We start from the raw sequence: 57,671 nt of genomic DNA on the forward strand, positions 1-57,671 counted from the left end.
TACCCCAAACTTCCGCTCTAAGACTACTGAACTCTCTTCTTGGGCTAATTTCGCTAGCTTTAACTTAAATACTTTGTGATGTTTGGACATAAAAAGACCCCCAGTAATTGGATTGTCCAACTATTGGGGGTCACTTCAGAAGGCGCTTTTTTTGTGTAACAACGTTAATTAGCTTTTACGGCGACGTGCAGCAAAACCAAGACCAATCAAGCTAAGACCAAATAGAGCGATAAAAGAAGGCTCAGGGATAGTAGCAGCTGTAACGTTACCAGAACCACGTCTGCTGTAGGCTGATATGTTAGATATATCTGAAGCACCTGTAGGCACGAACGCTGAGGTTAGGCCAAACGCTGATGTTTCATAACTACCGAAGAAGAAGTTTTCAAGGAAGTTTGCTTGAGCAATACCGCCAATAGCGTCTCCAAAGAACTGACTTGACCCAACAGCTAAAGGTTCAGCAATCACTTGGAAGTCTGTATCAGCTGTATATTCGAAGTCACCTAACATAGAGCTCAACCATAAAGTTCCGTCTACAGCGTCAGCAGCTTCAGCACCAGCTGTTGCGCTGTTAACAATAAGAGCTTCATCGAATTCACCTGGGTTAGTCGTATCTAAGTAGATGTTTAACCAAGCTGCTGTGGTATTTAATGTTGGAATATCAATAAATACCTCAACGAATCCACCATTGCCGTCTGGAGCGAATACGCCAGTTGGGGTCGGTGTAAACGCATCTAGGAAAATCCCACCAAATGTGAACGTAAGCTCGCAAGACGCACACTGAGGAGCACCCAAACCACTGGCATTCATATTGAATTTACCTGCACCTACTAATTCAGGGTCGTTGGCTAAATTCGCAGTCAAATTCGCTGTAGTTGGTAAAATTGCAGAATTGTCGACAGCCACATTAGTATCACTAACTAGCGTCGTGTTGTTTATTGTCCACCACTGAGTGTAATCTACTGAAGCTTCGAAATTCTCTGCTTGAGGCAGAGCATCCCAAAATACACCACCAGCTGCATTAACAATTCCTGCGCTTGCGTATGATGATGCTAATAGTAAAGCCGTTGTTGCTAATAATTTTTTCATGGTCAGTTTCCTATTTAACAAAAGATTTATTCTTGTATCTAAAGTAAAGCATGTATCGTGCCATATTTTAACCTCATGAATTTATTGAAGAAAAAAATCGGTCAAAATTTGAGTGTTAAAAAAGTTGACACTTAGATTGCTTTTAAGCGTTCAACTTCTTGCAAAATTTCCTTATCGTTTGAGTTGATAACATCTAGCAGGCCCCATGCTCTCTGCTTTTGACCGTTAACAATCAATGCTTCTGCATAGTGTAAATATATGCTCAAACTTTTACTTTTTGATTTATAGGCTTGTTCGATAAATGGCAGTGCTTCTTGATATTTACCAAGTTTAAGTAAAATCATTCCATAAGTGTCTAATACCTCTGGATCTTGAGGTAAGAGATCAAGTGCTTTTGCACCATATTCCTCTGCTTTAGTGTATTCATTTTGCACATACATAAGCCAAGCTAGGTTATTCCATGCGTAAGCATTTTTATTATTCTGCTCAACTATCGAAAGATATTCCTCTATGGCTCTACTAGGATTTATCCAAACTAAAATATCAGCTAACAACATTCTCGCTAGAATATCGTTTTCGAATGATTCAAGATGTTTTTCGATGAATTCGACAGGTTCATCTCCATAGCCCAAAGCTCCATAACTATCAATGACATGCGTTAATTTAATAAATGATGGTTTATAATTATAAAAGTTTATTAGCAATGGGAGTGCCTTTTCTGGACGACCCTGTTTTAACCATATTTGGCCTTGCAGTCCTTGAGCTGTTACTTTGCCTCTGATTTCCTCTGGCAGCGTGCTTAGTACACTTTGAGCTTTCGCATATTCATTGTTTAAAACTCTAAAATGTACAACCAACATTTTAAATATTGCTTGATCTCGAAATCTATTGGCCGCAGATAAGGACAAGTTTAATGCTTTTGTAATGGCTCCTAACTGTTCGTATGAGTTTATCGTTTTTACGTAAGCATATTGTTCGTTGGGTTGTAACTTTTTCCAATCTTCATACAAACTAACCGCAGCCTCGCCTTGACCTGAAATCATGTAAGAGTCACCCAAAGTTATAAAATACATCGATGGTGTCGTTTTACTTGGAGGCACTGCCGATAATATATTAATAACCTTTTCAGGAGCTCCTGTTTTTGCTAATGCTTGAGCGTATAAGATTCTGTAAATAAGCGCAGATTGGTCTTTATTAAATGCCGTTTCAATTCGCTTAACGGCTTTCTCGGTATTCTCGTTAATTATGGAAACTTCAAAGTATTTAATGAGTGCGTCCATTTGCTTGGGTTGTGCGTCCAGTAAACGCTCCAATAAACTTTCAGCTTCAGGAATGTTTTTATTAAGCACAGCTTCACCGGCTAAAAATAATAAAGAATTTGCATTGCTCTCTTCAATTTCTAGCACTTTCAAAAAGTTTTCTCGAGCCTTTGTTTTATCTTTCAGTTTCAAGTACGCAATTGCGCTAATCTCGTAACCATCAACTTGGTCAGCACGCTCGTTCTTTAGTTTTTCACCTAAATCAATCGCTTTTTGAAGGTCACCATTTCGTTGATAATAGTTTGCAAGTGCATAACTAGCTTGAGGGTATTCAGTGTTTTCGGCTACTAATTCTTCAAGATCTTTTAGCGCATTTAAATCGCTGAGTTTTAAACCTAAAATACCTTGCCTGAAGCGCTCTTTTTCATCGCTGTTCTTTAAGCCACTTGCTATATCTAACATTGACTTAGCGTCCTCAGGTAAGCCTGCGCTGAGCAATTGTTCTCCTGCAAATGAAAACAATTTGGCATCATCAGAGGATAAATCCGATAATGATAGGAAAGATGCTTTAGCTTCTTCATTAGAACCCAATTTTAATTGAGTAATTGCATAGGCCTTGCTCACAGATTTGTCGCGCAACGCGGCATCGCCGGCAACAGAAAAGTGACGATTGGCTTGCTCATAATTTTCAAGATGAAAGTTACTTAAACCTGCCAATACTCTGCCTGCTGGATTATCGCCCCCAGATTGAATAGCCTTTTCACTATGAATTTTTGCTAGTTCATAATTGTTTGATTTAAACTCTAAAATACCTTTTAGCTGTTGTGCATAGGCTATTCCAGGGAAGTTAGTTACAAGGTAATCGATGTGTTTTCTTGCATTGTCAATATCGCCTAACTGCATATAAGTGTTAGCAATCAAAATGTCGACAAAATTGCCTTTCACCTTGTTTTTATATAACTTAATTAGCGGGACTAATGCTTCTTCATGTTTATTCTCGACTAGGAGTACTTGTGCTTTGATTGTGAGTGCTTCAATCATTTCTGGGTCGATATTAAGAGCATCTTCAATAGCTGACATTGCAAGGTTGATATCATCTTGGTCCCAATGGAGGTAAGCTCTGGCAACGCTTTTGTATTTGGATTTCTCTGAATTTTCAACGACTAACATTAATTGTTCAATCGCTTCATCTTTGTTCTCAAGCCTGAAGTTCGCTAACCCCTCATATACATCCAATGCAACGCTAGCCTCAGGCGACAATGAGAGCTCTTCATTCGCTAAAGCGAGTATATCGTCATTAAATTCCTGTAGCCTCAGAACAACAAGCAGGTCGGGTACTATTTCAGACGCATCATAACCTAACTCTAATGCCCTATAAAATTCCTTAGTTGCACCTGGAATATCACCTGTTTTTAGATAGTAGCTAGCAAGAAGATACCTAATCTGAGCATGCTCGGGGTATTCAACCGCAGCATTTTTCAGCTCGATAACACTAACAGAGTAATTTTCTTGCTTGGCAGCTAAGTTTCCTCGCTTTATATAGTCCTCAGGTAAGTCCTTAGAACAGCCCGACAACAGGATTCCAGACATCACCAATAAGAAAATAGATAGATATCTCATACAAATTCCTTTTATGTTAATTTTAACAACGCGCTAAGACGCAGATTTTGAATCTTTTGATCATACTCTTGAATGCAGTATAGGTTTTATTTATTAAAAATTAAACAATCTAATGTACCTATTAGCTTAGAAATCATTGTTACTCATAATCTCTAACATTTTATCTCCTAAACCTTTTTTGTAATGAGCAGGCTCCCAAAAATACTTTAATTCGTTTTCTTCATTGAACATATTTGAATGTAACATGCCCAAATCAGTGAAGTCATAAAAAGCGCTGTCAGTATTATTTGCTACCTTTTTAATTGCGGAACGCCATATTTCAAAATCGTTGGCGAGCCCACTTTTCGCTAGCGCATCGTAATAAAGGTCTTGGTATGGATTGATAAAGATGACAACCCTCTTACCATTTTTTACCCAGTCATTCACATTCTTCTCCAAAACATTGATAGGGCTTTGTACATTCGTCATCAATTCTTGTTTGTGGAATCGAGTTCCTTCAATTTTTGTAAAAAGCGCTCTTAGTTTCTGTGAAGTTAGGACTGCTTGCCCCTCACTTTGTAAAGTAGCGATGTAATCCTTAGCAGGGTTGAAACCTTTGTAAGTGCGAGTTGAGGCATATTGGCTTTGATTAAATATCGTCATGAGAGAGGCTTTAAGTGCATCCAATGAAAAAGTAGCAGATAGATAATCATCGTATTTATTCGACTCAAACTTGAAATCTTCCAAGTTAGGTAGCTCTCGCGAAATGAAATCAACAAAATCAACACCAACATACAGCGTCTCAATGTTGTTACTATTAACTAGGTTTTTTGCATAAGCAATCTGAGCCGGCATAGAGAGTCCAGGGACACCAGCATTGTATACATGTTTATCTTTAAAATAAGGGCTATCCGGGTTAAGACCCATTTCCACTCTTGAATTACCAACTATTAACACATCGTAGTTTTGACCTTCAGCTTGATACTTTTTAAAGGTTTGAACGCGAGTAGCGGCTTCAGGTTTATATGTAAAAATATCGTTTACTTTAGTTTGTTGAAACATCAAAAATGGATTCACCACATAGTTGATCATCCCAACGAACAGGATGAATAAAACGGAACATAAACCAAAGAAAAAGATAAATCGTTTAGGTGTTTGCATTGTTTTATTACTCAAAATTGGAAATATAGAAACTCTGACACTTGTGACAGTGTGAGGATACCTAAACTAAAGCATACCGCAGCCATCAATGCCCAACGGCGTTTGGGTTGCCAATTAATATTATTTATCAGCGAAACAAACGAGACTGCGTTGTTTGTTCTATAGGAAAATTTGTCAGTTGAAAAGCGCACTGCGTTAAACAAGTCTTGTAGGTTTGGTAGCAATAGAACAATAACAAACCCAAACATTATCCAAACCCAATTGAACATAAAGTTGCTTCCACCACCTAAGAAACTAGTAATATTGAAGGTCTCGAAGATAGGATGTAATGCGTCTAATCGGACATAGATAGCATTCGGTAAACTTATTTCCTGCATACCGCTCATAGCAGACATTAAAGTGACAGCGCCATCAAGCGAAGTGGCTCTAAATAATACCCACGCATACACAACTGCAATGAAGGTGACACTCCACGCTAATATTGTCTTAATTGTGCTGGGTATTATACTTACGGTAGGACAATACTGTGACCAAACTTGTTGAATCGATAAGTAACTTCCGTGCAAAGCCCCCCAAATCAAAAAGTTCCAACCGGCACCGTGCCATAGTCCACCAAGTAGCATAGTAATCATTAGATTTCGGTAACGGTTAAACTCTCCGAGTCGATTGCCGCCGAGTGGAATGTAGATGTAGTCGCGTAAAAAGCTAGAGAGTGTGATGTGCCACTTTCGCCAAAACTCACTGATGTTCAGTGCTTTATAGGGGGAATAGAAGTTTAAGGCTAGTACGATCCCAAACAGGCGAGCAATGCCGATTGCCATATCTGAATAACCTGAGAAATCAAAATACAACTGGAAGGTATACGCTAGTGCACCCCCCCAAGCTACAAACATTGAGATGCTTTCGCCAGCTTCTGCTTGAGCAAATACGTCATTTGCATAAGGCGCTATCCCATCTGCGAGCACGGTCTTTTTGAATAAACCAATGGCGAAAATACTCAAGCCAATAGCAATATTCATATAGTCAAATTTTACGTTTTGAACGGCTTTAAATTGCGGAAGCATTTGCTTGTGATGAACAATGGGGCCTGCAATTAATTGCGGGAAAAAAGTAACGAACAATGCGTAATGCAGAAAACTGTATTCGCTTGTTAATCCGCGCTTAGCATCGACCAGATAGGCAATTTGCTGAAACGTAAAGAAGCTAATAGCCAGTGGCAGAATGATTGTTTCAATGCTGAAATTGGTAGACGTAACAGTATTGATTTGGTCTACAAGAAAGTTTGTATATTTGAAGTAGCCTAAAAATCCAAGATTAACCGATACTCCAATGCCTAATAGCAGTTTCGCGCGTTTCTTTGCAGCGAGTAGTTTCCCAAAGTTAAAATTAAATACCATCGAAAACACGATAAGTATTAAGTAAGCAGGATTCCACCATCCATAAAAGAACAGTGAGGCAAGTACCAACCACGCTACCAACAAGTTACTTTTTTGTTGTTTTAGTAGAAACAGAAAACCAATTAAAGTAATCGGTAAAAAATAGAACAAAAATTCTGCGGAATTAAAAAGCATTTATAAAAGCTTATTATTTTTTTTCTATTAAAGCATAAAAAAAGGCACTTTATAAAATAAAGTGCCTATCTATTAAGAACTAAGCTTTAATCAGCTATTTTTATAAGAGCTAACCCTTATAAAAAGCCCTCTCAATCCTATCCTTCAAATAAGCCTTATGGATCTTAGTTGCCTGATCACCTCGAGACTTCTTCACCATATCCATCACACGACCAAGTTCATACATCGCCGACGCTTTGGCAAAGTTGTCATACTTGCTTGAACCTTCAAGCCCTGACATATTAATTAAGCGTTCAACATACTCTACTTGCAGGTTACGGCGGTAAGAATTTACATCTTTCTTAATATCGGCTTTAAATACGGCGTCGGTTAAACGGCCCATCATTTTTTCAGCAGTAAAAGTATTACCGTAAAGTGTTGTGTCAGTTAGACGAATGAGCACGTTTGGATGCATTACATGATCCAATACGTTTTTCTGAGCGCCTAATAACATGTCATGTAGGCGAGGAGACTCATCTCTTCCCCAACCACTGAAGCCACGACGTTGACGTTGAATGTAGGCAAATAACGGCGCCATTTCTTCAATTGCATCAGGTGCAAAAACGAAAGCGGTTAGCGTATTCATCGCATTTTGCTGTTCATCTTCAGGCACTGGCGTTAGTGGCTGCGTATAGCCTTCTTGGCCAACGAAGGCGCGATTTAGGTAAACACCACCAATGTAGCGAGAAACAACTGAAGCTTGACGAGCAAACTCACCAAACAACACATTCACGCCTACAGCAAGATCATTGTGTGAACGACCTTCTACGAGTGTTTTGCCTTTTAATTTGCCAGCCATATGTTTGATTAGCTCAAAGCGATCTTTTGCATAATCGACCGCTTCGCCCGACATATCAAAAATATTGATGCGAGGATCAACGTGGCGACCAACTGAGCGCATATCGTCTGCATCATTACCGAATGCTAATTCAGGCTCAGCGGAACGGTTTAGGATGGCTGTTAGGCGCTTTTCTTCTTCAACTGCATCAGCTAATGCTTCAGAGTAACCATATTGAATTGCCCAGTCATCATACGGACCTGGTTTTTCAGTATAGAAGTCACCTTGTTCCATGCCTACCGGCGCATAGTTTACTGATGGGTAGTCCATGACAGAGCCAGCAAGGATACCTTGCGTAATGGTGTCGTCATGCGCTTCTTTGTGCCCGTGTAATTGTGAAGCCATCATGTTGTGGTTCAAACCAAGGGTATGACCTACTTCATGAAGAATTAAATATGCCATAGATTGACGAAGTAATTTGTCTTCTTCAATTTTGCCCATACCGTCAACTAAACCGGCATATTGACCAAACATCATGCCTAAGTTTAACTCATGCCCTAGCGAGCAAAGCATTCGGTCATCGCCCTCTAAGCTGTTGCTTAGTGAGGCGTAACCATCAGTGAACATTTCACCTGCAATCCAGCGACCTTTCATGAAGCTGTATTCCAACATAATGTCAGAACCAATGATTTGGCCTGTTTCTGGGTGAGCAATACTTGGGCCGTAGCCGCCAAATGGTGGGCGAGGAGATGAGGTCCAACGCAATACGTTGTAACGCACGTCATCTGAACTCCAATCAGCGTCATCAGGCTGTATTTTTACTTCAATTGCGTTACTAATACCGGCTTTTTCGAATGATGAATTCCAAGCAAGAGTTGCGTTTTTAATCGTTTCACGCCATTCAACTGGCGTCGTGTTCTCAATCCACCAAGTAATTGGCTTCACTGGATCAGATACTTCCGCGCCCGGGTTTTTCTTTTCTAAATGCCAGCGATTGATTACATCGCGATAGTTAGCTGTTTGATCAGACGTTAGATCATCAAATTGCTGCGAGAAGAAACCCATTCTTGCATCGTCACGACGAGGCTTAAAGTTGTTCTCTGGGGCTTTGATGAAAGCATGTTGAATTTGTAGTGTTGTGTAACGAGAATCAGAAATGTCCGGACCACCGCTTACCGTTGGCGTGCTATTTTCATAGACGTAACGAACTACAACATGGGTGTTTTCAGGGAAGTTTTTGATTTCACTAATGCTTGTTTTATCTTTCGATAACTTACCCGGCTTGAAGCGACGTTTGTCTGCTTTCGGGTCATCGCTTGGGCCCTGAGTTATTTGATGAAGATCTTCATTAGCAAACAAATCATTTAATGAAAAAGCAATTTTGCCATCTTCTTCATGTTCAATTTTGGTTGATAATAAAATCGCTTCGCTGATATTAGCATCTGCTGCGCGACTTACTGCATTTTCTGGGTCAAAGTAAAAGCGTGGTGTTTTTGATACTATTTCAATGCGGTCATAGTTGCGACGTATCTCGATTAAACGAGAGCCTCTAAATTGACCTCTAAAAGTACCTGCTGTTACCGCGCCATCAACTGTTGATACGAAATATAAGAAAGGCGTGTTTAGTTGCGATTCATTGATAACAACCAATCCGCTGCCGTCTTCTTTATCTCTGTATATGCCAACAAAACCCTCAAAGGCGTCTTTTTTCTCTAAAATTTCAGTTAGAGTTTCTTTCTTTTTTTCTTCGTCTTTTGCGTCATCTTTTTTATCTTCAGCAACGGCTGTAAAAACCATTGAAGATAAAAAGAGGGCGAGTAGCGATTTTCGTGTAAAGTTTACAAACATAATGCTATCCAAAGCTAGTTAGACTTAGCCTTTCTGTCGAAGGCGCGTTTGCTTCAGAGAGGCGATCCAAAGAAGCGATATTAATATAATACTACTTTCGTATACGGTTTTTAGATTGCTTTTACCGCAAATTGTTGATTAATTGTTACAAGGTTTGTCATACACATGCAGAGGTGCAGGTTCGTTTTTTCGTTAGCGATCAAATTTATTAAAATAATTTGTGGACGATATTCAATTTAAATTGTCTATTTACCATACCTACCAACCTGTAAAATACGATTTGGGTCAGTATGAGAATACATGCCCTGCATCAATCGATGGCTTGAGAGAGTCTCATCGAAAAACACTTTCTGTTGCTCTATGTTCAAGCGATAAGGCACGTACCCTTTGGATAAACCTTTTTCTACCAATTCAGACAAGCATCTTTTTGCTAAATCAACTTTGATAGGATCGTCCTTATCAAAAAGTAATGGTACGGTACTATCGATTAAATCATGTTTTAGATTGGTGAACGTGATCATTGGATCAATCCCATATCGGCTACAAGTGCTTCTAACATGTGCAACGTATTCAATGAGTTTTTCCTTTTTCATGGGGATTAAAGGAGCGTACCAAAGTAGGCCACAGCCGTCTTTCGCTGGGTCAAGTCTCGAAGATTCCTGGGGACGTACTTTTTTATTTCGCCAATAAGCTAACTTCAACGCAACTGTATTAGGCTTACCCTGCATGATTTCGATACCTTTCTCTAAAGAGTTCAGTTGCTTATGCACATTCTGGAAAACGTATGAAGGCAATTTGTCAAAAACAAACTTACCCATTCTTACAAGCAAGTCATTGGAAAAAATAATTTTGCTAGATTTTAATTTGGCTAGCATTTTAATCCTATTTTTTGCCGCTAGCACAATCTCTTTGTCTCCATATATTGTTCCTATTACTGTCCATGCTGGAATATTTTTCTTTTTTGAAATCTGGGTAATTTGCTGTTCATTCAATAGGGAGGAAGTTTGCAGGTTGGGATTTTCAGATAACATTGAAATAAGTCTGCGTTTGTCCATTAAATTTATCGAACCAACAATACCGTCATATCTCTCAAGAGTTTCTCTAACAAAGTCGTACGCGTCGGTAATATTATTTTCTTCTTCGTAATTGATATAAAAGGAGTCAAAAGATTCAGTCTGGCGTTTTACACGAATAGTAACTTCATAAACTATCCCTAAGCCGGATTGGGTAAATAAGCCATCTAAATAAGGACCGACGTTCCATTTGTACGAAGTATTTACACCGAATTCGTCTGCATTTGCTTTCGTCAACATTTCGCCTAACGGTGACATATAGTGTTCACCGTTAGGAAGGTAGGCTTTCAAATCATTAACCGCACCAAAATGGTCTTGATGAGGTGTAATTCCGTATCCTCGTTCGAGAGCGTTACCTAGAATAGAAGCATTAGGACCAGCACCTGTAACAGGTACCATAAATGGAAGGTCATTTTCTGCAAAATAACGAGCGAGTGATTCCTGTGTAACGCCAGGTTCAACCGCAATATGACCAAGTTCTGCATTAACAACAGTAATTTTTGCTAAGTCTGACAAGTCAATGATAACAGCTCTAGCGCTTTCGTTCGGAAGTGACGTTCCGTAGCCCCAGTTGTTACCTGTTGAAATTGGGTATAGCTTAATCCTTTTAGAATGCTCAAGCTCGCTTACAGCAGAGAATATCAGTGCTATATCTTCATGGCGATTAACTTTGATGGCACCCAGTATTGATCTTTCGATTCCTTCTGTGCCTTTTAAGTACAGCTTGCTCGCTTCTTCATTATCCAAAATTGATGAGGAAAATCGTGCGTTTGATTTTAATGTTGACAATATTTCCGATATCTCAGACAAGGGCAAGAACCTCTTTTAGATTTAATTTGTGACCATTCAAGTTCATCTAATTATAGATGTAAGCTGTAACTTGTAAACTAACTTAACTGCAACTCCACAAACTCCTTATAAACCGGACTCTGCTCCATCAATTGCGCATGTTTCCCCTGAGCTAAGACATTACCTTTCTCGATTACAATTATGTTGTCAGCATTGATCACCGTAGATAAACGATGCGCAATAATCAAGGTGGTGGTTTTCGTCATTAAAGAGTCGAGCGCTTGTTTCACGTATTTTTCACTGCTGGCATCCAATGCACTGGTTGCTTCGTCCAATAAGAGGATAGGGCGTTTTGCTAAGATGGCTCTAGCAATTGCAATACGCTGCTTCTGACCGCCTGACAGTTTCACGCCACGCTCACCTAATTGAGTCTCATAACCGTCTACAAAGTCTAAAATGAATTCGTGGGCAAAGGCGAGTTTGGCCGCTTCAATAACGTCCTCTTTGCTGGCTTGAGGGTTTGATAAGCGAATATTATCCATTACTGTTGTAGCAAATATCACGGCATCTTGCGGTACTAAGGCAAACTGGCGACGAATGTCGGCGGTGCTGATACTTTTTTGTGTTGCGTCACCAATACGTATTTCACCATAATCGATATCGTAAAAACGCATTAATAAATCGAATAAGGTCGATTTACCTGCGCCGCTATGACCGACAATCGCTACTTTTTGACCGGGCATCACATTAAATGACACATCGTGAATCACGAGTTTGTCGGGGACACTTGGGTAACTAAAGCCGATTTTATCCAGTGCGAGAATGGGTTTATTCGAATCCACTAGGGCTTGTTCGTTAATTCTAAAGCCTTTTGTTGTGGTTGGAATTGCTTGCTGGTTTACTTCTTCGTTATCAGTTTTGCTATTAGTTTCGATGTCTCCATCACTATCATATTCAGGATGAGCTGTTGACGTCAGTTCAGACTTTGTGGAACCTGCTTTAGATGCTTTAGATGCTTTAGATGCTTTAGATATGTCAGATGTGTGGGATTCACGAGATGAACTAGAAGCGGCAGTTGAAGCAGAAACCGTTGCCTTACCAACATACTCATGCTGTAAAAGTTTGTCTTGATCAGACGTCGAGCCCGTCGCTTCAACAGGAATATCAGGCAAAGTATTCATCAACTCCACAATGCGCTCGCTCGCACCTGCCGCTTTTTGTAGATCACCAATCACTTCACTAATAGTCGCAATAGCACCGCCAGCCAGCACAGCATAGAATACAAATGCGGTTAATTCACCTGGAGTGATTGCTCCTGAAATAACATCAATTGCGCCCACCCAAACAACGATGAAAATGGCGCTTAAGCTAATAAACATGATCATAGCAATTAACAAAGCTCGATAATGAATCCGCTTTGCAGCGCTATGCATGATCTGTTCGGCACTGGCATCGAATTCATTAACACTTTGTTGTTCGTGATTGTAGGACTGCAATGTGTGAATTTCATGCAGGCTTTCATCAATCAAAGTCCCCATATTAGCCACATCATCTTGGCTGACTTTGGCGAAGTGTCTTACTTTTTTGCCCAGTAATTTAATAGGAAGCAAAATAATGGGCACAGCGATGAATACGTATATAGTTAGCGTCGTGCTAGTAATAGCCATCAGTATAAGAGCACCAATGAACATAACCAATGAGCGCAATGCCATAGAAACGCCCGTGCCAACAACAGACTGCAACAAGGTCGTATCGCTAGTAAATCGCGATATCACTTCACCTGTGCGTGATTCGGCGAAGAAGCTAGGCGATAAGGTAACTAAATGTGAAAACAAGGCTTTGCGAATATCAGCACAAACCCGTTCACCCAGCCAAACCATTAAGTAGAATCGACAGTAGGTTGAAACACTGCCAATTAAAGCAATCACGAGCACTAAAAGTAATGAATTCAGCAACATCGATTCATCACCAACAACGAAACCTTGATCAACCACCATTTTTACACCTTGGCCTAAGATCAACCAAGACATTGCGCCGATCACTAGGGCGATTAATGCAAGGATGACTTTAGTCGTGTACGGGCGTAAATGTGAAAATAGCCACGAAAGTATTGATGCGCTGCTGTTCAATTAATTGCCTTATTTTTGATGAATATGGGAGTGATGACAAAGGATATACTATCCAACGCAAAAGGGCTCACTTATTCAGTGAGCCCTTTATTTGGCATCTCGGAATTTTACTTTATTTACGAATTATGATTTACGCTGTTTCGCTCTGTTTAGACTAACTCGTCTAAACAAAGTCAATAACACTAGTAAATTAAACAATCCGATTGCGCCACCTGAACTAGATGAGGGTGGCGTAACAACAATCAATTCCGGCGGTGGCTCTGGTGCAATTACGTTCACAGTCACATCGATGGAGGTTGATGCGTTAAAGTCATCAGTTGCCGTAAACGTGAAGCGCAGCGTGCTATCTGCATCAGGAGTTGTAAACGTGGTGCTTAAACTATCGGCATTGGCCAGTGTAACGGCAGTGCCTGATGTTTGTACCCAAGAGTAGGTCAAATCCTGAGCTTCTGGATCACTTGCTGTTGCCATCAGGGTGATGGTTGACCTGGTATTCACGTTGATTGCGGTTTCGGTGCTTACCGTAGGTGCTTGGTTTGAGTCATCATCTCGAATAGTGATAGTCACTCTTGTCGAACCTGAAATTGTGACGTTATCAGGGTTATCCAACACAACGGCAAACAATTCATTCTCTTCAATTTCGTCATCATTGACGATATTGACTGTAAAGTTTTTAGTGCCTAGTTCGCCAACAGCCCATTCAAGCAAATCGGTAGACAGTGTCGCGTCTGAATCGTCTTGATTACCAAAATCAAGGCTTAAACCTACTGACGCAGCTTTATCAGATGCACCAGAGCGTGTGACGCTTAGCTCAATTGCGCCCACAGTTTCCTTAACTAGTAAGCTACTTTTCGCTAAGACGATGGTAGAAGAACGGTCGGTCAAACTCAGAATATCAACTTTGGCAATATTTGGTGTGGCTAGTTCTGCGTCCTGCGAAGGGTTTTCTAAGCGAATGTACATGCTTTCAGTGGCTTCACCTGTGCCATCATCGCGTGCTTCTATGTTAATCGTTTTTGCACTTGTATCGCCGTCCTCCCACAATAAAGTACCACTTTCCTCTGCGGTGAAATCGTTCCCGCTTGCCGCGCCGCGCAGTATTTTGTAATCAACCGACATTGCGTTTGTGCCCGTTCGGTTAACGACTACGTCTACTGACTCGCCTTCAGTCACCTCAAAATATGACGCTGAGAAATTAGCATCACTTTTTGCGTCAGTATTCGATTCATCTCGCAACACATACAAACCGCCTTGAATATCACTGGCAAGGATAATCCCTGAAGGAAGGTAAGGATAAACACCCCAAACGCCGTTAAACGATGCATTATCTGAGCTTGGGAAGGTATCGAAATAAGCAATTTGTGTTGTTTGTAAAGGATCTGATATATCCAGCACAGTGACGCCACGCTCATAGTTAGACATGTAATATTTATTACCACGCACAAAGCCATTGTGGTCAATTGCGCGAGTTGGGCCGGTATAAGTGGCAACTAAGTCCGGTGCGTTTAGGTCTGATATTTCAAATATATGCACTGTTGTATTTAAGCCTTGGCGCTGCTCATCTAATTCGTCGTGCAAAATCACATATTGTTGGTCTTCACTCCACCATCCAGAATGGGTGTACTCAGCATTCGGGTATGTGACTTCCGAGAGTTCAACAGCGCTGCCCAAATTTGAATGATCCCACAAACGCATTGTCGATTCATTGAAGTCGAACATCACGGTACATCCTGCTGATGTCGCATTCACACAGTCTCGCTGTGCACGCTCATCATTGATTAACATCGAAGATGCATCGTGCGTGTAGTCATTTCGAGTCGCGCCAGATAGAGTATAAGTAGGCGTGGGTACTTCAGGGTCGGTAAGACGATAGCTGCGCATAGAGCCACCTAAGTTATTCGCACCTAAGATGTGTGCTTGTGGCGTAGCGCTTGAATTCTTGATGTTCAAACCATAATCGACGTTTGAAATGTAGATGTTGTGAGCTTCTGAATCCCTTACATCGCGATCAACCAAGACCAATCCTTCACTAGGATCGCTCAGGTTCATAATGGTCAAACCCTCTGAGGCACTATCAGCAGTTGCATAAACGTAAGCTTCCCACTTGTTCATGTCACGATTGAAATACTGCAGTACTTTGATGTCGCGCCAAGTTGTATTTTGACCTGAAATGGCGTTGATGATCACGGGGTTGACCGGTTCAGAAACGTCAACTAATGCAATGCCACGGCGTAAGCCAATTAAGGCATATTCTTTCATTGTATTTAAATCGACATGACCCCAAATATCATTGGCGCCAGAGCTATTAGTTGGGAAGCTAGCAACCGGGATGTGGCTAAGCAGTGACATTTTGTCACAAGCAAACTGACCCGCAAAACCATTCACACAAGGAGTATCGACTTGTGATTGATACATTGCTTTTACTTGCGCTAAGCTTTTATCAAGCGCAACTTCTGTGGCTGCATCTTGACCTTTGCTATCAACAATAACATTGAAGCCTTTGTCGTATAACTCACTTGCATACTCCAAAGGCACGCCGGTAAGAGTAGTCGGAAAAGCTTGTGGGTTTTGAACCTGATAATTATCTAGCGTTTGGAAGCCGCCTAATGCGGGAACCACATCGCTGACCAAATACAGGACATCGGCAAACTGTTTTAATTCGTAATTTCCTTGGGCAACTAGAACGGTATCGCCTTTGTTAGCTTGTTGTGCGGCATAGCCAATAGATGCGCATGGGCGGAAACGATTTTTACAATCGCCAGCATCCACGCCTTTTTCAGCAACAAATCGTGCTTTGTCGTGATCGGTGTGGGCATTCGCTTGAGCACAAATCCCTGTGGCAATTAATAGCAAGATGCGTAAACTGGTAAAAGTTTTTTTCATATCGGTTCCATTTTTGTACTTGCAAACACATATTTTCACAAATTCAACAATCAACACGCCCAAAGGCATTCTTATCATTGCTGCTTTGCTGTTATTTTTTGGCTGCTCTCCAGCACCTGAAAGCGCACATCAAGCTGACATAAGTCCTGGCCAGTCAATAGGCATCAGCTTTCAGCCCTATTTTCAAGGCAAAGCAGTCCAGTGTGGACAAACGCTTAGTATGCATAATGAAGAGTGGCAAATTTCTGAACTGGCTATGTTTTTGCACCAGTTTTCACTCAACAATTTGTATCCCATAATCCTAGACGATAACGATTGGCAAAGCCAGCAACTTGTATTGTTACGCTCGCCTAGTGACTGTCAACAATTGATGAGTAATTTAAGTCTTAGCGGCGTGATTGATTTGGTGGATATGCGAGTTGGAAGCGGGAAATCAAATCGTGATTTACTGAATGAGGTGATAAACGCAGATGCAGGCAAGCCGCTCACCTTGTCATTTAAAGTGGGCGTTCCGTTTGAACTCAATCACCAAAATCCTTTGCTACAAGCTTCACCTTTGAATGATTCAAGTATGTTTTGGGCCTGGCGAAATGGCTATAAATTTATTCGTTGGGACATGCAAAGTAAGCAGGGCAATTCATGGTCATTTCATTTAGGTAGTGTCGGATGTGAATCTGCGGCGATGGTGCGGGCGCCTAAACAAGCTTGCGCGCAGCCGAATGTTATTCCTGTGGAAGTGGTTTTGCCGCCCAATACTATTCAAGCCATTGGATTTCATTCAAGTGATCATCCAGATTTAAATGATGATCAAATTCACATTAGTCTTAAACTTCATCTGGATAAAGTGATACATCAAATTATTCCTTCGCAAGAGAGCACATGCATGTTCTCGGGTATCGATAATGATTCTTGCAAGGGTTTAGTGAATAATTTGTATGAGGAAGGCGTTTTTGAGTAGGGGTGGCGTTAGGTCTTTTATGTTGAAGAAGGTTTTCTTTGCTCCGATAGTCTTTATCCACAGAGTTTTTGAGCAATGTGACTTCAAGCAAGTATGCTTCAATCATAAAGCTTTCATCCAAAGAGAGTTTAATCAAAGTGCTTTGAATCAAGGAAGTTTCAGGAAAGGAGCGTTAAAGCATAATGGCTTCAAAAAAGGCTCAATAACTAAAGTATTTTCAACTTTAGCATTTCTCTTCATAGCGGCTTGTTCGCCTCAAAAGCAAACTACACCTTATCAATGGAATATCCCTGCCGGTTTTCCAGAGCCAATTATTCCAGCGGACAACCCAATGACAAAGGAAAAAGTGGCTTTAGGCGAAAGATTGTTTAACGACGTGCGCTTATCCTTTAATCAGCAGCAATCATGTGCGTCTTGTCATATCAAAGCATTCGCCTTTGCCGAGCCAAGAGAAACCTCAGTGGGAACAACTGGGGAAGTATTAAAACGCAACTCCATGGCTTTGGTGAACGTAGCTTATAACGGCAGTTTTACTTGGGCGGATAATGGTTTGGGCACTCTCGAAAATCAAATATTAATACCGCTATTCAATGAAGCCCCAGTTGAAATGGGTGTCACAGGCAACGAAGCAGACATCATTAGCCGCTTAGGTGATTATCGTGCTGACTTTAATGAGGTTTTTGGTGATGAAGACATTCATTTTGACCACATTGTAAAAGCCTTGGCTGCTTTTGTGCGAAGCCTGACATCCTTTAATTCAAGCTTCGACCGCTATGCTTACTTCAATGAAGACGAAGCTTTGAGCGATTCTGCCATAAGAGGGATGGATTTGTTCTTCTCTGAAAAGTTGGAATGCTTTCATTGTCATGGCGGCTTTAACTTCACACAATCGAGTAAGCACGCAATGCAGAAGCTCGACCTAATTTCGTTTCACAATACAGGCTTGTATAACGTGGATGGGAAAGGGAACTATGCGAATAACGATCAAGGTTTAGCCGATATCACTTTTGACCCTACTCATGTCGGTAAATTTAGAGCGCCTACTTTACGCAATGTGATGCTAAGCGCGCCGTATATGCATGATGGTTCCATGGCGACAATGTCTGAAGTCATAGACTTTTACGCAGCAGGTGGGCGTGGTGAAGGTATTAAAAATCCACTGAAAAGCCCATTTGTACAGGGCTTTGATATTACGGATGAAGAGAAGCAAGATTTGCTGAACTTTTTAGAAAGTTTAACGGATTATGAGTTTGTTGGGTTGCAGTAAAAACCCTAAGCGAAGCTAATAGCACCCAATAGTTTAGTGCATTGGACATACCACTTTAGAAATTCAAGAAAAATAGGCAGTGTGCAGAGTCAACCTAAATTAGGCTTTTGCGCGGGACGCTCCTAATTTACCTGTCAGATAATTTTACATATAAATAACTTTTGTCTTTTACGCTAGTGCAAGTGGCTGATATTATTGTGTTTTATGTTGTGGTCTGAACTTTGCTTGTCTGTTTATAGTAGCACAATGCTACACGTAGTTTACGGAATAATAATAAAGGTACCGATAATGATTAAATGGATTAAAAGAAGTACGATGCTGATTGCATTGTTGTCATCAATTTCGATGTCAGCTAATGCGGCGTTTATAGTCGAGCAATATGATAATTATTGGTCTACTAGCTTGTCAAATATGCAAAGCTATGCCAATGCTAATGCCGCAAGCACCACTGCAAGCTTTAGTGTCATCGATTTTAGTGATACAAATTCTCCCGGTAATTTTGCAGGGTTTAACTTGTGGCCTTCCGATGCGCCAGTTTGGTCTGGTTCAAGTGCTGCAATTAACGACACATTTTTTGTTAGAATCACTGGAACAATTGAATTTTTAACAAGCAGCATAATAAGAACGTGGAATGATGATGGTGTGTTTGTATTGATTGATGGAGTGACTGTGTTGAGTGACCCTACATTACATCCACCTCAATATTATTTCAGTTCAGCAGTAGCTTCAGGCATTCATGCATTTGAATTGTACTTTTTTGAAAATGGTGGTGGCGCAAACCTAGAAGTTGCCTTCTCTGATGCACAAACTCAGAACTATAATCAACTAACAGCTAGAATTCCTGAGCCCTCTACATTGTCCTTGTTAGGATTATGTGTTGCGGGTTTAGTGTTTGGACGCAAATTTAGAAAATTGTAATTCAGAAGCGCTTATGAGGGGAGTTTATGCTCCCCTTTCTTGTTTTTGAAAACTACTTAAACGTCTTCCAATTAATATTCGTCGATAACAACAACTCTCGCAAACTCAAAGCTCGCGGCGTCGACTTCCCTTTCGTATTCCATGTATGTCCACTGCAAGCTGCACTCAATATGGCTTTGTTGGGCTTAACTAATCGGTGTGTTACGTGTGTTTTAGATGCTTCAAGCGACTCGCCATTTAGCGCAAACCAACCGTATTTATTGGTGTGAAGCTTGTTTGCTGGGGTAGGGATCATATCAATTGAATCCAGCTCAATATGTTCGTTACCGTAATCATTCACATAAATACAAACAACAGCGCCATGATAATGGTGTTGCTTGAACCACTTTTCGGCTTTAGCAATTTCGTCGTCACTAGTTGCAGGTTTCGCCGCAGGGCACTTATTACTTTGCTTGGATTTCCAAGTGCCATTATGAACATCAACGTCAATGGGAGTGGGTTCGTTAATGAGAAATTCAGCCGCGTTCTTAATATGATAAGTAAGACCGCTGAGTTTTCGTTTTAATAGGGTAGGGTCTTTGATATTGCTGGTGGCAAGGCTTACTAGCTCTCTTTCATACAAAGCATTGCATAACTCAGCAACGTTCGGAAACTGTTCTGCTAAGTTAAAAATGTTAGTTTGATCGGGTTGCTGGTCGCTCATCACGTCGTTTATTTGTTCACAATGCTCAAAAAATAAAGCGGCATCTTAATACATTAAGATGCCGCTTTCATTAATTATCCTAAGTTCGACTAATTTAAGCAAAGTTATCGATGAAAATATAGCGCTAATTGGACTTAACGCGTTATTTCAGGCTATTAGTCTAGTCTTTAGGTTCGCCTATTGGCCTTTAATTTCACTGCGACCTTTGTAAGGTGCTGGTGTGCCTAGTTCAGCCAATTCTGCTTCGATGCGAAGTAATTGGTTGTACTTAGAAACACGATCAGAACGGCATAGTGAGCCTGTCTTGATTTGACCGGCTGCTGTACCCACTGCTAAATCTGCAATCGTTGCATCTTCAGTTTCGCCAGAACGGTGAGAGATAACTGCCGTGAAGCCTGCATCTTTCGCCATCTTTATCGCGCTTAAGGTTTCAGTTAATGAACCAATTTGGTTGAATTTGATAAGGATTGAGTTACCCACACCATTTTCAATACCACGAGATAGGATCTTAGTGTTGGTTACGAATAAATCGTCGCCTACTAGCTGTACTTTATCACCAAGGATTTTAGTTAGGTAAGCCCAACCGTCCCAATCGCTCTCGTCCAAACCATCTTCGATAGAAAGGATTGGGTATTGAGCAGCAAGGTCAGCTAAGTAATCACTGAAACCATTTGAGTCGAAAGACTTGCTTTCGCCACTTAGTACGTATTGGCCATTTTTATAGAATTCAGAGGCTGCGCAATCAAGTGCTAAGGTAACATCCGTACCCATTTTGTAACCCGCGTTTTCAACGGCTTCAACAATGACAGACAATGCTTCAGCATTCGATGTTAAGTTAGGTGCAAAACCACCTTCGTCACCTACAGCGGTATTCAAACCTTTAGCAGACAATACTTTTTTCAAGCTATGGAAAATTTCAGCACCTGTGCGCAAGGCTTCGGTGAATGAAGGCGCGCCAACTGGCTGAACCATAAACTCTTGAATATCGACGTTGTTATCAGCATGTTCGCCACCGTTGATGATGTTCATCATTGGTACTGGCATTGAATAAACACCAGGAGTGCCGTTCAAGTTTGCGATGTGCACATATAAGGGAATTTTTTGGCTGATAGCTTCTGCTTTTGCAACGGCAAGTGATACTGCCAAAATAGCGTTCGCGCCAAGTACTTCTTTGTTTTCAGTACCGTCTAAGTCAATCATGATTTGATCAACGTTGGCTTGGTCGTCAGCATCAACACCTAGTAATACGGGCGCTATTTTGTCATTGATTGCGGCAACGGCTTTCAATACACCTTTACCTAAATAACGCGATTTGTCGCCATCACGCAATTCTAAGGCTTCTCTTGAACCAGTTGATGCACCTGAAGGAGCACAAGCACGCCCCATAGCACCACATTCCAAATAAACATCTGCTTCAACCGTTGGATTTCCGCGTGAATCCATAATTTCGCGACCTACAATGCGAGAAATATTCGCCATCTTTGTTCCTTTTATTTGTTGTTGGTACTTGTTTAAATTTGTTGTTTATACTCTTTTACCGTCATTCTTGCCTCACGGTCATTCTTGCGAAGGCAAGAACCTCCCACTACTCACGCCGTTCTTACATGTGCAGTCCCTTGATGGAGATTACTGCCTCCGCAGTAATGACAATAAGATCACTACTTATTCTTCATATACTCACCCGCGGCAGCGATAAACCCTGTGAACAAGGGGTGTCCGTCGCGCGGAGTTGAGTTGAATTCAGGGTGAAATTGGCCTGCTACAAACCAAGGGTGATCTTCAATTTCGATCACTTCAACTAAGGCTTTATCAGTCGATAAACCACTTACTTTCAAACCGGCTTTTTCAATTTCACCACGTAAGTTGTTGTTTACTTCATAACGATGACGGTGGCGTTCAAAAATTTCGGTGCTGCCATACATGCTTTCAACTTTACTGCCTTTCGCTAGGTGACAAAGTTGACTACCCAAACGCATAGTACCACCTAAATCATCGGAAACATCTCGGATCTCTTTGCCGCCGTCGGCGTCTAACCATTCTGTTATCAAACCTACAACTGGGAATGGTGTATCAGGATCGAATTCTGTGCTGTTGGCATTTTCCATGCCCGCGACATTACGAGCGAATTCTATATAAGCCACTTGCATGCCTAAACAAATACCTAAATAAGGCACATCATTTTCACGTGCATATTTCGCTGCAGCAATTTTACCTTCAATACCGCGCTCACCGAATCCGCCAGGAACAAGGATTGCGTCTAGGTCATGAAGAATATGAATACCTTTGCTTTCGACATCTTGCGAGTCGATGTGTTTAATATTCACGGTCAGTCTATTTTTCAGACCAGCATGTTTTAAAGCTTCATTTACTGATTTGTATGCGTCAGGTAACTCAACATACTTACCGACCATGCCAATATTGACTTCGCCTGTAGGGTTCGATTCAGCATAAAGCACTTGTTCCCATTCTGCCAAATCGGCTTCTGGGCAGTCATATCCAAAACGCTTCACGACTAATTCATCCATACCTTGCGCTTTCAAGGCCGCTGGAATTTTGTAGATGCTGCTTGCATCGCGCAGTGAAATAACCGCTTTCTCGTTAACGTTTGTAAACAAGGCTATTTTCGCACGCTCATTGCTTGGCAGTGGCACTTCAGAACGACAAACTAAGATGTCAGGCATAATACCCACAGAGCGCAATTCTTTTACAGAATGCTGGGTTGGTTTTGTTTTGGTTTCGCCTGATGCAGCTAGATAAGGTACGAGTGTAAGGTGCATGTACATGGCATGCTCGCGCCCCACTTCGGTTCCTAACTGACGGATAGCTTCAATGAAAGGTTGTGATTCAATATCACCTACAGTGCCGCCAATTTCAACGATAGCGACATCGTTTCCTTCCGCGCCAGCAATAATGCGGCGTTTAATCTCATTGGTAATGTGCGGTATTACCTGAATAGTGGCGCCCAAGTAATCGCCACGACGTTCGCGTTTAATGACTTCTTCATAGACGCGACCGGTTGTGAAGTTGTTACGTTTGGTCATGCGGGTGCGAATGAAGCGCTCGTAGTGACCTAAATCCAAATCGGTTTCTGCACCATCGTCGGTGACAAACACCTCACCATGTTGAATTGGGCTCATCGTGCCTGGGTCAACATTAATGTAAGGGTCGAGTTTGAGCATGGTGACCTTAAGGCCTCGTGCTTCAAGAATGGCGGCTAAGGATGCTGCTGCAATACCTTTACCTAGTGATGAAACAACACCACCGGTGACGAAAATATAATTTGTCATGCAAAACCTAAGATACTTGGGTTGAACGGAATCTTTTAAAAGTCCATTTTGTATAAGCTGTTTTTCGGAACACAAATGACGGGCTGGATAGGTTTATTGGTAAACGATATTCAAATATATAAGCGCTTAAAATTAAACTGTTATCGAGGGCCGAATCATGGTTCCTCAAGCACATTGAAGGCGTGCTTTGATGGGCGGATAGTATACTAAAAAACTACCCGTAGAGTAAATGAAAATTGTGTGGGATTAGTAATAAATCTGTTGCTTAAGGGCACCATAGCTTCAAATGGATAAGCTGAATGCATTGTGAGTGCATTCAGCAATGATAAGTGGCGTCCATTATTGCTTGTCTACATGTACTGTTTTAATGATTTAAGTTCTCACTTAAGTAAACTGATAGCTACTATTGTGGATACCCACTATTGTTGATAACGAATTTTACCACCCACTACCGTCATGACAGTTTCAGAGTCCAAAATCTCTGCTTCAGGAATTGTCATCCAGTCTCGATCAAAAATAGTCAAATCAGCATATTTGCCCACTTCAATTGAGCCACGAATGTTTTCTTGAAACGCACCATATGCAGGCCAGATCGTAAACATTTTGAGTGCTGACTCTCGACTCACCGCCAGCTCTGGATGCCAACCATCATCAGAACTGCCATCCAATCTTTTGCGCGCAATGGCGGCATAAAACTCAATTCGAGGGTCACCTAACTCAACGGGAGCATCCGAGCCGCCTAATATTATTAAGCCACGCTCGATAAGTTGTTGCCACGGATAAGCATAAGCCAGCCTATCTGAACCCAATCGGTCGGGAGCGAAATTAAGATCGCCAATGCCGTGGCTAGGTTGCATCGATGGCAAAACGCCTAAGTTAATTAAACGTGTTTGCTCTTCAGGTGGAATAATTTGTGCGTGTTCAAGGCGCCATCTCGGTTCTTCAACTGCACGTTGGTCCTTTGGTACATCATTAAATGCTTCTTCGTACCAATCTAAGACTTTTTGTACTGCGCGATCACCAATAACATGCGTTTCAATCTGAATACCTTCACGTAAGGCTTTGCGTAAAATAGGTTCAAGCTCAGCTTTTGTCGTGCGATTCATAAATCCGTTGTGAGGCGCATCGGCGTAGTTTTCTAATAAAGCAGCACCGCGAGAACCCAAGGTACCATCGATATAGACCTTAATGCCTCTCAAATCAAACATATTGTCTTCAGTAACCTGGCGGCCTTGCGCAAACATCTTGCTTGATTCTTTTACATTTGCCGCAGCGTAAATGCGCGTTGCCATATCACCTTCTTGGTGAATTTCTTTCATAATCTCGACATTTATGAAAGGCATACCGGCGTCTTGAGTACCAGTCCAACCTAAACTCGCGTTGTGTTTCATTCCTTGTACTAAACTATCTTTAATATACCCATGAGTTTTGGGAGGAATGAGCTCACGAAAAATCTCCATAGCCGTCGCTAGGACATAGCCCGTCGGGACACCATTAGCATCTCTCTCAAATTTGCCACCAATAGGATCTGGAGAGTCTTTATTTATACCAGCGAGTGCCAGCGCTTTAGAATTTACCAAAGCCGATACGCCATCCGCACGAGGCATAAAGAGCGGTTTATTTGCAGTGAAAGCGTCAACGTCATAGCGCGTAAGGAAGCGTTGTTCGTCCGTCCACTCTCGTTCAATCCAACCTCTGCCTTGTACCCATTGACCTGCGGGGACTGTATTCGCGAATTCCTCGATAGCTTCGACGGTTTGTTGCAAACTTGGGATACCAAACAAACTCAAGGTTTTCGGGCGTTGTCCTACACCTTCAACATGTTGATGACTGTCGGTAAAGCCTGCATAAACATAATTGCCGGACATGTCTATTATCTTCGCATCACCGCATAGGTAGCTAGACACATCTGAATTGGAGCCAACAAATATAATCTTGTCTCCCAGCACAGCCAGCGCTTCTGCTTTAGGTTGTGCCTCATTTACTGTGTAGATTGTTGTATTATGCATTACTAAATCAGCGGCTTTGCATTCCTTTGTGTTTTGAGACGCAAGTTCATCGACTTGACCACACGCAGTTAAAAATAGCGTGAGGCTCAATACACTGACCATATTTGAGGTGATTTTTTTCAAGTTAGTTTCCTTCTTACTTGTGTAGAAAGGGAGCGCTAAATATTGCTTTAATCACAATAGCTTACTCTTTATTTAGTTCTGATTTCTAGTCTTTTAGGGATGAAATGTGTAGGTTTTTCGCTTTGAATTGATGAGATTGGTTTGTTGCAATATTGTTTAAGAAATCTAAAAATCTAAAAATCTAAAAATCTAGAAATCGGGAAATCAAGCAATCAAGCAATCAAGCAATCAAGCACTCAAGCACTCAAGCACTCAAGCACTCAAACACTCAATCAAGCAATCAATCAAGCAATCAAACACTCAATCAAGCAATCAAACACTCAATCAAGCAAGCAAGCAATCAAACACTCAATCAAGCAATCAAACACTCAATCAAGCAATCAAACACTGAAGCAATTAACCAATCAACCAATCGACATATCAAGCAATCAACATGTCACTTTTACTTAACTTCTTTTCGCCACTGATAAAGTAAGGCTAAAGCCTCCCGTGGAGTTAGATCATCAATGTCGATTTGTTTGATCTTTTCTTCTAACCAATGCTCTGAATCTGAAGCCTCAAACGCCATGCTCAGTTGTGTTTCGGCTCTTGCTTTTGCGACGGCTTCACTTTCCGCTTGTTTAATTTCGCTGCTCGTGGAAGCCGATTTTTCAGCATCCGCATTAACCACATCCAGTAACTCTAATTCAGCTAGTTTACGCTTCGCCGAATCAATCACCGCTTTTGGCACGCCAGCGAGCTTCGCTACTTGCAAGCCATAACTCTTGCTCGCGGCACCTTGCTGAACTTGATGCATAAAGCGAATTTCATCATTGTGTTCAACTGCACTTAAATGCACGTTCGTAATGGTATGAATGCTGTCTGATAAACTCGTTAGTTCGAAATAATGGGTGGCGAAAAGGGTGAAAGCATTCAATTTTTCCGACAACCATTGTGCACAAGACCAAGCTAAACTTAAGCCATCGTAGGTGCTGGTGCCACGGCCAATTTCGTCCATGAGTACAAGACTATTTGCCGTTGCATTATTGAGAATGTTAGCTGTTTCCGTCATTTCGACCATGAAGGTTGAGCGACCAGATGCTAAATCGTCTGCGGCACCAATACGAGTAAAGATGCGGTCGATGGGGCCAATCTGCGCTTCTTGCGCTGGTACATAACAGCCTACATACGCGAGTAAGACAATCAGCGCGGTTTGTCGCATATATGTCGATTTACCGCCCATGTTTGGTCCGGTGATCATTAGCATTCGCGTTTTATCATCCATGAACAATGGATTCGCGATGAACGGTGAGTTCATCACTTCTTCAACTACCAAATGCCTACCTTCGCTGTATTTGATGGTGTTCTCTTCAACGAGCTGTGGACGCTGTAGATTCAAGGTGTCGGCACGCTCAGCGAAATTAGCCAGTACATCTAGTGTTGCTAAGGCGACGGCACTCTGCATTAAGCTTGGTAATTCAGGCGCAATATCATCAAAAAGCGCTTCGTAGAGTTTCTTTTCTAAGGCTAAAGCCTTGCTTTGGCTCGTCAGGACTTTGTCTTCGTGGGCCTTAAGTTCTGGAATAATGTATCGTTCATTGTTCTTGAGAGTTTGGCGGCGCACATAATCAGCGGGAATTTTATCGCTATTGGCGCGACTTACTTCAATGAAGAAGCCATGCACGCGATTGTAGTTTACTTTGAGAGTTGGAATTCCCGTGCGTTCACGTTCTTTAATTTCCAATTGATCAAGAAAGTCTGTTGCGCCTTTTGAAAGCGCACGCAATTCATCGAGTTCCTCAGAATAGCCTTCCGCAATCACGCCACCGTCGCGCAAAACAACAGGTGGGTTGTCAATAATCGCTTGGTTCAGTAGTTCAGCAACACGTGGGTATTCGCCAATATCATTACTGAACACTTTGAATGAATCATGCTCCGACGAAGGAATAGAGTCTCGCAACCATTGCTGCAGATCAGGAAGAATATTCAAGGCTTCTTTTAAGCGTGAAAAGTCTCTCGGGCGCGCAGAACGCAATGCCATGCGAGCAAGGATCCTTTCGATATCGCCAATTTGTTTTAAGTGGTCTTGCAGCATGGAATAATCATGTCGCTGCACATCCGAAATCGTATTTTGCCTGAATAACAACATTGCTTTGTTCGTGATGGGGCGGTGCAACCAACGCTGCAGTAAACGACTTCCCATTGCTGTTGAGGTGTTGTTCAGCACGGAGTAAAGCGTGTTTTCAGTGCTGCCAGATAAGGTTCTTGTTAGTTCTAAATTTTGCTGAGTGGCCGCATCCATTAACACCGATTCATCGGCACGGTATTGGCTGATTTTGCGTAAATGAGGCAGGGCAGTGCGTTGTGTTTCTTGCACATATTGCAATACGCAACCTGCCGCACCAATTGCGACGGCACTACTATTAATGCCAAAACCATCAAGTTCTTTTGTGCCGAATTGTGTGTTGAGTTTGAGGTTCGCAGTATCGATATCATATTCCCACTGCGGACGCCGGCGTAAACCTTTACACTTTTCTATTAAGTGAAAGAACGAGCATTGCTCAGGGTAAAGAATTTCCGCTGGTTGAATGCGTTGAAGTTCAGCTTGAAAGGCTTCATCACTGTGCGCATCGAAGATCATGAATTGTCCGCTAGTAATATCTATCGTTGCCAAGCCATACACATCTTTCACTTTGGTAATGGCTAATAGAACAGAGTCTTTTGATTCCTCTAATAAAGCTTCATCGGTCACTGTACCGGGTGTCACAATGCGCTGAACCGCACGTTCGACAGGGCCCTTACTTGTTGCAGGATCGCCAATTTGTTCACAAATCGCTACCGATTCGCCCATTTTAACGAGTTTAGCTAAGTAGTTTTCAGCTGCATGATAAGGCACGCCGGCCATAGGGATGGGTTCGCCGCCTGATTTTCCGCGCGCAGTGAGAGAGATATTAAGCAGGTTTGACGCTTTTTTCGCATCGTCAAAAAACAATTCATAAAAGTCGCCCATGCGATAAAACAGCAAGATATCGGGATGATCTGCTTTTATCTTTAAATACTGCGTCATCATTGGCGTGTTAGCCGGTGAGCTCGCTTTCGCTTTATTATTTTTATTGTTTGGCATGCTTTTTAAACAGGTTTCTATTGTGACAGCTTCAGCTTGTCTTTAATATGTGGTGCCATTGTAATGAAAACCACAGGGATATAAATAGACTTTGCAAAACTTAAGTGCAAAAAATGTGGGATCTCTCGCTCGCTCTTTAGGGGCAGACTTATTAGCCGCAAACAAGAAAGTTGCGTCGGTTGAGTCATGTACAGGCGGTGGCGTTGCTTATGCTATTACAGAAGTGGCTGGCTCGTCACAGTGGTTTGAGAAGTCATGGGTGACTTATTCAAACCAAGCCAAACATGAAGAAGTGGGCGTTAAATTAGACACATTGGCTAAATTTGGCGCGGTATCGTCGGAAGTTGTGCGTGAAATGGCTGAAGGTGGTTTGCATAAAAGCGGCGCGGATCTTTGTGTTTCAATTAGTGGGATAGCAGGGCCAGGCGGCGGAAGCCCTTCAAAACCTGTTGGCTTGGTTTGGTTTGCGATTGCGATGCTTGAAGTGAAACCTGAAGACGAAGAGACTGCTGTTTTAAAAAGCAGTGCTGTAATCAAAGATGATGCTTTGCTAGACGACAGTTCCTTACTCAAGGACAATGTCTCTCCCCAAGAAAGTAGCGCTTTCAAAGGAAAAGCAGTTCTTAAAGAAACTCCAGCTTTTAAAGATAATTCTACACTTAACGAAAAGACTATCATCAAAGACAACATAACTTATTCAGTGACCACACGTTGTTTTTCCAGATGTTTTAGTGGTGACAGACAACAAGTAAGAGAACAAGCAATACATCTCGCCCTAAAAGAACTGATCGTCAGTCTAGTTAACTCCTAATCTTTTTTTCGTTAGAATTCGTTATAACTACTGTATAAGACCTATTTTTCTACAGTGGTTTTCAGTTTGCTAACGATTATTTAAATCCGATTTCAAACAAAAAACATTATAATTTCAGTATCTTAAAAATATTTTTAAATTGCCTGTTGAAACTGTATGGTTATACAGTATACTTGCGATATAAATGATTAGGTGTGTTGGTTTAGCTCCATTTAAAAAGTGGATTTTCGGCAAAGACAACTAATGAAAACAAAGTTTGGTGAGTGTTGTATTTGCTAAACAAATAACAGTGAACAAATTATTAGTAAGGTGAGTAATCACTGCACTAACCAAACAAAATTGACGACACCTAGGAGCGATGGCCATGTTAAAAAAATCAGCTGAAAAACAAAAAAAGACAGCACCAGCAAGAAGAACCGGTAACGAGGACAAAGGCATGAACGAAAATAAGAACCGCGCATTAGACGCTGCTCTAGGTCAAATTGAAAAGCAATTCGGTAAAGGCGCAATTATGCGTTTAGGTGACAACCAAGCATTAGATATTGAATCGATATCAACAGGTTCACTTACTATCGATATTGCCTTAGGCATAGGCGGCTTGCCTTGTGGCCGTGTTGTTGAGATTTATGGTCCTGAGTCTTCGGGTAAAACAACCCTTACATTACAAGTTATCGCTGAAGCTCAAAAGAAAGGCAAAACTTGTGCTTTCGTAGATGCAGAGCATGCTCTTGACCCCGTTTATGCTGAGAAACTCGGCGTGAACATTGACGAGTTACTCGTGTCACAGCCTGATACCGGTGAACAAGCATTAGAAATTTGTGACATGTTAGTGCGTTCAAACGCGGTTGACGTCGTTATTGTCGACTCAGTAGCGGCACTTACACCACGAGCTGAAATTGAAGGCGACATGGGTGATTCACACGTTGGTTTGCAAGCTCGCTTAATGTCTCAAGCATTACGTAAACTAACCGCAAACATCAAACGTTCAAACACATTAGTTATCTTCATTAACCAAATTCGTATGAAAATTGGTGTGATGTTTGGTAACCCAGAAACGACAACAGGCGGTAACGCACTTAAGTTCTACGCATCTGTACGTTTAGATATTCGTCGCATCGGCGCAATCAAAGATGGCGATGAAGTGGTCGGTAACGAAACTCGGGTGAAGGTAGTGAAAAACAAAGTCGCGCCTCCATTCAAACAAGCCGAATTCCAGATCATGTACGGCGCTGGTATTTCGAAAGAAGCTGAACTTATCGACTTAGGCGTTAAGCAAAAGCTAGTTGAAAAAGCAGGTGCTTGGTACAGCTACAATGGCGAACGTATCGGTCAAGGTAAAGCAAACGTAGTTAAATACTTAAAAGAGCACGTTGAAATGGCTCAAGAAATTGAAGGTTTAATACGTGCCGAACTGCTCATGCCCAAGACTAAAAAAGTTGAAGAAGAAGCGCTTGCAGAAGCGGCGGAAGCTGAAGCAGACGAGTAAGTAGATTTTAGCGCTGCCCTCTAGTGGGTATTTAATGGCTGACTTGTTCAGCCATTTTTTTTGCTTTCTTCCAGACTCATTAATCTCCCGGCATGACCGCAACGCCACGTTATAACTAAAACCCCCCGTCATAACTACAACCCCCCGTCATAACTGCAACTCTACGTCATGACTACAACCCGACGTCATGTCTGCGAAGGCAGTCATCTCCCACTAGTCATTCCCATCAGGTCAACATACCCGTCATGACTGCGAAGGCAGTCATCTCCCACTAGTCATTCCCATCAGGTCAACATACCCGTCATGTCTGCGAAGGCAGTCATCTCCCAATTAAACACATAAGGTATCAGTTTATAGTTTACAGTCTGAATCATCAGACCAAATAAATGTGACATATATCGTGGTTTTAAGTAGGATTTGCTTCCATTATTGAAAATGTCTGTTTGTGATAGGGAAGTATGCATCCATGAAAAAAGTTCTTTGTGTATTTGGTACTCGACCTGAGGCCATTAAAATGGCGCCTTTGGTCAAATACCTAGAAGCCGATCCCAACTTCGATTTAAAGGTATGTGTTACGGCCCAGCATAGAGAAATGCTCGATCAAGTGCTTGAGTTGTTTGATATTCATCCCGACTACGACCTGGACCTAATGAAGCACAAGCAGACTTTAAACGATGTTACTGCAAAGATATTGGTACAATTAAAACCAGTGCTTACCGAATTCAAACCTGATGTTGTGCTTGTTCATGGCGATACCGCTACTACATTTGCGACAAGTTTGGCAGCGTACTATGAACAGATTGCTGTAGGTCATGTTGAAGCCGGCTTGCGAACAGGCAATATTTATTCACCTTGGCCTGAAGAGGCTAACAGAAAACTCACTGGTGCAATAACCACATATCATTTCGCACCCACTAAAGAATCAGAAGCTAACTTGTTGCGTGAAAACTTCAGCAAAGATGCGATTACGGTTACAGGTAATACGGTAATTGATGCTCTCTTATTAGTTCGAGAGAAACTCAAAAATGACCTTGAGTTACAAACTGAGATGGCGAAGAAGTTTGCGTTTTTAGATGATTCAAAGAAACTTATCCTGGTTACAGGTCACAGACGAGAAAACTTCGGTGATGGCTTTGAGAATATTTGTAAAGCCTTGGCGAAAGTAGCGACTGATCATGACGACGTAGAAATTTTATACCCAGTACACTTAAACCCCGCAGTTTCTGAGCCGGTCAATAGGTTGTTATCTGGTATAAGCAACATCAAATTAATCGACCCACAACAATACTTAGAGTTTGTGTATCTGATGGATCGCAGTAACATTATCTTAACTGACTCAGGTGGTATTCAAGAAGAAGCGCCATCACTGGGTAAACCAGTATTGGTAATGCGGGATACAACCGAACGCCCTGAAGCAGTATCGGCTGGTACTGTAAAGTTAGTGGGTACGGATGCGAATAAGATTTACAGTGAATTAGAACGCCTATTAACTGACGAAAAAGCTTACAAAGAAATGAGTATTGCTCATAATCCATATGGTGATGGGCAAGCATGCAAAAGAATCGCGGAACAATTATTGAAGGAAGCAAAGTAAATGTCATTTGAAACAATATCTGTCATTGGTCTGGGTTATATCGGCTTACCCACAGCTGCCATGTTCGCAGCGAGCGGAAAAAAGGTCATTGGCGTAGATGTTAATCAGCATGCTGTTGATACAATAAATCGCGGTGAAATCCACATAGTGGAACCCGGGTTAGGAGAGATTGTTTCTAAAGCGGTCAGTGACGGTAAACTTATCGCATTTACAGAGCCTCAAGCTGCGGATGCTTTCTTAATCGCCGTTCCTACACCTTTCTTAAAAACAGACTCCTCCGTTCCAGTTCCTGATGTTAGTTACATCATGAAAGCTTGTTTAGCTATTGCACCTGTATTGAAGAAAGGTGACTTGGTAATTCTGGAATCAACTTCCCCTGTAGGCGCAACAGAAAAAGTAACGGAATGGCTAGCAGAGTTGCGACCTGAGCTGACTTTTCCAAAACACGGTGACGAAACTGCTGATGTGAATGTCGCTCATTGTCCTGAACGTGTGCTACCAGGAAAAGTAATCGAAGAGCTAGTTTCTAACGATAGAGTTATCGGTGGTATCACGCCAACCTGTTCAAAGCGTGCAGTCGAGTTGTACAAGACCTTTGTGAAAGGGGATTGCATTATTACTAATGCTAGAACAGCTGAAATGGCGAAGCTAACCGAGAACGCTTCAAGAGACGTGAGCATCGCGTTTGCTAATGAATTATCGATGATTTGTGACGAAGCTGGTATTAATGTGTGGGAGTTAATCTCCCTAGCTAATCTGCATCCTCGTGTAAATATATTGCAACCCGGCCCAGGTGTTGGCGGGCACTGTATCGCTGTTGATCCTTGGTTCATTGTGAGCAAATCGCCCGTAACGGCAAGATTAATTAAATCTGCGCGTGAAATTAATGACAGCAAGCCAAAGTGGGTGGTTCAGAAAGTGAAGCAAGCTGCGGGTGAAATGCTGCTTGAAAATGTCGCTGCGGCGAAGTCCAAAGTCACTATTGCTTGCTATGGTTTGGCATTTAAACCTGATATTGATGATTTAAGAGAGAGCCCCTCATTAACGATTGCGAAATTGATTTCGACTTTGGGTGATATTAATTGTGTATGCGTTGAACCAAATATCAGTTTAGATACAAAGCTTGATGGCATAAACCTAGTCTCACTCGATACAGCATTGCAAGATGCTGATATTCACGTGATGCTGGTCGATCATAAAGAATTCAAGAGTATCGCGAAACCGAATGGAAAAATTATTGATACAAAAGGGGTTTGGGAAGGGTACACACCGGCAAACTAAATTCGTTGCATGCATTACGCTTGACTTAGTGAATTGATTTATCTGGCTTTTTTGGTCTATTAGTAATGTGCTATAGACGCAATAAGAAAGCTTAAGTCAGCAGTCACAACTGACCCTTGTGACTACTCCTTAAAATCCACCTTATTATGCACATTCGACCACGAGTCAGGAAATTTGCCCTGTAACACGTATGAAAAAGCAATCAACTCCGCAATAACATGGTAAAGCTGCTCAGGAATTTCTTGGCCTAAATCCATTCTGGCTAACAAGTCACTTAGATAAGGGTCCTCATGGATCATGACACCGCTTTCTTTTGCTAGGGCTACAATCTCATCAGCTAAATCACCAAAGCCCTTAGCAATCACCGTAGGGGAATCGTTCTCAGCCGTATTGTATTTTAGGCCAACGGCCTTTTTAATATCATCGCTCATGTCAATATTTCCCTATACTTGAGTTTCGAACACTTGATAGTGTTCGCTTTTGAGTTGCTTGGGGATTTTACCGAGCTGACAGGATTTATCTGTTAAATTGATACCTAAAGCTGATAGTCGGCGCTGCAAGAAAGGCAGCATGTCTAAGGCTTTGTTTCTTAGCTCAGTAGTGGACGTATACAACTGCAACTTAATTTCATCTTCCGTTAACTGAGTTTTTGCTAACATTTGACCTAAAGGGCCCACGTCTAACTTCATTGTTAAATACCATGACGAAACGCCTGCTTCATTTGGCTTACTCTCGTTTTCCCTTGTTTCTCGCTTCACCAATAACTCAATATCATCCGCATTTTTGCTGAAGGTGTTAGGAAGCGCATAGTAGAGTTGGTCTTGTCCCTGCAAGGAAGATTCGATACTTTTGAGTTTATGATGTTGGTGACTAAATAACATTTTTGCCACTTCAGCAGACAGCGTATGTTTTGCATCAAACTGCCTGAAGTCCTGCATGAGTTTGGAGCTTGTGGTTTTTTGAATGCCGGGCACCACGCTCTTGATAACATCGGGTATCTGATCCTGCAGTTTACTCGCCTGCTTATTCGACTGTCGCTGAAGTTGCGTAGCCAAACTCACTTGCAACAGCGTCACTAAGCCAGATAAAAAACCACTCGCCGCAGTCGGTGACAATGCGTTAATCGGCGCGTTGTTTAATGGCGCTCCTATAAGTTGCTGAATGCTTCTCGCATCGATGGGCGCTGTCGGTGTTGTTGCCGCAGGTAGTAGTTCTCGTATATTCCTCAATAAGGTTTGTGTCTCGTTGCCAAGCGCTTCAATGTCGCCTTCATTACTCAAGGCATTCAATATATTAGTTAGGGTCTGAGTTTGCGTGGCCGTTTGGCTCGAAGTTTGTTTAATTAGCGCCTGTACTTGATTCTTTAAAGCATCAAGATTCAGTTTGGCATTACCAGCTGCGTTAGCTTCTGATGATGTACTAATGAATTTAGTCAGTTGCTCTAGAAGCGCATTCGTTTTAAAGTTTTGAATACTTTGTTGCTCACTTGCTGCCACTGAGCTAGGATTTGCACCCACTGTATTCGGGTTTGTTACTGAATCTTTGGCAACTAAATTACCCACTTGTTGTGCAATTAATTCAGCACGACTGGCGATAAAGCCTTGTTTGGCAATATTTGTGGAGACCGCATCTGCAATATTCGCTCGAGTAGCGGGAGAATTACTTACCTTTGCAGCAGCGTCGCTAATGGCTTGATTGTTTGCTGTTTGAGTTAGCGTATTTTGCGCTCCTCTTGCTTGAGCACCTGTTAATTGCGCTCCTCTTGCTTGAGCACCTGTTAATTGTGCTCGATCAGGCGCCGCTGTATCTGAACTCTGCTTTAGATCAACCTTCGCAATTAGTGCACGCACCTGACTCGTATTCAATTCAACCGATGATTTATTGAGATTTCCCACAACGGATAACTTCAAAGAATTATTGTTGCCCACACTCTCAATGACTAATGCAACTTGAGACGCCCCTGTTGTATTCACTTTAGCTAGAGCAGCTTGCAATGAAGCAACCAATGTTTTTGGCAGTTCTGCTAACTTTGCATCTGTTAGCGGAATGATCGCTTGCGTTAAGTTGGGTACGGTATTCTTGGCTGAAGCATTAGCTTGGATATTCACCTGAGTCCCTTGCAAATTACCCGCTAACTGTTGATTAGCTGCAAGCTGCTGCAAAATAACTGAACTGATTAACTTGGGCGGCAATGCAGCGTTATTTAACTGACTTAATTGTGCACTAAACTGGATGGTAGAGCTGGCGATGTTTTGACCTTGAGCATTGGTTTTGCTCAAGGAAACAATCTTGGCTTGCTTATCACTCACATCTATCGCTATGTTTACCTTTGTATTGATATTTAAGGCGCTCGCTTGAGCTTTACTTAAGGTGATTTGCGCTTGCTGTGGCGGCAGGTTAGAACCCGGCAAAGTAAAACTAACAGAAACTTGATTCGCAGAAATTGCGGTAATTCGCCCAGAGACATTAATAATGGGTTTGCCACTGAAGCTAACTTCACCTGCGGCAGTTGCTTTACTTACCAGTGAGTTCAATTGGTTGTCATTCACGTTTACTTTGGTGTTCGCTAGAACTTGAGATTGACTGCTTAGCGCTGCACTTGGCCTGTTGGATAGTGCTAAGGGTATTAATGCGTAAGTGTTCGGTTTATTTGGAATGCCGACGAGCTCGAACGATTGACCAGTTTTCACATTGCCTAAATTACGCAGTGCACTCGCAGGGAGTTCTACAGATTGCTTATTTTGAGGGTTCGTCAAGGTGACTGTTTTGCTATTCACCTGACTTACAACAACGCTTGCGGCCACATTATTTAGTGGTTGTGGCGTGTTCGCGCTGGTATTATTTTTTACAGCAGTAACCTCTGACCCTCGAGTCAGTGAACTTAGTTGATTAAGCGTTACAGTAGTAATTTCAGCCATATATCTAATTATCGGCAGAGCCTTTGAAAAAGCAATGCTTTGTTTGAGTGTATTTTTTGAGGTAAGTTTAGTTTTGGAGGGAATGGTTGGAGATTACTGCCTTCGCAGTAACGACGGTGAAGGCTTCGCAGTAAATACGGTGGAGGCTTCGCAGTAAAGACGATGGTGCCTTCGCATTAAAGATGATGGGAGGTTTTTTATTCACAAACGAGCAGCAATAATGTGAAATTCTATGGTAATATCCCGTTGATAATTAACTAAATTTGAGTATCCCTATTTGAGTGTTTTGTCCGCGCAACAAGTGGCCTGCGAAAAAAGTGACCGCCAGTTGTTTTCCGATATCAATATTGAACTTCACCCAGGCCAATTGCTTTATGTCACAGGCGAAAATGGCGCGGGTAAAACAAGCTTACTGAGAATACTCGTGGGTTTGAGTTCGCCATCATCTGGTCATATTGAAATTAACGGGCACGATGTTCAAAAAGAACTCCCTTTCGCCTCTGAAAGTTTGCTTTATTTCGGGCATAAGCAAGGTATTAGTCAACTCCTAACGGCGACCGAAAACTTACGATTTTGGTGCCAACAGCATGGTGTTGAGGCAGACCAAACGTCGATTCATTCAATCCTAGCTGAATTAGGTTTAACAGGCTTAGAAGATATTGCCTTGAAAAACCTCTCTGCAGGTCAGCAGCGCCGGGTGTCATTGGCGAAGCTATGGCTGAAAAGTGATGCAAAGCTATGGGTACTTGATGAGCCCTTTACGGCTTTGGACGTGCATCTCATATCCGAGCTTGAAAACAAAATGGCGTCGTTCTTGACGAGCGGCGGTGCAATTATCATGACCTCCCATCAAGCGTTGAATATTGATTATCCCATGACGAACTTACATTTGGAGTATTCATGGTAGCCTTGAAGTCAGTATTCCTAAAAGACTTAGCCTTAGCCTATCGCCAACGCGCTGAGTTGATGCAACCATTAATGTTCTTCGTGCTAGTCATTACTTTATTCCCACTCGCCATTGGACCCAGCCCAGAAACTCTGCAAAGGATTGGTGGCGGTGTGGTTTGGGTGGCCGCGATATTGTCACTTTTGCTAGGCATGGAAAGAATGTTTCGAGATGACTTTGCGGATGGCAGTTTAGAGCAATATATTCTGTCGCCAACGCCTCTTTACATGATTGTCGTGGTGAAAGTGCTCACTCACTGGCTAATGCATATTGTGCCTTTGTTTCTGATTTCGCCGCTGCTCGCATTGTTCTTAAATCTCACCTTCGATATGTACGTAGCGCTTATGCTGACCTTGCTCTTAGGTACGCCTTTGATTAGCTTTGTGGGCGCTATTGGTGTTGCGCTGACAGTCGGTTTGCACAGAGGTGGCGTGCTTTTAGCTTTGTTATTAATTCCGATTTTCATCCCGTTACTAATTTTTGCCACTTCAGCCATAGAATCGGCATCAATGTTATTACCTTATCATCCGCAACTTGCTATTATCGCGGCACTACTCCTGTTTTCAGTGGCCTTGTCTCCAATGGCAATCGCATATTCATTAAAAGTGAGTCAAAATTAATGTGGAAGTGGATTAACTCATTCGCAAAACCTGAGAAAGCCTATTGGCTTTGTGATGTATTGCAAAGCTGGTTCGCCGGTGTCGCTATTGTTAGCCTGATTGTTGGCATCATTTGGGGCTTGGGCTACGCACCCTCAGATTATCAACAGGGCGATTCATTCCGAATCATCTACATACATGTACCCAGTGCCATTCTTGCGATGGGTGCCTATGTAGCTATGGCAATTGGTGCATTGGTTGGCATCGTTTGGCAGTGGCGCACGGCATTTATGTTTATGATCGCCATCGCGCCAGTAGGTGCGGTGATGACCTTTATTTCCTTGTTCACAGGTTCTTTTTGGGGCAAACCCATGTGGGGAACATGGTGGATATGGGATGCGCGACTTACTTCCCAACTCATTTTGTTATTTCTTTATCTTGGTGTTATTTCTCTTTACACCGCGTTTGAAGACAAACAGCAGGCAGGTAAAGCGGCGGGTGTCATGGCTATGGTCGGTGTGATTAATATTCCTATTATTCATTACTCGGTCGAATGGTGGAACACCTTGCATCAAGGTGCGACTATCACGAAAATTGGTAAACCTTCCATTGCACCAGAAATGTTGTGGCCATTGTTAATTTGTATTCTAGGCTTTGCAGCCTTTATTGGCTGGACAACCATTATTCGTATGAAGAACGAAATTATATTACGCGATTTACATCGTCCGTGGGTTGCCGAGAAGTTTGGTGGCTTAGAGCTTGATTCCTCAGAGACAGACAACTCAGAAAAAGACAGCTCAAAATTGGGAGGGAAATAGTAGTGATTTTCCAGTTTGAAAGCATGAGTGATTTTTTCAATATGGGCGGCTATGCATTCTTCGTATGGGCCTCATTTATCTGCACATTCGTTTGTATGGCCGCGCTATTAATTCAAAGTATGTTTGTGAGCAAAAAAATTAAACAAGGCGTACAAAAAGAGAAAGCGCGAGCTCAGCGAATAATGGCGGCACGAGCGGCTCGAAAACTAAAGCAGCAAGAAAAGCTGAAAGCACAAGATTCAAGCAAATTAGAGAACCCAGAGGTAAGCAATGAACCCAAGACGTAAGCAGCGTTTGGTCGCAGTTACAAGCATTGGTATATTACTCGTCGCAGCAGTTGGCTTTATGCTATATGCATTGCAAGATTCAATAGATGTATTTTATACGCCGACAGAAATCATAGAAGGTAAGGCTAAAACGGGACAGAAGCCCGTTATTGGTCAACGTTTGAGAATTGGTGGTTTGGTCGTGCCGGGTTCGGTTTCCCGCGATGAAGAAACATTGGCTGTTAGCTTTGATTTAATGGATACGGGTCCAATCGTTACTGTGCAATTTAACGGTAGCTTGCCCGATCTATTTCGTGAAGGGCAGGGCATTGTTGCTACTGGCGTTTTACAAGAAGGTAACCTCATTGTTGCCCATGAAGTATTGGCGAAGCATGATGAAGAATATATGCCGCCAGAACTAGCGGAGCAGCTTAAAGGCATTAAACACGTTAAACCTGAGCAGGCTAATTACTGATGATCCCAGAGTTAGGTAATATCGCGCTAATCATTGCATTAGCACTTTCCATTTTACTCGCTGTTTATCCCTTATGGGGAGCACACATTCACAACCAAACGATGATGCGAATGGGACGCCCATTAGCGTTTGGTTTATTCCTATTTACTGCTTTTGCTTACGGCTGCTTAACCTATTCGTTCGCAGTGGATGATTTTAGCGTGCAATACGTTGCACAAAACTCCAATAGTGCATTGCCTATTTATTATAAAATCACTGCTGTGTGGGGCGGCCATGAAGGCAGCTTCCTTTTGTGGTGTTTGATATTTGCTGTGTGGACTTGTGCCGTCGCCTTGTTTTCGAAAGGCATACCGCAAGCGATGATTGCGCGGGTGCTCTCAGTTTTAGGCATGGTGAGTATCGGTTTTTACTTATTCATGCTGTTAACATCGAATCCATTCGATAGCCTTCTACCATTCTTCCCAGTCGATGGACGAGACTTGAATCCATTGCTGCAAGACTTCGGCATGATCATTCATCCGCCAATGCTCTACATGGGCTACGTGGGTTTTTCTGTCGCTTTTGCTTTCGCAATTGCGGCCTTGATCGGTGGTCAGCTAGACTCGACCTGGGCAAGATGGTCACGCCCTTGGACTATCGCTGCTTGGAGCTTCCTCACTATCGGTATCGCACTTGGTAGTTGGTGGGCATATTACGAGCTTGGTTGGGGCGGCTGGTGGTTCTGGGATCCAGTTGAAAACGCATCCTTCATGCCATGGTTAGTGGGCACTGCATTAATGCACAGCTTAGCAGTGACTGAAAAACGTAAAGTGTTTAAGTCGTGGACAGTACTATTAGCCATTTCTGCATTTTCTCTAAGCTTACTAGGTACTTTCTTAGTGCGCTCTGGTGTGCTGGTATCGGTGCATTCCTTTGCTAGCGACCCATCACGCGGCTTATTCATCTTAGGCTTGCTAGTGATCGTCATTGGCGGCTCACTATTGCTTTATGCGCTACGTGCATCACAACTCAAAAGTGTCGGACGTTATGAAATGTTCTCACGTGAGATGATGCTAATGGGCAATAACGTGTTGCTGTGTGCGGCGACAATCGTTGTTCTCCTTGGCACATTGTTACCCCTCGTGCACAAAGAACTCGGTATGGGAACCATCTCAATTGGTGCACCATTCTTCAATCAAATGTTTACTTTGCTGATTGTTCCTTTTGTCTTATTCATGGCGATAGGTCCCTTATCGCGTTGGAAGAAGCAGGCGCCAAGTGCCTTGCGTAATCAATTGCTAATAGGCGCAGTGTTGGCTGTTTCCGCAGGTGTACTTCTTAACTTCACTTACGACGAAGCTACTTACATGGGCATGCTTGGTATGGTGATGAGTATGTGGATTTTGATAGCGACAGTGTTGGAAGTGCGCCAACGTGTTGTTTCGAATACGCGTTCAGAGCCTGTTCTAGCATCGCTACGCAAACTGACACCTAGTCATTGGGGAATGGTGCTTGGGCATGTAGGATTTGCAGTCACACTCATTGGTATCACCTTAGTAAGTAATTACGAAGTTGAACGTGATGTGCGCATGAATGCAGGAGATACCGTATCAATCGCAGATTATACCGTTAAATTTACGGGTGTTAAAGAGATTGATGGCCCTAACTACAGTGCAGAGCGCGGCATTTTTGACGTATATAAAAATGATGAATTTGTGAATCACCTTGAACCTGAAAAACGCTTTTATCCTGTTCAACGTATGTCTATGACCGAAGCGGGTATTCACACAACGCTTACCCGAGATTTATTCGTTGCTTTAGGCGAGCCACTTTCGAATGGCGCATGGGCAGTGCGTTTATACTATAAGCCCTTTGTTGTCTGGATTTGGGGCGGGGCAGTGATAATGTGCATAGGCGGTATATTATCGATCAGCGACAAGCGCTACAGAATTAAGAAAATGGCGAAATGGAAAAACCTTGAGCCAAATGAATCTAGCTTGGGTAAAGACGCACCATCTGCTGTTGCTACTAAATTAACAGGAGAGCACGGTTCATGAAACGTTTGACCTGGTTTGTGCTGCCTTTAGTTTTGTTCTTAGGTTTAACCATTTTCTTATTTCAGGGTTTGTTCTCAGACCCGAGAGAGCGCGATTCAACTGCAATAGAAAAATCGTTTCCACAATTTAAATTACCCGATCTTATGGATGAGTCAGTCATGTATGACAATTCTGTATTTGAAGGCAAGGTGACTTTGGTTAATGTGTGGGGTGTTTGGTGCGTTACTTGTGCAATAGAGCTACCCTACTTAGAGAGCCTCAAAGACCAAGGTTATCGCATCGTGGGTCTGTACTATGATCAAGACTTAGACCCAGATTTTGGCACGAAAACCATCGAACGAGTGCGCACTGAAGTTGTTTCAACCTTGAGTAAATTCGGCGATCCATACGCCTTTAATATTTTTGACGTGTATCGTGATACCTCACTAGATTTAGGGGTAACCGGCGCGCCAGAAACTTTCCTTGTTGATCAGAATGGCGTTATTCGTGTGCACCATTTAGGCGATTTAAACCCTCGCGTTTGGAAGAATAAGTTCGCGCCAGTCTTAGCGGAAATTGGATTAGAATCGGCGTCAGCGATGACGTCTAACGAGTCTGCAATCGCAGAAGGTGGCGTGCAATGAGAATCGCTTCGATAAATGTATCGCTTTTTTTTACACTGGCACTTCTTATTGGATTTAGCTCAATTGTTGTTGCGCAAAACAACGATGAAAGTAGCGAACAGAGTGAAGCAAACAAAGCGGCTTTTGAAAAAACATCTGAAGCTCAAAAAATGGGTGAGAACTATACCTTTGATAAAGCAAAAGACAGAAAAACCTTCTTAAAGCTCACCGCTGAATTGCGCTGCCCTATGTGTCAAAATCAAAACATTGCCGATTCGGACGCTATGATTGCTCATGACATGCGCCGTAAAGTGTATCAGCTAATGCAACAAGGCAGCTCAGAGCAAGAAGTCATTGACTACATGAAAGCACGCTACGGCGATTTTGTTCATTATCAACCGCCAGTGACGCCAGTTACCGTCTGGCTTTGGGCATTACCCATCCTCTTTGCAATAGTCATGATGGGCGTGTTTTTAAAGCGTCGTAAAGACAAGCCAGTTGAAGATACAGAGGCTAAATTAGCCGCCGCCAATAAATTGTTAAAGGATGACGAGTGATTAGTTTTTATTTATATGCAGCCTTATTCGCGGCTGTTGCGCTTGGTTTCATCGTTTATCCTTGGATGAAAGATAGAAATGCCAAAAAGCGTTTTGAGGTTTCCAACACCAACGTTATTAAACAGCGTATCGAAGAAATTGAAAGAGAGGCATCTGAAGGCTTAATTGATCCCGATGAAATGCAAACTGCCATTAATGAAATGAAAGTGGCACTAGTCGAAGAATCAGCCTTTCATGAAATACGAGAGAAAGAAGCCATTAATGCAAGCCTATCAGCTAAGTCAGCCAAGCTACCTTTAATCATCGGGGCAATTCCTGCCATTATTGCGGCTGTTTGGGTGTATTTCGATGCAAATCAGCTTTCTGGTTTAGAAGATTTAGTTGATGCTACGAACAATATCGATGAACTCAGCCAGCGCATCTTAGTTCAACCAGCGAATGACGTTCAGCCAGAAGAGTTCAATAAATACGCATTAGTCATTCGCCAGCAGCTTCGCAAAAATCCAAATGATGCAACTGGCTGGCAATGGTTAGGACGTTTGAGAATGTCTTTAGGCCAAACTGAAGAAGCCGTAAGCGCATTTAACAAGGCCTTAGATATTAGTCCAGAATCCGAAGATATTCGCATGAAGTACGCGCAAGCTTTGATGATGGTTGGAGATGAAGAAAACCTGCAAAACGCAAAGAGGCAAGTAGGTTACCTAGTACAAATTGCGCCAGACAATCGAAATTATCGTTTATTGCTTACCGTTGTTGCAGCGCAATTAAACGATAGCGAAACAGCCTTTACAAACTTCGCTATGATCAAAGACCAACTCTCTGCTAATAGTTCTTTGTATCAGTCTCTAGTTGGGCAGTTAAGAGCAATGGGAGCTTCAGAGGACTTGTTAGCCTTGAATGGCCAAGATAATGCCGCACCTTCCAACGCAACCGTTTCAGTGCCATCAGAATCGAATGATACAAAAGGAACGGCCAGTGATAGCAGCGAAGTACGCGGTTTTGACATTACAATATCGATTGCAGATGCATTAATTAATAAAGTACCAACAAGCGGTTTTCTGATAGTATTCGCGCAAGACGCAGTATCCGGCAGCCGTGTGCCCTTAGCAGTTAAAAAAATTGCCTTACCGGAGTTCCCAGTATCTATAAGATTAAGTCCTAAAGATGCAATGATGCCCAGTTTGTCGTTGAAAAATGCTGAACTAGTTAGCATAACAGCGCGTATATCGTTCGACGAAGACGTTATGACTAGCGCCGGCGAGTTACAAGGTAGTCTCGCGCAGGTGAAAGTGAATGACAGCATCCAGTCTGTCAGTTTATCCATTAATGAGGAAGTGAAGTGATCAATCAGTTTAGAATAGTTGCGTTATTGCTAGCCATAGGATTAGGCGGCTGCGCCAACCAGTCACATGACGAGAAAGAAGCGTTATCAAATCAGCACGAAACTACGGTTGAGATCGCTGATGCTGATACCGCTGGAGCTGATACCGCTGGGGCTAGCAAACAAGATGTAAAAGAACACAATGTCGACCCATTCGAACCCATTAACCGTGTTTTCTGGGATTTTAACTACGAAGTACTAGATCGCTTCTTAGTGAAACCAGTTACAGTTGCCTATATTACGGTAACGCCTAAATTCGTAAGAACAGGTTTACTGAACGCCTCTGAAAACCTCAGTGAGCCAGCCAGTGCGGTGAACAACTTACTCCAAGGAAAGCCCGTCGATTCATTAACAAGCGTTGGACGCTTTTTGGTGAACAGCACCGTGGGTATTGTCGGTTTATTTGATGTCGCTTCAAAAATGGGCATGGAAGTCAAAGAAGAAGATTTTGGTGAAGTGTTAGGTGTTTGGGGCGTGGGAACTGGACCCTACCTTATGTTACCGGCCTTAGGTCCAAGTGACTTTAGAAGCCTTACAGGTCGCGTGGTTGATAATGTTTACTGGCCTATGACTATTCTCGAAGACCCTTACGTCATTGCCTCTAACGTAGTGAAAGTGGTTGAAGCTAGAGCTTCATTACTGGATCAAGAAGAGAACCTAAACCGTTCTTTAGATCAGTATTTGTTTGTGCGTGATGCTTATTTCCAACGTTTAGCGTTTAAAGTTAGTGACGGTAAAGTAAAGGCAAAAACCGAAGAAGAAATTGAGGCCGAGCAGGATGATTTTTCGAACTTCGAGGATTTGTTGAAGGATATGTAGCTAAAACAACAGCGACACAGAAGGACTCATTTCATTTTTTATAGAGTGAATTGGGTCTTTTTTTATGCCCTGAGGAACAATTATTAGAGCTTAAACGCCATTCTCAAATTAAGAAAATGGCGCTACCTTTCATTCTTAACCTTATCCGGCTTTATAACCATCCGGATTATTCGCCTGCCAACGCCAGGAGTCTTCACACATCTCTTTCAAGCCTTTCTCAGCCTTCCAGCCTAAAGCTTCTGAGGCTAGCTTAGGATCAGCGTAACAGGCTGCAACATCACCACTTCTTCGCGGAGCAATTTTATATGGCACTTTTTGACCTGAAGCTTGTTCAAACATAGATACCATTTCAAGTACACTATAGCCTTGTCCCGTGCCTAAGTTGTATGTCACTAAACCAGCTTTTTCTTCTAACTTTGCCAATGCTTTCAAATGGCCATTCGCCAAATCATCAACGTGGATATAGTCACGCACACCAGTGCCATCAACGGTGTCATAGTCGTCACCGAATACACTAAGTACTCGCGTTTCTTAGTAGCCACTTGCGTTATAAATGGCATTAAGTTATTCGGAATACCATTCGGATCTTCGCCAATTAAACCACTTGGGTGAGCGCCAGCAGGGTTGAAATAACGTAACAGAACGATGTTCCAATTGTTATCAGCTTTGTATAAGTCAGACAGCATTAGCTCAACCATTAATTTTGATTGGCCATAAGGATTCGTTGGCATTCCAGTGGGTAAATTCTCGTGCAATGGCAGTTCAGTTGGGTCGCCATAAACAGTCGCGGATGAGCTAAAAACAATGTTAGTTACACCATTAGCTTGCATTGCTTTACACAAGTTTAGCGTGCCATACATATTATTTTCATAATACATCAATGGTTTTTCAACTGATTCGCCTACTGCTTTTAAGCCTGCAAAGTGAATAACACCGTCGATACTGTGATCGCTGAAAATCTTGTTGAGTAAATCTGTATCTCTTATATCACCTTCGTACAGTACTGCTTCTTTACCCGTAATTTTCTCAACACGTCTTAGGCTTTCTTCAGAAGAGTTTGAAAAATTATCCAAGATAATCACGTTGAAGTCAGCTTCAAGCAGTTGAAGAACTGTGTGGCTGCCTATGTAGCCAGTGCCACCAGTGACAAGTATTGTTTTCAAGTTAAAGGCTCCTTTCGAGTGATGTGCCATTAATCGTTTTAATTGAGGTCTTTCAATGCGTTACATCGCTAGATTTTCAATCATGCTATAAGGCTAATAGACTGCTATCGTCGTTTTATAGCAAATTGCTAACTAAGATTAGGTGTTTTTTTCAACGCTTAGGTATTTCGCACTTAAAGAATATTGTATCGGCTTCACCAAAAGTGGATACAAAAGTAAAATTAATGCCGCCCAAACCAAAGAGAACCAATTATCTGCTACCTGCAAAATCAATGCAAATACCGGCACGATCACGAATAACTTCAGCACGTTTAAAAGTGTTTTTTCTGGCACAGACATTTTTTTTGCAGCTTCTTCTAACATAGCCATGCGCTCTGTTAACGGCTTATCGGCGAGGGCGGGGATGTTTTTTGTTGAGGTGTAGATTTTCAAATTTATCTCTCTAAAATAACTTGTTCAAATTTCCTAAAAAACTGCGTTCTAACAAAGTGCATATTAGAGTACAATATACCTGATATTGTTAAACAAAACGAGAATACAAATGGCTAGAAAGGGAATTATCCTTGCCGGTGGAGCAGGGTCTAGATTACATCCGTTAACTCAGGTAGTAAGTAAACAACTTCTACCTATTTATGATAAGCCGATGATCTATTATCCGCTGTCAACTTTGATGGTGGCAGGTATTTCTGAGATTCTTATCATTACTACGCCTGAAGAATCTGAGCGATTCAAAGAATTACTCGGCGATGGGTCAAAGTGGGGTATAAACCTCGAGTATGCGGTTCAACCGTCACCGGATGGTTTGGCTCAAGCTTTTATTTTAGGTGAAAAGTTTATTGGTGAAGATAGCGTAACGCTTATTTTGGGTGACAATATTTTCTATGGTCATGACTTGCAAAAATCCTTGGTGGAATCATCGAAACAAACAACAGGGGCGACTGTTTTTGGTTATCACGTAAGCGATCCAGAGAGATATGGTGTAGTTGACTTTGATGATAATTGGAAGGCTGTTTCGATAGAGGAGAAACCGAAAAAAGCAAAATCAAACTATGCTGTTACAGGTTTGTATTTTTACGACAATAGTGTTGTTGAATTGGCCAAGAAAGTTAAACCAAGCCATCGTGGTGAGCTAGAAATAACCGACTTGAATAATTTGTATTTAGACGCGGGTGAACTAAGCGTACAGCTTATGGGAAGAGGCTCAGCTTGGTTAGATACTGGTACTATTGACAGTTTACTCGATGCAACTAACTTTATCTCTGCGATTGAAAAGAGGCAAGGTTTGAAGATCTGTTGTCCCGAAGAAATTGCTTACCGAAAAGGTTTTATAACGAAGGCGCAGTTAACTGAACTTGCTAAACCTTTGATAAAAAGTGGATACGGAGCTTATTTAGCGAAAATAGCCGATGAAAAGGTTATTTAGAGAATGAAAATTGTAAAAACAATTATACCGGATGTAAAAATTATTGAACCTACAGTTTTTGGTGATTCACGTGGTTTTTTTATGGAAACGTTTCGCAACGATTGGTTTAGAGAAAATTGCGCAAACGTAACTTTTGTTCAAGAAAATCAGAGTCGCTCCAAACAAGGAATATTGCGCGGGCTACATTATCAATTAACTCAAACTCAAGGTAAATTAGTCAGAGTTACTGAAGGTGTGGTTTATGACGTCGCTGTTGATCTTCGATTGGGTTCAGATACATTTGGCCAGCACGTTGGTGTTGAGTTAAGTGCTGAAAATAAAAGACAACTTTGGGTGCCAGCGGGTTTTGCTCATGGCTTTTACGTCATATCTGAGTTTGCTGATTTTAACTATAAGTGTACGGATTACTACCACCCAAAATCAGAAGTCTCAATCAAGCATGACGATCCCGAATTAAGTATAAAATGGCCTTTCGTAGACGGAGTTGATACATCGTTGTCACAAAAAGATATCGATGGCCTTGCGTTTTCTGCAGCACCGACCTTGGTCCGTTAAAAATGTTAATCATAATCGGTAAAAATGGTCAGTTGGCGAAGAAGTGTTTGGAACTCTCTGGACCTGACCATTCGATATGCCTTGGACGTGAAGATATAGATATAAATTCCGCTAACTTATTTGAAAGGCTTGATACTTTCAAACCTAAAGCGGTTATAAACGCATCGGCGTATACGGCGGTAGATACAGCCGAAAGTGAAGAGGCTAAAGCAACTGCACTAAACGTCAATGCAGTTGAAAAACTAAATGACTATTGTAAGAGCCGTAAAATCCAATTTGTTCACGTTTCAACTGACTATGTATTTAAGGGAGATAAAGGAAGCCCGTATCTTCCCAATGATAAATATGACCCAGTGAATGTCTATGGAAAAACGAAGATGCTAGGAGAGCAGGCTATTCAAGCATCTAGCTATACGGGAAGCTGTATTCTCCGAACTAGTTGGGTGTATTCAGAATTTGGCGGAAATTTTGTTGCTTCTATGCTCAAACTAATGGAAGAAAAGAAGGAGCTATCAATCATTAGCGATCAGATTGGCAGTCCGACATCAGTTGATACATTAGCTCGTGCGTGCTTATCTGCAATTCAAAATAGATTAAGCGGTATTCATCACGTTACTGACGAAGGTGTTGCTAGTTGGTTCGATTTTGCAAAAAGTATTCAGCGGTTGGGATTACAACATGGTTTATTGACTAAGCGTATACCTATCAAGCCCATCAATAGTGCAGATTACCCAACACCAGCCAATCGACCACATTACAGTGTATTGTCAAAAGACTCTTTTAAGAAAGCTCTGCCTTTTGTGGAACTCCCCTACTGGGAAGATGCACTAGAGGCAGTATTAGTTATTTTAAAAAATAAAAAAATACAGGATTAATTACATTGAAAAAACTTCTTGTAACCGGTGGAGCCGGTTTTATAGGTTCTAATTTTGTTCATTATTGGATTGAAAAATATCCAAATGACCTTGTAGTAGTGTTAGATGCACTGACATACGCAGGCAATATCGAAAGCTTAAATGAAGTAAAAGATACTGAAAATTTTGTTTTTGTGCACGGCAACATATGCGACCAACCATTAGTCGAAGAGTTATTAGTTAATCATGATATCTGCACAATTGTGCATTTTGCGGCGGAGTCTCATGTAGACCGCTCTATCACAGGTCCTGATGAGTTTATAGAAACCAACATCATTGGAACTTACTCCTTATTGAAAGCGGCTAAAAAAGTATGGCTGGATGATGGCGGGAAAGTAGGGCATCGTTTTCATCATGTGAGTACAGATGAAGTATATGGCACTCTTGAAGCTGACGACCCAGCATTCAATGAAGACACTGCTTATGCGCCTAACTCGCCCTATTCAGCTAGCAAAGCGGCAAGTGATCATCTAGTTAGAGCTTATCACCATACATATGGTTTAAATGTCACCACAAGTAACTGTTCTAATAACTATGGCCCTTATCATTTTCCTGAAAAGCTCATCCCTCTGATCTTAACGAATATTTTGCATGACAAGTCGCTGCCAGTTTACGGTGACGGACAGCAAATTAGAGATTGGCTTTACGTTGCTGATCATGCCAAAGGCATCGACCTAGTGCTTCAACAAGGAAGGCTGGGTGAGAATTACAATATTGGCGGCAACAATGAATGGGCGAATATTGATATTGTTAAACTCTTATGTAAGTCACTAAACAAGGTGTTTAGCAACGACTCTAGTTTGCAGGCTCGTTTCCCTATGGCAAAAAATGCAATAAACGGTACATCTGAAGAATTAATAGAATTCGTGACTGATAGAGCAGGACATGATCGCCGTTATGCTATTGACCCTTCTAAATCGAATGCCGAATTAGGCTATAAGCCATCGGAAACCTTTGAATCAGGTATCGAGAAAACGATTGAATGGTATTTGAATAACGAAGATTGGTGGAGGCCATTACTGTAGTCTAGTTTAAAAATGAAAGTTGATGAGCACCACTGCTATAGTCGTTTTTTAAACAACAGGTATTTTAAACAATAAAAAGATTAATTAAGAAACAGTTGTAATCAGAAAAAGTTGTAATAATAAGTAGTCAAAAAAAAAGGCGATTATTAGTTAAATAATCGCCTTTTTAAATTTAGCTAGTATATGTCTTAACTTGGATCTTTCTCAGCCAGTTTCTCCCACTTACGCGTTTTCATCGAAAGCAATAATAGAACAATACCAATCGCCACACTGAAGTAAGTGATTTGCAGGTAAAGACCAGGCATTTGATCAACTTGCTCTGGGTCGAATTTACCAGCAAAGATACCAGCAATAATACTACCCATTGAATACGTTAATACAAACACACCCATCATTTGACCTGAGAAGCGCTTAGGCGATAGTTTACTTACCGCACTCAAGGCAACAGGGCTTAACCATAGCTCACCTACTGTGTGTAGAAAGTAAGTTGCTACCAACCAGTATGGTGCTACTTTAAGACCACTAGCTGCTAATTGCGCTGCGAAGAACATCACGATGAAGCCAGATGCCATGATGATTAGACCCACTGCGCATTTCACGCTGTAGCTCGGTTCAATCATGCGCTTACCTAGTGCCATCCACATATACGCAAAGAAAGGCGATAAAATGATGATGAAGATAGAGTTAGCCGATTGGAACCACGCTGGTGGGATCTCAAACGTGCCAATCATACGTTGAGTGTAGTCTTGACCAAATAGATTCAGCGAAGAACCTGCCTGTTCAAAGCCAGCCCAAAAACAAGTTGAAGCTAAACAGATTAGGAACAAAGCGCCCATTCGGCGTTGTTCGTTACCATCTAAGTTGCCTGCAAAAAAGATATAAGCGAAGTAAATTAAGAAGATTGCCGTAATTGCAAATGCAACTTGTTGGGCAACAACAACAGGGTCAAACACCAAAACACCCATAAAAACAAATAGGGTTAAGGCTGTTAAGCCAAGTAATACTGCAACGATAGCAGCATAGGCACGTTTTTGACTTGCTGGGCTTAGCGGTACAACAGGCTTATCTGAAATACCAGCGATAGAGTGAAGGGTGAGTTTGTATTGAATCAAACCTAGACCCATACCAACAGCTGCAGCACCAAAGGCCCAGTGGTAGCCCATGTTAACCTGTAAGTAACCACATACACCGTAGCCAATTAATGAGCCGATATTAATACCCATATAATAGATAGTGTAGGCACTATCACGGCGCGCATCTTTTGCTGGATATAGTTGGCCGACCATTGCGCCGATGTTAGGTTTCAGTAAACCCGTACCTAGTACAACAAAGATCAAACCTATAAAGAATGTTGAATCTGAAGGGATAGCCAAAATAATGTGACCAATCATGATCACTATTCCACCATAGAAGACCGCTTTTTGACCACCAATTAAGCGGTCAGCAATCCAACCGCCGGGTAAACCAAAAAAGTAAACCGCCCCAGTATATAGACCATATATTGCTGATGCAGTAGCCACGCTTAAGCCTAATCCACCTTCTTCGACGGCAAGCACCATGAAAAGAACAAGTAAGGCACGCATACCATAGTAGCTCATGCGTTCCCACATTTCCGTTCCTGCTAAAGTAAGCAAGCCCATTGGATGACCAACAAAGCGTCGATCCTTATGTATTTCTATCGTCATTATGATTCCTTGAAAACAGTTTGTTTTTATTTTTCTGTATGTCGGGGCGCATTATGCAGTGTTAATGATTAAAGTTGCAAGTTTGTTAAATAATTACATCGCATTTGTATTCCACTAAAAATTACCAAATAATTGCCGATTAGGTGTGACTTTTGGCGCGGATTTCAGTAGGATCGCGCCCTTATGGAAAATTCTGCAGGGTTGCAGGGAATTGGATGACTCAATTTAATGAATAATGTATTGAAAAAAGTACTTTGTGTCTTCGGCACTCGCCCCGAAGCGATCAAAATGGCCCCTCTTGTTAAAGCATTAGAATCAGACCCAAGGTTTGATGCTAGGGTCTGCGTTACTGCTCAACATAGAGAGATGTTAGACCAAGTTTTAGAGCTTTTCGAAATTAAGCCTGATTACGATCTTGATTTGATGAAGCATAAGCAAACTTTAAACGACGTTACCTCCAAAATTTTGCTGCAAATGAAGCCTGTGTTGACTGAGTTTAAGCCTGATGTGGTGTTAGTGCATGGCGATACGGCGACAACTTTTGCAACAAGTCTTGCTGCTTATTACGAACAAATAGCAGTGGGCCATGTTGAAGCGGGCTTGCGCACTGGAAATATATATTCCCCCTGGCCTGAAGAAGCTAATCGCAAATTAACTGGTGCAATTACCACTTATCATTTTGCTCCCACTAAAGAATCGGCGCAAAACTTATTAAATGAAAACCACGATGAAAAAACAATTACGATAACGGGAAATACCGTAATCGATGCTCTTTTGTTAGTTCGCGACAAGCTGAAGAACGACAAAGATATTATGCAGAGCATGAAAGCTAAGTTTAATTATTTGGATGAAAACAAAAAACTTATATTGGTGACAGGTCATCGTCGTGAAAACTTCGGTCAGGGTTTTGAGAATATTTGTCAAGCATTGGCTAACACTGCAAAAAAATATCCAAATGTTGAAATTTTGTATCCGGTGCATTTAAACCCATCTGTGCAGGAACCTGTCAATCGTTTACTGTCGAACATTAGAAACATAAAATTAATTGAACCACAGCAATATCTTGAATTTGTGTATTTGATGGATCGTTCAAATATCATCCTCACGGATTCTGGCGGCATCCAAGAAGAAGCACCATCATTAGGTAAACCTGTCTTGGTGATGCGAGATACAACTGAACGTCCTGAAGCTGTAGCAGCTGGTACCGTTAAGTTGGTAGGAACTAATGTGACAAAAATTTGCAACGAATTGGACGCATTATTGACGAATGAAGACGCTTATAAAGTAATGAGCTTTGCGCACAACCCCTATGGCGATGGTAAAGCTTGCCAGCGCATTGCAGACGAATTAGTAAAGGAAGTTAAATGATGGCATTTGAAACAATTTCAGTAATTGGATTGGGTTACATTGGGTTACCAACAGCGGCAATGTTTGCAGCGCATGGCAAAAAGGTAGTTGGTGTCGACGTTAACCAACATGCTGTTGATACTATTAACCGTGGTGAAATCCACATTGTGGAACCTGACCTCGATGCATTAGTAGCACAAGGCGTTGCTAAAGGGCGATTAAAAGCTGTTACGACTCCAGAGCCAGCGGACGCATTTTTAATCGCTGTACCAACTCCTTTCGAAGAAGATGAATCTGCGACCGTTCCTAAACCAGATTTGAAATTTATCCGCGCAGCGTGCACAGCTCTTGCACCAGTACTAAAAAAAGGAGACCTAGTCATCCTTGAGTCAACTTCACCTGTCGGTGCGACTGAAAAAGTTGTTGAATGGTTATCTGAAGCACGAAGCGATTTGACGTTTCCTTCTGAAGGTTCAGCTAAAATGGATGTCTATGTGGCTCACTGCCCTGAGAGAGTATTACCTGGACATGTCGTTAGAGAGCTTATAGAAAATGATAGAGTGATTGGTGGGATTACTCCTGAGTGCTCAGCAAAAGCTGTTGAATTATACCAGTCATTTGTTAAAGGCGAATGTGTTGTTACGAATGCTCGTACTGCAGAAATGGCGAAACTGACTGAGAATGCATCACGCGATGTGAGTATCGCGTTTGCCAATGAGCTTTCTATTATATGTGATGAAACAGACATTGATGTATGGGAGCTAATTGCTCTAGCAAATAGGCATCCTAGAGTAAATATCTTGCAGCCTGGCCCTGGTGTTGGTGGACATTGTATAGCTGTCGACCCTTGGTTTATAGTTAGTCGCTCTCCTGCGTCTGCTAGGCTGATTAAAACTGCTCGCGAAGTTAATGATAGCAAGCCTGCTTGGGTGATCGAAAAAGTTAAGCTAGCAGTGGTTGATTTTTTAGGTGAGAATTCTACAAAATCAATATCAGACATCAAGATAGCTTGTTATGGCTTGGCGTTCAAGCCTGATATTGATGATTTACGCGAGAGCCCAGCATTAAACATAGCGCGAGAATTGACTGCTTTATACAAAAGCTCTGTCATATCTGTTGAACCAAACGTGGAGACTCAATCTGTTGTATCAGGTGTAAACCTTGTGGCATTCAATGAGGCGGAACTTGCTAATATTCATGTGCTTCTAGTTGATCACAAAGAATTCAAGTCGATGAGTAAACCAAACGGTTTGATAGTCGATACAAAGGGTATTTGGAAATAAAATGATTGCTAGAACAATAATAAATTCAAGCATCTTGAAAAGTGTATTTACTGTACTTCTACTGTCGGTTTACTCATCAACTGTATATTCACAGTCTTTTGTACCGTCACAAAAGCAGATAGAACAATTTAAAAACCTGCCTCGAGCTCAGCAAGAGCAATTAGCAAGCCAAATGGGTTTTGATATATCTATGTTGGATGCCAATTCTAACGATTTCAAAGTAAACAATCAGTCGAATCAAGTTGATTTTGTAGAACGAAATTTAGACTCTAAGAAAGTCTCAGCAGAATTAGCTAAGCAAAGTGTGGTAGAAACGTCGACCGCTAAGTTGAAACCGTTTGGCTATGATATTTTTGAATCTAGGGAGCAGGCGACTAAACCAAACAACAACATTCCAGTGCCACCAAATTATTCTATAGGTCCAGGTGACTCTGTGAAACTCCAGTTGTTTGGACAAGAGACAGGATCTTTTCAGTTAGAAGTCAATAATGAAGGAAACATAGATCTTCCTGATCTAGGGCCATTGAATGTCGCGGGGACAACTTTTACTGAACTTAAAGAGTTAGTGAAACAAAAATATGAACAACAAAAAATAGGTGTAACTCCTTACATTTCAATGGGGCAGCTTAGAACTATTCAAATATTTCTTGTCGGGGAAGTTTATCAACCGGGGCCTTTAGTTGTAACAGGATTGTCAACAGTTACTACCGCGCTCATTAACAGTGGTGGCGTAAACGAGATTGGATCGCTTCGAAATATTGAAATCAAACGAGATGGTAAAACGGTTTCTAAATTTGATCTTTACGAATTAATTGTTTTCGGCAATACAACTAATGATATTAGGCTCGAACAAGGCGATGTACTTTTCGTGCCAACCGCACAAAATGTTGTGTCAGTTGAAGGACAAGTTAGACGGCCCGCTATCTACGAGTTAAAGGATACTGAAACGGTTGCAGATTTATTCAAATTAGTTGGTGGATTCCTTCCAAGTGCTGATACAAAAGCTATGCAGTTAGTGCGAGCTAACTCTAAAGATGGTCTGACTATAGTAAACCTCTCTTTGAGTGATAGTAAAATAATGAATAAGGTTCTACGGAATGGTGATTTCATTAGGGTACCAAAAGCTCACCACGAGTTTAACAATGCAATCGTAGTCACAGGGGCGATAAATTTACCCAATATCATTGCTGAGACTGATTTAAGTTTAAAAGACTTAATTACGAAGCAAACGATTTTAACAAATACAGATTTGAATTATGCGTTGGTTGCAAGAAAAGCGAGATTCGATAAGCATACGACTATCATTCAATTCAAGCCGCTTGATGTCTTGAGCGGTGAGTTTAACTTGAATTTGCAGGCATTTGATGAGCTGATTGTATTCAATAAAGTAGGGCAAAATATTGTAGGTGGTGTTGCTGGTGAAGTGGTTGAGGGTAATTTAAAAGCTTCTCAAGATGATTTAAAAAATAGAGACTCTGCTTATCTCCAAAAAGTAGAATCATCACGTTTCACAACGGATACTTTTGCTAAGCGAGAAACTACTGATTTCTCCAGAAAAGCATTGTTAGCTCCATTAATTGCCAGATTAAAAAATGAGGCTGATAATAATCACCCAGTTAAACTTGCAGAAGTTACGGGGCAAGTCAAATTTCCGGGTGTATACCCGTTGTCAAATTCTTCGGTTGTTGGAGATATGCTTGTCGCTGCTGGTGGATTGACTGAAGCTGCGCATTTAGAACAGTCAGAATTAACAAGCGTGAAAATTCTTGACGGCGTTTCATCGGTTACTCATAAAAGTATTAGTTTAATCAAACAGCTTTTATTACCAAAAAGCGAGCAATTGAAGCTTGAATCGAAAGATATTCTAAACGTCGTGAGAATCCCACAATGGTATGAAAATAATGTAATTACATTGAATGGCGAAGTTGTATTCCCTGGTAGCTATCAAGTGTCTGAAGGTGAAACTTTATCTAGTGTATTGGCTCGTGCCGGCGGTTTAACGGATAATGCTAGTATAAAAGCTGCTGTATTCACCAGAGAAGAGTTAAAAGAAAGGGAAGCAGAGAATATAGGAAAAACCGTTGAGGACCTAAGGGAGCAACTAGCTAATAACAATCTAAGTAATAGCCAATTCTCTAGAAGCATAGATTACCAAAATGCTACGGCTGTTTTAGACGACCTTACTAATGTGAAACCAATAGGTAGACTAGTTATTGATTTAGAAGCCGTCATATCAGGTGATTCGACAGCTGATATTCTTATTAAGAATGGTGATTCACTAACAATTCCAAATATAACTCCTGCGGTGTCCGTAATTGGTGAAGTTTTTGTATCAACTACTCATATGTTTGAAGAGAGTCTAACTGTGCAAGATTATATTCAACTCGCAGGTGGTATCAGAGAATATGGCGATGATTCAATGATTTATATCGTTAAGGCAAATGGCTCAGTAGTGGTTCCTGAATCGAACTTTTGGTTTTCTAGCGGCAGCGAAACATATTTAGAGCCAGGTGATACAATTGTTGTGCCTCGAGATGTTACGAACTATGACAATATATCGTTGTGGCAAGGCGTAACGCAAATCATTTACCAATCTGCGGTGGCTTTAGCTGCTATTGGAAGTTTATAGTTTATAACGGACGTAAAATATATTTATGAATTCTAATGCTCCACTTACGGTCAACATATTGATAAAGGAACTTTTCAAAGGCAAGTTAATTATAATTGGATTGATTCTCAGCTTTATGACGGGAGGCGCTTTATACGCATTTTTGTTGCCAAATATTTATAAGTCAGAAGTATTGTTGGCACCAAATAGCAACGGCAACCAGGGAGGTGTTTCAGGCCTGAGTTCACAGCTAGGAGGGTTAGCATCGCTAGCGGGGGTTAATATAGGTTCAGCTGAAAACCAAAAGACGACGCTTGCAATCAATATAATGAAAAGTAGAACCTTTACTATTGAATTTTTGAATTCCTACGATTACAAAGCTGTAATTACTAGTGTGGAATCTTGGCATGCAAAAGATAATCAACTTATTTTTATTGATGATGTATATGACGACGTTTCTAAAAACTGGTTATTAGATATTGAAACAGGTAAGTCA

The 57,671-nt window shown here is 41.7% G+C and carries 42 protein-coding genes and 1 pseudogene (1 of these 43 running past the window's edge); 25 read left to right on the forward strand and 18 right to left on the reverse strand.

All coding sequences use genetic code 11. The annotated features are described in order from the left end of the window. Positions 1-168 precede the first annotated feature (168 nt). From ACKLNX_RS05010 to ACKLNX_RS05045, 8 genes are all read right to left on the reverse strand, one after another. Positions 169-1,086 carry a PEP-CTERM sorting domain-containing protein gene (locus ACKLNX_RS05010; protein WP_412971472.1) on the reverse strand — a complete coding sequence of 306 codons (918 nt, stop codon included), beginning with the start codon at positions 1,084-1,086 and terminating at the stop codon, positions 169-171. A 131-nt stretch (positions 1,087-1,217) separates the two neighbouring features. After that, positions 1,218-3,965: an XrtA/PEP-CTERM system TPR-repeat protein PrsT gene (prsT, locus tag ACKLNX_RS05015; RefSeq protein WP_412971473.1), complete on the reverse strand. Its 2,748-nt coding sequence runs from the start codon at positions 3,963-3,965 to the stop codon at positions 1,218-1,220. A gap of 126 nt (positions 3,966-4,091) precedes the next feature. Then, positions 4,092-5,105 (reverse strand): hypothetical protein, encoded by a 1,014-nt coding sequence (locus tag ACKLNX_RS05020; RefSeq protein WP_412971474.1) that lies wholly within the window; start codon positions 5,103-5,105, stop codon positions 4,092-4,094. Between the two features lie 11 nt (positions 5,106-5,116). Next, entirely contained in the window at positions 5,117-6,676 is a 1,560-nt protein-coding gene (locus tag ACKLNX_RS05025; protein ID WP_412971475.1) for an MBOAT family O-acyltransferase, read from the reverse strand. 109 nt (positions 6,677-6,785) lie between these two features. After that, positions 6,786-9,341 carry a zinc-dependent metalloprotease gene (locus ACKLNX_RS05030; RefSeq protein ID WP_412971476.1) on the reverse strand — a complete coding sequence of 852 codons (2,556 nt, stop codon included), beginning with the start codon at positions 9,339-9,341 and terminating at the stop codon, positions 6,786-6,788. A 245-nt stretch (positions 9,342-9,586) separates the two neighbouring features. Continuing rightward, positions 9,587-11,224 (reverse strand): FAD-binding protein, encoded by a 1,638-nt coding sequence (locus tag ACKLNX_RS05035; RefSeq protein ID WP_412971477.1) that lies wholly within the window; start codon positions 11,222-11,224, stop codon positions 9,587-9,589. Positions 11,225-11,301: 77 nt separating this feature from the next. Continuing rightward, on the reverse strand, positions 11,302-13,332 hold the full coding sequence (locus ACKLNX_RS05040) for an ABC transporter transmembrane domain-containing protein (protein WP_412971478.1): 2,031 nt from the start codon (positions 13,330-13,332) through the stop codon (positions 11,302-11,304). Positions 13,333-13,455: 123 nt separating this feature from the next. Further along, positions 13,456-16,215, reverse strand: coding sequence for a choice-of-anchor B family protein (locus ACKLNX_RS05045; protein ID WP_412971479.1), 2,760 nt, complete (start codon positions 16,213-16,215; stop codon positions 13,456-13,458). A 19-nt stretch (positions 16,216-16,234) separates the two neighbouring features. On the opposite strand from ACKLNX_RS05045, the gene ACKLNX_RS05050 reads away from it, so the two are divergent. From ACKLNX_RS05050 to ACKLNX_RS05060, 3 genes are all read left to right on the forward strand, one after another. Then, positions 16,235-17,173: an MbnP family copper-binding protein gene (locus ACKLNX_RS05050; protein WP_412971480.1), complete on the forward strand. Its 939-nt coding sequence runs from the start codon at positions 16,235-16,237 to the stop codon at positions 17,171-17,173. Positions 17,174-17,192: 19 nt separating this feature from the next. Next, positions 17,193-18,440 carry an MbnH family di-heme enzyme gene (locus ACKLNX_RS05055; protein WP_412971481.1) on the forward strand — a complete coding sequence of 416 codons (1,248 nt, stop codon included), beginning with the start codon at positions 17,193-17,195 and terminating at the stop codon, positions 18,438-18,440. Positions 18,441-18,728: 288 nt separating this feature from the next. After that, on the forward strand, positions 18,729-19,358 hold the full coding sequence (locus ACKLNX_RS05060) for a PEP-CTERM sorting domain-containing protein (protein WP_412971482.1): 630 nt from the start codon (positions 18,729-18,731) through the stop codon (positions 19,356-19,358). 52 nt (positions 19,359-19,410) lie between these two features. On the opposite strand, the gene ACKLNX_RS05065 is transcribed toward ACKLNX_RS05060, so the two are convergent. From ACKLNX_RS05065 to mutS, 5 genes are all read right to left on the reverse strand, one after another. After that, positions 19,411-20,061 carry a hypothetical protein gene (locus tag ACKLNX_RS05065; RefSeq protein ID WP_412971483.1) on the reverse strand — a complete coding sequence of 217 codons (651 nt, stop codon included), beginning with the start codon at positions 20,059-20,061 and terminating at the stop codon, positions 19,411-19,413. A gap of 177 nt (positions 20,062-20,238) precedes the next feature. After that, positions 20,239-21,540 carry a phosphopyruvate hydratase gene (gene eno / locus ACKLNX_RS05070; RefSeq protein WP_412971484.1) on the reverse strand — a complete coding sequence of 434 codons (1,302 nt, stop codon included), beginning with the start codon at positions 21,538-21,540 and terminating at the stop codon, positions 20,239-20,241. 179 nt (positions 21,541-21,719) lie between these two features. Further along, positions 21,720-23,348, reverse strand: coding sequence for a CTP synthase (locus ACKLNX_RS05075; RefSeq protein WP_412971485.1), 1,629 nt, complete (start codon positions 23,346-23,348; stop codon positions 21,720-21,722). Between the two features lie 419 nt (positions 23,349-23,767). Next, positions 23,768-25,480, reverse strand: coding sequence for an amidohydrolase (locus ACKLNX_RS05080; RefSeq protein ID WP_412971486.1), 1,713 nt, complete (start codon positions 25,478-25,480; stop codon positions 23,768-23,770). Between the two features lie 442 nt (positions 25,481-25,922). Beyond that, positions 25,923-28,583: a DNA mismatch repair protein MutS gene (gene mutS, locus ACKLNX_RS05085; protein WP_412971487.1), complete on the reverse strand. Its 2,661-nt coding sequence runs from the start codon at positions 28,581-28,583 to the stop codon at positions 25,923-25,925. Between the two features lie 91 nt (positions 28,584-28,674). Between mutS and ACKLNX_RS05090 the strand changes: the two genes are divergently transcribed. The 4 genes from ACKLNX_RS05090 (at position 28,675) to wecC (ACKLNX_RS05105) (ending at position 33,755) form a co-directional block, all read left to right on the forward strand. Further along, positions 28,675-29,394, forward strand: a complete 720-nt coding sequence (locus tag ACKLNX_RS05090; RefSeq protein ID WP_412971488.1) for a CinA family protein — start codon at positions 28,675-28,677, stop codon at positions 29,392-29,394. A 436-nt stretch (positions 29,395-29,830) separates the two neighbouring features. After that, the gene (gene recA / locus ACKLNX_RS05095) at positions 29,831-30,880 is read left to right on the forward strand and encodes a recombinase RecA (RefSeq protein WP_412971553.1); all 1,050 of its coding nucleotides are present in this window, start codon (positions 29,831-29,833) and stop codon (positions 30,878-30,880) included. A 466-nt stretch (positions 30,881-31,346) separates the two neighbouring features. After that, the gene (wecB, locus tag ACKLNX_RS05100; protein WP_412971489.1) at positions 31,347-32,474 is read left to right on the forward strand and encodes a non-hydrolyzing UDP-N-acetylglucosamine 2-epimerase; all 1,128 of its coding nucleotides are present in this window, start codon (positions 31,347-31,349) and stop codon (positions 32,472-32,474) included. Next, entirely contained in the window at positions 32,475-33,755 is a 1,281-nt protein-coding gene (gene wecC, locus ACKLNX_RS05105) for a UDP-N-acetyl-D-mannosamine dehydrogenase (protein ID WP_412971490.1), read from the forward strand. A gap of 122 nt (positions 33,756-33,877) precedes the next feature. Here the strand turns inward: wecC (ACKLNX_RS05105) and ACKLNX_RS05110 are convergent, their stop codons facing one another. After that, entirely contained in the window at positions 33,878-34,186 is a 309-nt protein-coding gene (locus ACKLNX_RS05110) for an EscU/YscU/HrcU family type III secretion system export apparatus switch protein (protein ID WP_411692967.1), read from the reverse strand. Positions 34,187-34,198: 12 nt separating this feature from the next. Continuing rightward, on the reverse strand, positions 34,199-36,673 hold the full coding sequence (locus tag ACKLNX_RS05115) for a flagellar hook-length control protein FliK (protein WP_412971491.1): 2,475 nt from the start codon (positions 36,671-36,673) through the stop codon (positions 34,199-34,201). Positions 36,674-36,950: 277 nt separating this feature from the next. On the opposite strand from ACKLNX_RS05115, the gene ccmA reads away from it, so the two are divergent. The 10 genes from ccmA (at position 36,951) to ACKLNX_RS05165 (ending at position 45,172) form a co-directional block, all read left to right on the forward strand. Next, positions 36,951-37,580, forward strand: a complete 630-nt coding sequence (ccmA, locus tag ACKLNX_RS05120; protein ID WP_412971492.1) for a cytochrome c biogenesis heme-transporting ATPase CcmA — start codon at positions 36,951-36,953, stop codon at positions 37,578-37,580. Further along, positions 37,574-38,239: a heme exporter protein CcmB gene (ccmB, locus tag ACKLNX_RS05125; protein WP_412971493.1), complete on the forward strand. Its 666-nt coding sequence runs from the start codon at positions 37,574-37,576 to the stop codon at positions 38,237-38,239. The genes ccmA and ccmB overlap by 7 nt, the downstream gene beginning before the upstream one ends. Next, positions 38,239-39,036 (forward strand): heme ABC transporter permease, encoded by a 798-nt coding sequence (locus tag ACKLNX_RS05130; RefSeq protein ID WP_412971494.1) that lies wholly within the window; start codon positions 38,239-38,241, stop codon positions 39,034-39,036. The genes ccmB and ACKLNX_RS05130 overlap by 1 nt, the downstream gene beginning before the upstream one ends. A gap of 2 nt (positions 39,037-39,038) precedes the next feature. Further along, positions 39,039-39,323 (forward strand): heme exporter protein CcmD, encoded by a 285-nt coding sequence (gene ccmD, locus ACKLNX_RS05135; RefSeq protein ID WP_412971495.1) that lies wholly within the window; start codon positions 39,039-39,041, stop codon positions 39,321-39,323. Further along, positions 39,307-39,777, forward strand: a complete 471-nt coding sequence (gene ccmE, locus ACKLNX_RS05140) for a cytochrome c maturation protein CcmE (protein WP_412971496.1) — start codon at positions 39,307-39,309, stop codon at positions 39,775-39,777. The genes ccmD and ccmE overlap by 17 nt, the downstream gene beginning before the upstream one ends. Beyond that, positions 39,777-41,813 carry a heme lyase CcmF/NrfE family subunit gene (locus tag ACKLNX_RS05145; protein WP_412971497.1) on the forward strand — a complete coding sequence of 679 codons (2,037 nt, stop codon included), beginning with the start codon at positions 39,777-39,779 and terminating at the stop codon, positions 41,811-41,813. The genes ccmE and ACKLNX_RS05145 overlap by 1 nt, the downstream gene beginning before the upstream one ends. Next, on the forward strand, positions 41,810-42,436 hold the full coding sequence (locus ACKLNX_RS05150; protein ID WP_412971498.1) for a redoxin family protein: 627 nt from the start codon (positions 41,810-41,812) through the stop codon (positions 42,434-42,436). The genes ACKLNX_RS05145 and ACKLNX_RS05150 overlap by 4 nt, the downstream gene beginning before the upstream one ends. A gap of 149 nt (positions 42,437-42,585) precedes the next feature. After that, a complete protein-coding gene (locus ACKLNX_RS05155; RefSeq protein WP_412971554.1) occupies positions 42,586-42,972 on the forward strand; it encodes a cytochrome c-type biogenesis protein CcmH in 387 nt (128 codons plus the stop codon). After that, positions 42,969-44,315, forward strand: a complete 1,347-nt coding sequence (gene ccmI, locus ACKLNX_RS05160; protein WP_412971499.1) for a c-type cytochrome biogenesis protein CcmI — start codon at positions 42,969-42,971, stop codon at positions 44,313-44,315. Before ACKLNX_RS05155 ends, ccmI begins: the two co-directional genes overlap by 4 nt. Further along, a complete protein-coding gene (locus tag ACKLNX_RS05165; RefSeq protein WP_412971500.1) occupies positions 44,312-45,172 on the forward strand; it encodes a VacJ family lipoprotein in 861 nt (286 codons plus the stop codon). Before ccmI ends, ACKLNX_RS05165 begins: the two co-directional genes overlap by 4 nt. Positions 45,173-45,313: 141 nt before the next feature. Here ACKLNX_RS05165 and galE read toward each other — a convergent pair. Continuing rightward, positions 45,314-46,335: pseudogene (galE, locus tag ACKLNX_RS05170) on the reverse strand (UDP-glucose 4-epimerase GalE). Between the two features lie 138 nt (positions 46,336-46,473). Next, positions 46,474-46,767 carry a DUF6170 family protein gene (locus ACKLNX_RS05175; RefSeq protein WP_412971501.1) on the reverse strand — a complete coding sequence of 98 codons (294 nt, stop codon included), beginning with the start codon at positions 46,765-46,767 and terminating at the stop codon, positions 46,474-46,476. Positions 46,768-46,876: 109 nt separating this feature from the next. On the opposite strand from ACKLNX_RS05175, the gene rfbA reads away from it, so the two are divergent. From rfbA to rfbB, 4 genes are read left to right on the forward strand one after another with little or no spacing between them, the layout of a single operon-like run. Then, positions 46,877-47,758 carry a glucose-1-phosphate thymidylyltransferase RfbA gene (gene rfbA, locus ACKLNX_RS05180; RefSeq protein ID WP_412971502.1) on the forward strand — a complete coding sequence of 294 codons (882 nt, stop codon included), beginning with the start codon at positions 46,877-46,879 and terminating at the stop codon, positions 47,756-47,758. A 3-nt stretch (positions 47,759-47,761) separates the two neighbouring features. Then, complete coding sequence (gene rfbC / locus ACKLNX_RS05185) at positions 47,762-48,313, forward strand: dTDP-4-dehydrorhamnose 3,5-epimerase (RefSeq protein ID WP_412971503.1); 552 nt, start codon at positions 47,762-47,764, stop codon at positions 48,311-48,313. Between the two features lie 2 nt (positions 48,314-48,315). Further along, positions 48,316-49,188 (forward strand): dTDP-4-dehydrorhamnose reductase, encoded by an 873-nt coding sequence (gene rfbD, locus ACKLNX_RS05190; protein WP_412971504.1) that lies wholly within the window; start codon positions 48,316-48,318, stop codon positions 49,186-49,188. A 5-nt stretch (positions 49,189-49,193) separates the two neighbouring features. Beyond that, entirely contained in the window at positions 49,194-50,252 is a 1,059-nt protein-coding gene (rfbB, locus tag ACKLNX_RS05195; RefSeq protein WP_412971505.1) for a dTDP-glucose 4,6-dehydratase, read from the forward strand. Between the two features lie 188 nt (positions 50,253-50,440). On the opposite strand, the gene ACKLNX_RS05200 is transcribed toward rfbB, so the two are convergent. Further along, positions 50,441-51,937 carry a peptide MFS transporter gene (locus ACKLNX_RS05200; protein WP_412971506.1) on the reverse strand — a complete coding sequence of 499 codons (1,497 nt, stop codon included), beginning with the start codon at positions 51,935-51,937 and terminating at the stop codon, positions 50,441-50,443. Positions 51,938-52,165: 228 nt separating this feature from the next. On the opposite strand from ACKLNX_RS05200, the gene wecB (ACKLNX_RS05205) reads away from it, so the two are divergent. The 4 genes in view from wecB (ACKLNX_RS05205) to ACKLNX_RS05220 are tightly spaced (at most 58 nt apart) and all read left to right on the forward strand, a layout consistent with a single transcriptional unit that may run on beyond the window. After that, positions 52,166-53,305, forward strand: a complete 1,140-nt coding sequence (gene wecB, locus ACKLNX_RS05205; protein WP_412971507.1) for a non-hydrolyzing UDP-N-acetylglucosamine 2-epimerase — start codon at positions 52,166-52,168, stop codon at positions 53,303-53,305. Then, complete coding sequence (wecC, locus tag ACKLNX_RS05210; protein ID WP_412971555.1) at positions 53,305-54,567, forward strand: UDP-N-acetyl-D-mannosamine dehydrogenase; 1,263 nt, start codon at positions 53,305-53,307, stop codon at positions 54,565-54,567. The genes wecB (ACKLNX_RS05205) and wecC (ACKLNX_RS05210) overlap by 1 nt, the downstream gene beginning before the upstream one ends. 1 nt (position 54,568) lies before the next feature. After that, complete coding sequence (locus ACKLNX_RS05215; RefSeq protein WP_412971508.1) at positions 54,569-57,196, forward strand: SLBB domain-containing protein; 2,628 nt, start codon at positions 54,569-54,571, stop codon at positions 57,194-57,196. 58 nt (positions 57,197-57,254) lie between these two features. After that, on the forward strand, positions 57,255-57,671 hold the 5' portion of the coding sequence (locus ACKLNX_RS05220; protein ID WP_412971509.1) for a Wzz/FepE/Etk N-terminal domain-containing protein. 447 nt of this gene lie beyond the right edge of the window; only the first 417 of its 864 coding nucleotides appear in the window; it begins with the start codon at positions 57,255-57,257; its stop codon lies beyond the right edge, outside the window.

It is taken from the genome of Glaciecola sp. MF2-115 (assembly GCF_047250385.1).
Classification (GTDB): domain Bacteria; phylum Pseudomonadota; class Gammaproteobacteria; order Enterobacterales; family Alteromonadaceae; genus Glaciecola.

What these genes read in the sequence shown, in the direction of transcription:
- ACKLNX_RS05145 (WP_412971497.1), top strand. Translation starts at nt 39,777, where the DNA reads ATGATCCCAGAGTTAGGTAATATCGCGCTAATCATTGCATTAGCACTT.
- ACKLNX_RS05060 (WP_412971482.1), top strand. Translation starts at nt 18,729, where the DNA reads ATGATTAAATGGATTAAAAGAAGTACGATGCTGATTGCATTGTTGTCA.
- recA (WP_412971553.1), top strand. Translation starts at nt 29,831, where the DNA reads ATGAACGAAAATAAGAACCGCGCATTAGACGCTGCTCTAGGTCAAATT.
- rfbD (WP_412971504.1), top strand. Translation starts at nt 48,316, where the DNA reads ATGTTAATCATAATCGGTAAAAATGGTCAGTTGGCGAAGAAGTGTTTG.
- ACKLNX_RS05200 (WP_412971506.1), bottom strand. Translation starts at nt 51,937, where the DNA reads ATGACGATAGAAATACATAAGGATCGACGCTTTGTTGGTCATCCAATG.
- ACKLNX_RS05155 (WP_412971554.1), top strand. Translation starts at nt 42,586, where the DNA reads ATGGGTGAGAACTATACCTTTGATAAAGCAAAAGACAGAAAAACCTTC.
- ACKLNX_RS05020 (WP_412971474.1), bottom strand. Translation starts at nt 5,105, where the DNA reads ATGCAAACACCTAAACGATTTATCTTTTTCTTTGGTTTATGTTCCGTT.
- ACKLNX_RS05075 (WP_412971485.1), bottom strand. Translation starts at nt 23,348, where the DNA reads ATGACAAATTATATTTTCGTCACCGGTGGTGTTGTTTCATCACTAGGT.
- ccmB (WP_412971493.1), top strand. Translation starts at nt 37,574, where the DNA reads ATGGTAGCCTTGAAGTCAGTATTCCTAAAAGACTTAGCCTTAGCCTAT.
- wecB (WP_412971489.1), top strand. Translation starts at nt 31,347, where the DNA reads ATGAAAAAAGTTCTTTGTGTATTTGGTACTCGACCTGAGGCCATTAAA.
- ACKLNX_RS05110 (WP_411692967.1), bottom strand. Translation starts at nt 34,186, where the DNA reads ATGAGCGATGATATTAAAAAGGCCGTTGGCCTAAAATACAATACGGCT.
- ccmE (WP_412971496.1), top strand. Translation starts at nt 39,307, where the DNA reads ATGAACCCAAGACGTAAGCAGCGTTTGGTCGCAGTTACAAGCATTGGT.
- ACKLNX_RS05025 (WP_412971475.1), bottom strand. Translation starts at nt 6,676, where the DNA reads ATGCTTTTTAATTCCGCAGAATTTTTGTTCTATTTTTTACCGATTACT.
- ACKLNX_RS05130 (WP_412971494.1), top strand. Translation starts at nt 38,239, where the DNA reads ATGTGGAAGTGGATTAACTCATTCGCAAAACCTGAGAAAGCCTATTGG.
- wecC (WP_412971555.1), top strand. Translation starts at nt 53,305, where the DNA reads ATGGCATTTGAAACAATTTCAGTAATTGGATTGGGTTACATTGGGTTA.
- rfbA (WP_412971502.1), top strand. Translation starts at nt 46,877, where the DNA reads ATGGCTAGAAAGGGAATTATCCTTGCCGGTGGAGCAGGGTCTAGATTA.
- ACKLNX_RS05030 (WP_412971476.1), bottom strand. Translation starts at nt 9,341, where the DNA reads ATGTTTGTAAACTTTACACGAAAATCGCTACTCGCCCTCTTTTTATCT.
- ACKLNX_RS05045 (WP_412971479.1), bottom strand. Translation starts at nt 16,215, where the DNA reads ATGAAAAAAACTTTTACCAGTTTACGCATCTTGCTATTAATTGCCACA.
- ACKLNX_RS05055 (WP_412971481.1), top strand. Translation starts at nt 17,193, where the DNA reads ATGTTGAAGAAGGTTTTCTTTGCTCCGATAGTCTTTATCCACAGAGTT.
- wecC (WP_412971490.1), top strand. Translation starts at nt 32,475, where the DNA reads ATGTCATTTGAAACAATATCTGTCATTGGTCTGGGTTATATCGGCTTA.
- ACKLNX_RS05115 (WP_412971491.1), bottom strand. Translation starts at nt 36,673, where the DNA reads ATGGCTGAAATTACTACTGTAACGCTTAATCAACTAAGTTCACTGACT.
- rfbC (WP_412971503.1), top strand. Translation starts at nt 47,762, where the DNA reads ATGAAAATTGTAAAAACAATTATACCGGATGTAAAAATTATTGAACCT.
- mutS (WP_412971487.1), bottom strand. Translation starts at nt 28,583, where the DNA reads ATGCCAAACAATAAAAATAATAAAGCGAAAGCGAGCTCACCGGCTAAC.
- ACKLNX_RS05150 (WP_412971498.1), top strand. Translation starts at nt 41,810, where the DNA reads ATGAAACGTTTGACCTGGTTTGTGCTGCCTTTAGTTTTGTTCTTAGGT.
- prsT (WP_412971473.1), bottom strand. Translation starts at nt 3,965, where the DNA reads ATGAGATATCTATCTATTTTCTTATTGGTGATGTCTGGAATCCTGTTG.
- ACKLNX_RS05215 (WP_412971508.1), top strand. Translation starts at nt 54,569, where the DNA reads ATGATTGCTAGAACAATAATAAATTCAAGCATCTTGAAAAGTGTATTT.
- eno (WP_412971484.1), bottom strand. Translation starts at nt 21,540, where the DNA reads ATGGCGAATATTTCTCGCATTGTAGGTCGCGAAATTATGGATTCACGC.
- wecB (WP_412971507.1), top strand. Translation starts at nt 52,166, where the DNA reads ATGAATAATGTATTGAAAAAAGTACTTTGTGTCTTCGGCACTCGCCCC.
- ACKLNX_RS05065 (WP_412971483.1), bottom strand. Translation starts at nt 20,061, where the DNA reads ATGAGCGACCAGCAACCCGATCAAACTAACATTTTTAACTTAGCAGAA.
- ACKLNX_RS05010 (WP_412971472.1), bottom strand. Translation starts at nt 1,086, where the DNA reads ATGAAAAAATTATTAGCAACAACGGCTTTACTATTAGCATCATCATAC.